This is a genomic window from Gilliamella sp. B2772 (genome assembly GCF_026536985.1).
GTDB lineage: Bacteria > Pseudomonadota > Gammaproteobacteria > Enterobacterales > Orbaceae > Gilliamella > Gilliamella apicola_E.
Map to the genome: position 1 here is coordinate 173,014 of NZ_JAFNNB010000004.1, position 51,779 is coordinate 224,792.

47 protein-coding genes and 1 pseudogene (1 of these 48 running past the window's edge) are annotated in these 51,779 nt (G+C 35.9%); 18 read left to right on the forward strand and 30 right to left on the reverse strand.

Annotation, left to right across the window (positions count from 1 at the left end):
- The 5 genes in view from recN to J3T98_RS09790 are tightly spaced (at most 60 nt apart) and all read left to right on the forward strand, a layout consistent with a single transcriptional unit that may run on beyond the window.
- Positions 1 to 645 carry the 3' end of a DNA repair protein RecN gene (gene recN, locus J3T98_RS09770; protein ID WP_267362732.1) on the forward strand. It extends 1,017 nt beyond the left edge of the window, so only the last 645 of its 1,662 coding nucleotides appear in the window; its start codon lies off the left edge, out of view; its stop codon occupies positions 643 to 645.
- Positions 646 to 694: 49 nt separating this feature from the next.
- Positions 695 to 1,924, forward strand: coding sequence for a bifunctional phosphopantothenoylcysteine decarboxylase/phosphopantothenate--cysteine ligase CoaBC (gene coaBC / locus J3T98_RS09775; RefSeq protein ID WP_416380480.1), 1,230 nt, complete (start codon positions 695 to 697; stop codon positions 1,922 to 1,924).
- Positions 1,908 to 2,366, forward strand: a complete 459-nt coding sequence (gene dut / locus J3T98_RS09780) for a dUTP diphosphatase (RefSeq protein ID WP_065733692.1) — start codon at positions 1,908 to 1,910, stop codon at positions 2,364 to 2,366. The genes coaBC and dut overlap by 17 nt, the downstream gene beginning before the upstream one ends.
- A 2-nt stretch (positions 2,367 to 2,368) precedes the next feature.
- Positions 2,369 to 2,956, forward strand: a complete 588-nt coding sequence (slmA, locus tag J3T98_RS09785; protein ID WP_255305725.1) for a nucleoid occlusion factor SlmA — start codon at positions 2,369 to 2,371, stop codon at positions 2,954 to 2,956.
- Between the two features lie 60 nt (positions 2,957 to 3,016).
- On the forward strand, positions 3,017 to 3,853 hold the full coding sequence (locus tag J3T98_RS09790; RefSeq protein WP_065562705.1) for a mechanosensitive ion channel domain-containing protein: 837 nt from the start codon (positions 3,017 to 3,019) through the stop codon (positions 3,851 to 3,853).
- Between the two features lie 57 nt (positions 3,854 to 3,910).
- On the opposite strand, the gene cysE is transcribed toward J3T98_RS09790, so the two are convergent.
- Both cysE and J3T98_RS09800 read right to left on the reverse strand, forming a co-directional pair.
- Positions 3,911 to 4,672, reverse strand: a complete 762-nt coding sequence (gene cysE / locus J3T98_RS09795) for a serine O-acetyltransferase (RefSeq protein ID WP_416380652.1) — start codon at positions 4,670 to 4,672, stop codon at positions 3,911 to 3,913.
- A gap of 174 nt (positions 4,673 to 4,846) precedes the next feature.
- A complete protein-coding gene (locus J3T98_RS09800) occupies positions 4,847 to 6,088 on the reverse strand; it encodes an oligosaccharide MFS transporter (protein ID WP_218059968.1) in 1,242 nt (413 codons plus the stop codon).
- A 195-nt stretch (positions 6,089 to 6,283) separates the two neighbouring features.
- Between J3T98_RS09800 and J3T98_RS09805 the strand changes: the two genes are divergently transcribed.
- Positions 6,284 to 7,288: a LacI family DNA-binding transcriptional regulator gene (locus J3T98_RS09805; RefSeq protein WP_267362734.1), complete on the forward strand. Its 1,005-nt coding sequence runs from the start codon at positions 6,284 to 6,286 to the stop codon at positions 7,286 to 7,288.
- Between the two features lie 35 nt (positions 7,289 to 7,323).
- Here the strand turns inward: J3T98_RS09805 and J3T98_RS09810 are convergent, their stop codons facing one another.
- The gene (locus J3T98_RS09810) at positions 7,324 to 8,793 is read right to left on the reverse strand and encodes a glycoside hydrolase family 32 protein (RefSeq protein WP_065733695.1); all 1,470 of its coding nucleotides are present in this window, start codon (positions 8,791 to 8,793) and stop codon (positions 7,324 to 7,326) included.
- Between the two features lie 273 nt (positions 8,794 to 9,066).
- On the opposite strand from J3T98_RS09810, the gene J3T98_RS09815 reads away from it, so the two are divergent.
- Positions 9,067 to 10,026 carry an aminoimidazole riboside kinase gene (locus tag J3T98_RS09815; protein ID WP_267332234.1) on the forward strand — a complete coding sequence of 320 codons (960 nt, stop codon included), beginning with the start codon at positions 9,067 to 9,069 and terminating at the stop codon, positions 10,024 to 10,026.
- Positions 10,027 to 10,030: 4 nt separating this feature from the next.
- Positions 10,031 to 10,582 (forward strand): sugar O-acetyltransferase, encoded by a 552-nt coding sequence (locus tag J3T98_RS09820; protein ID WP_267342338.1) that lies wholly within the window; start codon positions 10,031 to 10,033, stop codon positions 10,580 to 10,582.
- 6 nt (positions 10,583 to 10,588) lie between these two features.
- Here J3T98_RS09820 and ispC read toward each other — a convergent pair whose 3' ends face one another.
- The 18 genes from ispC to parE all read right to left on the reverse strand — a co-directional run bounded on the left by ispC (position 10,589) and on the right by parE (position 32,807).
- A complete protein-coding gene (gene ispC, locus J3T98_RS09825) occupies positions 10,589 to 11,773 on the reverse strand; it encodes a 1-deoxy-D-xylulose-5-phosphate reductoisomerase (RefSeq protein ID WP_267362735.1) in 1,185 nt (394 codons plus the stop codon).
- 2 nt (positions 11,774 to 11,775) lie between these two features.
- Complete coding sequence (gene deoR, locus J3T98_RS09830; RefSeq protein ID WP_267362736.1) at positions 11,776 to 12,537, reverse strand: DNA-binding transcriptional repressor DeoR; 762 nt, start codon at positions 12,535 to 12,537, stop codon at positions 11,776 to 11,778.
- Between the two features lie 54 nt (positions 12,538 to 12,591).
- A complete protein-coding gene (gene deoC / locus J3T98_RS09835) occupies positions 12,592 to 13,257 on the reverse strand; it encodes a deoxyribose-phosphate aldolase (protein WP_267341059.1) in 666 nt (221 codons plus the stop codon).
- Between the two features lie 494 nt (positions 13,258 to 13,751).
- Positions 13,752 to 14,309 carry a ribosome recycling factor gene (gene frr / locus J3T98_RS09840; RefSeq protein WP_065562696.1) on the reverse strand — a complete coding sequence of 186 codons (558 nt, stop codon included), beginning with the start codon at positions 14,307 to 14,309 and terminating at the stop codon, positions 13,752 to 13,754.
- A 27-nt stretch (positions 14,310 to 14,336) separates the two neighbouring features.
- Complete coding sequence (gene pyrH, locus J3T98_RS09845) at positions 14,337 to 15,071, reverse strand: UMP kinase (protein WP_065562695.1); 735 nt, start codon at positions 15,069 to 15,071, stop codon at positions 14,337 to 14,339.
- 114 nt (positions 15,072 to 15,185) lie between these two features.
- Positions 15,186 to 16,046, reverse strand: a complete 861-nt coding sequence (tsf, locus tag J3T98_RS09850) for a translation elongation factor Ts (protein WP_267332236.1) — start codon at positions 16,044 to 16,046, stop codon at positions 15,186 to 15,188.
- Between the two features lie 84 nt (positions 16,047 to 16,130).
- Positions 16,131 to 16,868: a 30S ribosomal protein S2 gene (gene rpsB, locus J3T98_RS09855; protein WP_034882419.1), complete on the reverse strand. Its 738-nt coding sequence runs from the start codon at positions 16,866 to 16,868 to the stop codon at positions 16,131 to 16,133.
- A gap of 836 nt (positions 16,869 to 17,704) precedes the next feature.
- A complete protein-coding gene (locus J3T98_RS09860) occupies positions 17,705 to 18,040 on the reverse strand; it encodes a zinc ribbon domain-containing protein YjdM (RefSeq protein ID WP_065733703.1) in 336 nt (111 codons plus the stop codon).
- Positions 18,041 to 18,382: 342 nt separating this feature from the next.
- A complete protein-coding gene (gene tuf, locus J3T98_RS09865) occupies positions 18,383 to 19,567 on the reverse strand; it encodes an elongation factor Tu (RefSeq protein WP_065733704.1) in 1,185 nt (394 codons plus the stop codon).
- Between the two features lie 68 nt (positions 19,568 to 19,635).
- Positions 19,636 to 21,741 (reverse strand): elongation factor G, encoded by a 2,106-nt coding sequence (gene fusA / locus J3T98_RS09870; RefSeq protein ID WP_065562791.1) that lies wholly within the window; start codon positions 21,739 to 21,741, stop codon positions 19,636 to 19,638.
- A 109-nt stretch (positions 21,742 to 21,850) separates the two neighbouring features.
- Positions 21,851 to 22,321, reverse strand: a complete 471-nt coding sequence (gene rpsG, locus J3T98_RS09875; RefSeq protein WP_034883788.1) for a 30S ribosomal protein S7 — start codon at positions 22,319 to 22,321, stop codon at positions 21,851 to 21,853.
- 100 nt (positions 22,322 to 22,421) lie between these two features.
- Positions 22,422 to 22,796, reverse strand: coding sequence for a 30S ribosomal protein S12 (gene rpsL, locus J3T98_RS09880; protein WP_034883792.1), 375 nt, complete (start codon positions 22,794 to 22,796; stop codon positions 22,422 to 22,424).
- Between the two features lie 260 nt (positions 22,797 to 23,056).
- A complete protein-coding gene (locus J3T98_RS09885) occupies positions 23,057 to 24,367 on the reverse strand; it encodes an NCS2 family permease (protein WP_267362737.1) in 1,311 nt (436 codons plus the stop codon).
- Between the two features lie 275 nt (positions 24,368 to 24,642).
- Positions 24,643 to 26,217: a TerC family protein gene (locus tag J3T98_RS09890; protein ID WP_416380643.1), complete on the reverse strand. Its 1,575-nt coding sequence runs from the start codon at positions 26,215 to 26,217 to the stop codon at positions 24,643 to 24,645.
- Between the two features lie 143 nt (positions 26,218 to 26,360).
- Positions 26,361 to 27,806, reverse strand: coding sequence for a TrkH family potassium uptake protein (locus J3T98_RS09895; RefSeq protein ID WP_065733732.1), 1,446 nt, complete (start codon positions 27,804 to 27,806; stop codon positions 26,361 to 26,363).
- Between the two features lie 14 nt (positions 27,807 to 27,820).
- A complete protein-coding gene (gene djlA / locus J3T98_RS09900) occupies positions 27,821 to 28,660 on the reverse strand; it encodes a co-chaperone DjlA (RefSeq protein ID WP_267362739.1) in 840 nt (279 codons plus the stop codon).
- Position 28,661: 1 nt separating this feature from the next.
- A complete protein-coding gene (gene parC, locus J3T98_RS09905; RefSeq protein WP_267362740.1) occupies positions 28,662 to 30,890 on the reverse strand; it encodes a DNA topoisomerase IV subunit A in 2,229 nt (742 codons plus the stop codon).
- A 27-nt stretch (positions 30,891 to 30,917) separates the two neighbouring features.
- Positions 30,918 to 32,807 carry a DNA topoisomerase IV subunit B gene (gene parE / locus J3T98_RS09910; RefSeq protein WP_065733711.1) on the reverse strand — a complete coding sequence of 630 codons (1,890 nt, stop codon included), beginning with the start codon at positions 32,805 to 32,807 and terminating at the stop codon, positions 30,918 to 30,920.
- 223 nt (positions 32,808 to 33,030) lie between these two features.
- Between parE and J3T98_RS09915 the strand changes: the two genes are divergently transcribed.
- The 5 genes from J3T98_RS09915 to ubiA all read left to right on the forward strand — a co-directional run bounded on the left by J3T98_RS09915 (position 33,031) and on the right by ubiA (position 38,574).
- Positions 33,031 to 35,481, forward strand: a complete 2,451-nt coding sequence (locus J3T98_RS09915; RefSeq protein ID WP_267331110.1) for a DMSO/selenate family reductase complex A subunit — start codon at positions 33,031 to 33,033, stop codon at positions 35,479 to 35,481.
- Between the two features lie 21 nt (positions 35,482 to 35,502).
- The gene (locus J3T98_RS09920; RefSeq protein WP_267343381.1) at positions 35,503 to 36,117 is read left to right on the forward strand and encodes a DMSO/selenate family reductase complex B subunit; all 615 of its coding nucleotides are present in this window, start codon (positions 35,503 to 35,505) and stop codon (positions 36,115 to 36,117) included.
- Position 36,118: 1 nt separating this feature from the next.
- The gene (locus tag J3T98_RS09925; protein WP_267362741.1) at positions 36,119 to 36,958 is read left to right on the forward strand and encodes a dimethyl sulfoxide reductase anchor subunit family protein; all 840 of its coding nucleotides are present in this window, start codon (positions 36,119 to 36,121) and stop codon (positions 36,956 to 36,958) included.
- Positions 36,940 to 37,569, forward strand: coding sequence for a TorD/DmsD family molecular chaperone (locus J3T98_RS09930; protein ID WP_267337248.1), 630 nt, complete (start codon positions 36,940 to 36,942; stop codon positions 37,567 to 37,569). The genes J3T98_RS09925 and J3T98_RS09930 overlap by 19 nt, the downstream gene beginning before the upstream one ends.
- Before the next feature lie 174 nt (positions 37,570 to 37,743).
- The gene (gene ubiA / locus J3T98_RS09935; RefSeq protein ID WP_065733716.1) at positions 37,744 to 38,574 is read left to right on the forward strand and encodes a 4-hydroxybenzoate octaprenyltransferase; all 831 of its coding nucleotides are present in this window, start codon (positions 37,744 to 37,746) and stop codon (positions 38,572 to 38,574) included.
- A gap of 132 nt (positions 38,575 to 38,706) precedes the next feature.
- Here the strand turns inward: ubiA and folP are convergent, their stop codons facing one another.
- The 3 genes and pseudogenes from folP to rlmE all read right to left on the reverse strand — a co-directional run bounded on the left by folP (position 38,707) and on the right by rlmE (position 42,291).
- The gene (gene folP, locus J3T98_RS09940; RefSeq protein ID WP_267362742.1) at positions 38,707 to 39,543 is read right to left on the reverse strand and encodes a dihydropteroate synthase; all 837 of its coding nucleotides are present in this window, start codon (positions 39,541 to 39,543) and stop codon (positions 38,707 to 38,709) included.
- A 192-nt stretch (positions 39,544 to 39,735) separates the two neighbouring features.
- Positions 39,736 to 41,589 (reverse strand): annotated as a pseudogene (gene ftsH / locus J3T98_RS09945) (ATP-dependent zinc metalloprotease FtsH); the annotation flags it as partial.
- Positions 41,590 to 41,664: 75 nt separating this feature from the next.
- Positions 41,665 to 42,291 (reverse strand): 23S rRNA (uridine(2552)-2'-O)-methyltransferase RlmE, encoded by a 627-nt coding sequence (gene rlmE / locus J3T98_RS09950; RefSeq protein WP_267332442.1) that lies wholly within the window; start codon positions 42,289 to 42,291, stop codon positions 41,665 to 41,667.
- Positions 42,292 to 42,389: 98 nt separating this feature from the next.
- On the opposite strand from rlmE, the gene yhbY reads away from it, so the two are divergent.
- Positions 42,390 to 42,683 carry a ribosome assembly RNA-binding protein YhbY gene (gene yhbY / locus J3T98_RS09955; RefSeq protein ID WP_065562810.1) on the forward strand — a complete coding sequence of 98 codons (294 nt, stop codon included), beginning with the start codon at positions 42,390 to 42,392 and terminating at the stop codon, positions 42,681 to 42,683.
- Positions 42,684 to 42,728: 45 nt separating this feature from the next.
- On the opposite strand, the gene greA is transcribed toward yhbY, so the two are convergent.
- A complete protein-coding gene (gene greA / locus J3T98_RS09960; protein WP_065562811.1) occupies positions 42,729 to 43,205 on the reverse strand; it encodes a transcription elongation factor GreA in 477 nt (158 codons plus the stop codon).
- A 228-nt stretch (positions 43,206 to 43,433) separates the two neighbouring features.
- Here greA and J3T98_RS09965 point away from each other — a divergent pair, with 228 nt between their 5' ends.
- From J3T98_RS09965 to hslO, 3 genes are read left to right on the forward strand one after another with little or no spacing between them, the layout of a single operon-like run.
- Positions 43,434 to 45,032: a hypothetical protein gene (locus J3T98_RS09965; RefSeq protein ID WP_267362743.1), complete on the forward strand. Its 1,599-nt coding sequence runs from the start codon at positions 43,434 to 43,436 to the stop codon at positions 45,030 to 45,032.
- 59 nt (positions 45,033 to 45,091) lie between these two features.
- Positions 45,092 to 45,484 carry a ribosome-associated heat shock protein Hsp15 gene (gene hslR / locus J3T98_RS09970; protein ID WP_065733720.1) on the forward strand — a complete coding sequence of 131 codons (393 nt, stop codon included), beginning with the start codon at positions 45,092 to 45,094 and terminating at the stop codon, positions 45,482 to 45,484.
- Positions 45,462 to 46,349: an Hsp33 family molecular chaperone HslO gene (hslO, locus tag J3T98_RS09975; protein WP_416380644.1), complete on the forward strand. Its 888-nt coding sequence runs from the start codon at positions 45,462 to 45,464 to the stop codon at positions 46,347 to 46,349. The genes hslR and hslO overlap by 23 nt, the downstream gene beginning before the upstream one ends.
- Before the next feature lie 211 nt (positions 46,350 to 46,560).
- Here the strand turns inward: hslO and tsaA are convergent, their stop codons facing one another.
- The 4 genes from tsaA to metN all read right to left on the reverse strand — a co-directional run bounded on the left by tsaA (position 46,561) and on the right by metN (position 50,065).
- Positions 46,561 to 47,268, reverse strand: a complete 708-nt coding sequence (gene tsaA, locus J3T98_RS09980; RefSeq protein WP_065562815.1) for a tRNA (N6-threonylcarbamoyladenosine(37)-N6)-methyltransferase TrmO — start codon at positions 47,266 to 47,268, stop codon at positions 46,561 to 46,563.
- A gap of 79 nt (positions 47,269 to 47,347) precedes the next feature.
- Positions 47,348 to 48,247, reverse strand: a complete 900-nt coding sequence (locus J3T98_RS09985; protein ID WP_267357984.1) for a MetQ/NlpA family lipoprotein — start codon at positions 48,245 to 48,247, stop codon at positions 47,348 to 47,350.
- Between the two features lie 14 nt (positions 48,248 to 48,261).
- Complete coding sequence (locus J3T98_RS09990) at positions 48,262 to 48,921, reverse strand: methionine ABC transporter permease (RefSeq protein ID WP_065562822.1); 660 nt, start codon at positions 48,919 to 48,921, stop codon at positions 48,262 to 48,264.
- A gap of 112 nt (positions 48,922 to 49,033) precedes the next feature.
- Positions 49,034 to 50,065 carry a methionine ABC transporter ATP-binding protein MetN gene (gene metN, locus J3T98_RS09995; protein ID WP_065562817.1) on the reverse strand — a complete coding sequence of 344 codons (1,032 nt, stop codon included), beginning with the start codon at positions 50,063 to 50,065 and terminating at the stop codon, positions 49,034 to 49,036.
- 116 nt (positions 50,066 to 50,181) lie between these two features.
- Here metN and gmhB point away from each other — a divergent pair, with 116 nt between their 5' ends.
- Positions 50,182 to 50,718: a D-glycero-beta-D-manno-heptose 1,7-bisphosphate 7-phosphatase gene (gene gmhB / locus J3T98_RS10000; protein WP_267362745.1), complete on the forward strand. Its 537-nt coding sequence runs from the start codon at positions 50,182 to 50,184 to the stop codon at positions 50,716 to 50,718.
- A 36-nt stretch (positions 50,719 to 50,754) separates the two neighbouring features.
- Here gmhB and J3T98_RS10005 read toward each other — a convergent pair whose 3' ends face one another.
- Positions 50,755 to 51,474: a DUF4184 family protein gene (locus J3T98_RS10005; RefSeq protein WP_065562819.1), complete on the reverse strand. Its 720-nt coding sequence runs from the start codon at positions 51,472 to 51,474 to the stop codon at positions 50,755 to 50,757.
- Positions 51,475 to 51,779: the final 305 nt, after the last annotated feature.

Sequence of the window (51,779 nt, forward strand, 5' to 3'; positions counted from 1 at the left end):
GATGAACAAGGTGAACAGTTAAAAGAAGAGATCAAAAAGTATCAACAAATTGCGATAGAACTGGCTGCAAAATTGCATCAAAAACGATTAACAGTGAGTAAAACGTTGGCTAAAAAAGTAATGGCTATTATGCACGATTTATCTATGCCAAACGGTCAATTCAGTATAGATGTTATATTTGATGAAAATCGATTAGGTGAAGATGGCGCAGACCAAGTTTCTTTTTTAGTGAGTACTAATGCTGGGCAAGTCGTGCAGCCATTAGCCAAAGTTGCATCTGGTGGTGAATTGTCTCGTATCGCACTAGCCATACAGGTTTTGACCGCGCAAAAAATGGATACCCCAGCGTTGATTTTTGATGAAATTGATGTCGGTATTAGTGGACCAACAGCGGCTAAGGTTGGGCAACTGTTAAGGCAACTTGGTGAGTCAACACAAGTCATTACGGTAACGCATTTACCACAGGTAGCAGGTCAAGCTAATCAGCACTATTTTGTCAGTAAGCAAACGAATGGTAAACAAACATCGACAGATATGCAAAGATTAGATGAAAATGGACGTTTAAATGAACTAGCTCGGTTGTTAGGTGGGGATAAAATTACAGATGCAACGCTTGCCAATGCGAAAGAGTTACTTATTATCTAATTTAATTATGGTAATATATCGCCTTTAATTGGGATCGGAGAATAACGAGATCATGAGTCTATCTGGTAAACATATTTTATTAGGGATAACTGGTGGCATTGCTGCTTACAAATGCCCTGATCTTGTCCGCCATCTAAAAAAAGCAGGTGCGCAGGTACATGTGGTATTAACTGAGTCAGCGAGCCATTTTGTCACGCCAATGACATTGCAAGCATTGTCTGGTAATACGGTATCAAGTGATTTATTTGACCCTTCTGCTGAACTATCGATGAGTCATATTGAATTAGCTAAATGGGCTGATTTGGTATTAATTGCTCCCGCTACGGCAAATATCATTGCGAAAATGGCAAATGGTATTGCTGATGATCTTTTATCAACAGTGTGTCTTGCAACACCAGCTAAAATTGCCATAGCGCCAGCTATGAACCAACAGATGTATAAAGCTGCTGCAACTCAACAGAACTTAGCGACATTAGCTTCGCGAAATACCTTAATTTGGGGTCCTGATGATGGCTTTCAAGCTTGTGGTGATTTTGGCCCAGGGCGAATGGTTGAACCTGCAACTATTGCTAAGCATGTTGAGAAGTATTTTTCAGCAACGTCAACACTTGCTGGAACCGAGATTACCATTACTGCAGGCCCAACCATTGAAGAGCTTGATCCGGTACGCTATATCAGTAATTACAGTTCAGGTAAAATGGGTTATGCTATTGCTCAGGCAGCGGCTGAAATTGGAGCAACAGTAAACTTAATCAGTGGCCCAGTTAATTTAGCAACTCCAAATAATGTGAATCGCATTAATGTAAAAAGTGCTAATGAGATGTATGATGTGGCATTAAAGTTTGCTAAAAAATCATCAATTTTTATTTCTTGTGCTGCTGTTGCTGATTATAGAGCTGAAACTATTGCCACGAAAAAAATTAAAAAAACCGATGATAGTGATGAACTTGTTATTAAATTAGTTAAAAATCCTGATATTGTTGCCAACATTGCTTCATTAAAGAAAGGACGCCCGTTTGTTGTAGGCTTTGCCGCTGAAACCAATAACATAAAGGCTTATGCCCTTAAAAAATTAACCACTAAGAACTTAGATTTGATTTGTGCTAATGATGTGTCTGACAAGAAAATAGGCTTTAATTCTGATCAAAACGCATTAACCCTTTATTGGCAAAATGGTGAACAAACGTTACCATTAAGCAATAAGCAAGAATTAGCAAAAGAATTACTTCAAGCAGTTATAACACGATATAAAGCGAGTCATGATGAAAAGAAAAATTGATATAAAAGTATTAGATAAACGTTTAGGTAACGAGTTTCCACTGCCAACTTACGCAACTGAAGGTTCCGCAGGTATTGATTTAAGAGCGATGTTTGATAAAACAACCGAAATCAAAGCAGGCGAAACAATCTTAACCCCAACCGGATTATCAATGCATATTGCTGACCCTAGTTTAGCTGCATTAGTATTACCTCGTTCAGGCCTTGGTTCAAAAAATGGTATTGTCCTTGGTAATTTAGTCGGTTTAATTGATTCCGATTATCAAGGACAGTTGTTTGTTCCCCTTTGGAACCGAAGTCAAAACCCATTTGTTATTGAGCCAGGTGATCGTATTGCTCAATTAATTATTGTGCCAGTCGTGCAAGCAGAATTTAATATTGTTGATGATTTTATCGAATCAGCGCGTGGCGAAGGTGGATTTGGGCATTCAGGTAAGAAATAATCGTGAGTAGCAAAAATAAAAATCGTAAAGAAGATATACTTCAAGCATTAGCAACAATGCTTGAATCCAATGAGGGAACACAACGAATAACTACTGCTAAATTAGCTGCAACTGTTGGTGTTTCTGAAGCGGCATTGTATAGGCATTTTCCAAGTAAAACTAAAATGTTTGAAAGTTTGATCGTTTATATTGAAGACATTTTGCTTTCTCGCATCAATGTGATTTTGCAAGATGAACCAAAAACATTTACGCGGCTTCAACTTATTTTGGCTTTAATCCTTGGTTTTTCTGAAAAGAATCCTGGGTTGACTCGGATTATGACTGGTCATGCGTTAATGTTTGAGCAAGACCAATTGCAAGAACGAATCAGTCAATTATTTGAACGTATCGAAACGCAGATAAAGCAAGTTATACGAGAAAGAAAAATCCGTGAAGGTGTGGCCTTTACCACTGATGAACGTATTTTATCTAGTCAGTTACTTGCTTTTTGCGAAGGAATGATGGCTCGTTATTCCCGTTCTGGTTTTAAATATCTACCAACAACAAACTTTGAAACCCGTTGGGCTTTATTAGCAAAACAGTTAGTTTAAACCAATTTAATCGCAATTATTCAATTAACTATTTCTGTTATTTTTACAGAGGATAATTTCATGAGTTTTGAAAATATAGTAAACCAGATTTGGTTGTTTATTGAGAAATATGATGGCGTAGTAATCAGTTATATTGCTCATTTTTGTTTTGCCATTCTTATTTTTTTAATTGGTCGAACAATTGCTAAATTTGTTGCTCGTCAATTAAGAAGAATTTTAACTAATCGCCATGTCGATCCGACTGTAGTTAAATTTGTTAGTTCTTTATCTTATTATGCCATTATTGTTATGACGCTAGTTGCCGTGTTAGGTCAACTTGGTGTGCAAACCGCATCAATTGTTGCGGTAATTGGTGCCGCCGGCTTAGCCGTAGGTTTAGCTCTGCAAGGTTCGTTGTCTAATTTTGCAGCTGGTGTCATTTTAATTATCTTTCGCCCATTTAGAGTTGGTGAAACAGTCATTATTAATAATCAGCAAGGTGTTATTGATTCGATTCAAATTTTTTCAACAACTATTGTCACGCCAACGAATGAAATGGTCGTCATTCCAAATGGACAAGTGGTTAGTGCAAATATTATTAACTATACTCGTTTGCCAGAAAGACGTTTAGATATAGTTGTTAATGTGGGATATGATTCTGATATTCAGAAAGTTTATAAAGTATTAAGAGAAGCTGTAAATAAAACTGATAATATTTTAACGAGTAAAGAACCGATTATACGTTTGGATTTGCTGGATGCTTCATCCATGAATTTTAATGTTTTAGTCTGGACGTTAAATGCTAATTATGGACCAGTAAAAGCTGTATTACTTGAGAATATTAAAAATGGGCTAACTGAAAATGGCATTAATATTCCTTACCCAACTATGGATGTAAATCTTAGTTCTCCGTCGTAATTTTCAACTACATTATGTATTCCGTTGTCATTAAACAACGGAATCATTTTTCAAAAATTAGATATCTTGATCCATGTTTAAAGCTGGTTTATCACAATCAGGACAACCAACAATTTTAGCAGGAACACCAGCTACTGTTGTATGTTCAGGAACAGGCTCTAAAACGACTGAACCAGCTCCAATTTTTGCTCCTTTACCTATTTCTATATTTCCTAAAATCGTTGAGTGCGCACCAATCATCACTCCTTCACGAATTTTAGGATGACGATCGCCATTTTCTTTTCCGGTTCCACCTAATGTCACTGATTGTAAAATAGAAACATCATTTTCAATAACTACGGTTTCACCAATGACTATCCCTGTTGCATGGTCAAACATAACACCACAGCCAATTTTAGCTGCTGGATGGATATCAACGCCAAATACAATAGCAATTTGACTCTGTAAAAAAGTTGCTAGTGATTTACGGTTTTGTTTCCAAAGCCAGTGTGCAATTCGATAAGCTTGTAGTGAAAGAAAACCTTTATAATAAAGTAGCGGTGTGGAATAGTAATTGGTTGCTGGATCTCGAATGTAAACAGCAAGTATATCGGTAATCGCGGCATTGATTATGTTGTTATCTGCTTGATAAGTTTGTCTAGCAATTTCTCGAATCTCAATTGCCGGTACAACTTGGGTTGCAAGCTTGTTAGCTAAAATATAACTTAATGCACTACCTAAATTTTCATGATTAAGTAAAGTTGCATGGAAATAGCTTGCTAACATTGGCTCACTTTCAACGAGCTTTGATGCTTCTTCTCGGATTGTCTGCCATAACATGTCCGGTTTAACCACTTTTTTGCTTGTATTCACACCAAGTACCTATATAGATTTAAACGTCAGTCTCAACAATTTATATTGTTTCGCAAACTAAGAATAGAAGCAAGCTTTCTCTATAGATATTATAAAATGGGAACAATTTGTTCCCATTTTTACAACATTTAAGAATGATGGTTATTTTTCTGTTTTTTGTTTATTGTCACTTAAAGTAAATGTTGCAATAAATAAAATGACAAATACTATTGCTGCTAGTACATAGAAAGTAGTTGAATATCCTGTTTTATCAAATAACTTACCTACAATCCATGACAATACAATAACACCTACATTTGATGAGATGTTAAATCCAACTAAGTATAGTGTGGATGATAGTCTCGCATCAAAGTTGGCTACAGCGTATTTAAATACCGCTAGAATAAATAGTGGTGTTTCAATTGCGTGGAAAAGTTTAACTAATGAAATTAGATAAACATTATCTAACGTTGCAGATAACGAGATTCGGCATACCATTACCAACGCTGCTGCAAGTAAAGCTTTTTTTGCACCAATTTTATTAATAAAATAGGGTACTAAAATCATACAAGCTGCTTCTAAAAAAACTTGGAAAGAATTTAAATATCCATAAACTTGATAGCCACTTTCTGGTTTATCAAAGAAGCTGGTATAGAAATTTGGGAATAGTTGCTGATCATATATGGTATAAAAGCTATTAGTACCGATTATAAAAAAGACAAATAACCAAAACTTTTTCATACCAAATAGTGAAAAAATTTCACTCATGGTAGGGATAGATGGTTTTTCCATGACGGCTTGTGTTTTACCGTTTGCCAAAGACTCTTGTTTAGGTTTAAAAACTAAATTGATGGTGAAATAGATAGCTGCAACGCCAGATGCCATCCAGAAGTTAATGTGAGGGTTAATGCCAAATAAAATACCAGCAACAAAAGTTGCAGCAGCATAACCAAATGATCCCCAGAATCTTGCTGGCCCAAATTCAAAACCAAATAGACGACTAATTCGCTCGATAAAAGAGTCAATCAAAGCACATCCAGAAATAAAACCAGCACTTAATACTGGAGCTCCAATACAGACACCCAAAATAAAATCATTTCGAAGTAAAGGCTCATAGACATAAATTAAAAACGGGCCAATAAGTAACATGATAATACTTTGGAAGGTAATTACCGCTTTACCTATCTGCAATTTATCTTGGATAATGCCATAAAAAATCATAAAAAACATGGCTGCAGCAGAGTTAGCAGAATAAACAACCCCTAATTGTTCACCAGATAAACCAATTTGGCTTTTGAGCCAAATGGCATAAAAAGACCACCAAAGTGACCATGCTGCATAAAAGGTAACAAGATAGCCTGACGAGAACCAATAATTTCTATTTTGTATTATATCTATATTCATTTTCATTCTCTTTTTATGTTGAAGTTTAACGTTAACATGTTAATGTTAACATTATTGTCATAATTGGAATAAAATAGAAACAACCAATTATCATAAATGTTACTTTCCTCACACTTTTTATCATTTTTATTTGTGGTATTATCATACAAAGCTAAAATTTATTATTATTTTTAATGTGAGCAAAAGGATTCAACTATGGCTTCACTCAAGGATGTTGCTAGATTGGCATCAGTTTCATTGATGACGGTTTCTCGAGCAATCAATAATCCTGACAAACTCAATAAAGAAACATATAAAAAAGTGAAGAAAGCTATTGAGGAGCTTAATTATGTGCCGGATTTATCTGCACGAAAGATTCGAGGAGATAATTCTGGCCCTTATGCTATTGGTGTGCTGGCATTAGAAACGGCGACAACGCCATTCTCAGTTGAATTACTTCAAGCAATAGAAAAAACAGCTCAACAACATGGTTGGAATACGTTTATTGTTAATTTATTTGATGATAAAGATGCTGATCATGCGATTAATACTCTTTTATCTTATCGACCTAATGGTATTATTTATACAACAATGGGGTTAAGAAAAGTTCAACTGCCAGATAAATTGCTCGGTAAAAATGTGGTATTAGCAAACTGCATTAGTGATTCTGAGCAGCTTGCTTGTTACATCCCTGATGATTATTCTGGTCAATATCATGCGATGCAGAATGTAATAAATAAGGGATATAAAAAACCATTATGTATCTATTTATCAGAAAATACTTTAGCGGGTAAAATTAGGCGTAAAGCTGCTGAGCAAGCATGGTTAGATGCTGGCAACGATTTAAACGATATCAAGAGTTATCATACTTTAATGTCACCTGCAAACCTTTCCCTAGAATATATGATGACGATAGAAATTTTGGCAAAACATTGTGTTAAAAAACCAGATTTTGATGTATTAATTTGTGGTAACGATAGAATTGCTTTTGTTGCTTATCAATTTTTACTTGGTAAAGGATTTCATATTCCCAACGATGTTGCGGTTCTTGGTTATGACAATATGGTTGGTACTGGTGAACTTTTTTATCCTTCACTGACTACTGTACAATTACCACATTATGAAATAGGTCAAAAAGCAGCTCTGCATATAATCAATAGTGAAAGTAAAAAAACTATCACTCACATACCATCACCATATTTAGAACGAGAATCTTTATAACGAAAAAACCACCTTAGTTGGTGGTTTTTTATAAATTATTCATAAATTGATTTTAATTGCCAGCTATCTAATTTGGTAATTTTTGCTTGTCCATTTTCGGCAAATAAGTTAATTAACCTTTTTGCTGGTAATTTAGGATAAATACGGCTTGAGAGGCTATATAAATCTTTATTTATGAAAACTTCGACTGATGATGCATCAACAAAAATATGTAATGTTAGTTTTTTGGTTTTTGGTAATGGCACACTTCGATAACCTTTTAAGTCAATTCCAGAAAGACTTCGGTCTAGAATGATTCGGTTAGCTTGCCGATCAATGTACAATAAGGTTGCTTGCTTACCATCTGGTGTCGCAGCAAGTTGTAATCCAAAACGTTCAGCATTACTATTGACTAAATCAATTTCAACATTAATTTCACAACTAATTGATTCAATTTTGGTATTTTTTAATTCACTATTTAATTCAATATTAGTTAATGATTGTGGTTTTTCGCGAAGTGCCACAAGTTCTTTAATTGGTCGATTACGAACTCTATTTTGTCGATCTAGGATTAATTCGCGTGGTAAAGTAAATGCTCCCATCCATTTATCATGTTTACTTGGCATTTTTGATTCCCACATATCCATCCAACCAAACATAATACGACGACCATCTGCCGCGAGGAATGATTGTGGCGCATAAAAATCGTGACCAAAGTCCATCTCTTGGAATGATTTGATTATTGAAAATGGCTTACCTGGCTGCCAATCTCCAACGATATAACCAGATTGGAATCGATTTCGATATTGATAACCTTTTGCTTGCATACCTTGTGGTGAGAACATTAATACCCATTTATCTCCTAATGGGAAAAAGTCTGGACATTCAAGCATATAAACATTCGGATCGATATCACTGATAAGAACTTGTTCAAACTTCCAATCTTTTAAATCAGTTGAACGATAAAGTAACACTTGACCAACATCATTGGTTTCTCGCTGACCAACTACCATCCACCATTTACCATTTTGTTTAAACACTTTAGGATCACGAAAATGCATAATCCCTTCTTTTGGTGTAAGTACAGTTCCATGTTTTTTAAAATTAATACCATCTTTACTTGTGGCAAGACATTGAGTTTCTCGGATATGTTCATCATTACCTTGACCATTTAACCATATATGGCCTGTGTAAATTAAGCTCAATTCGCCATTATTATCTACAGCTGAACCTGAAAAACACCCACTCTTGTCATAATCATGATCTGGCGCAATTGCAATTGGTAATCTTCGCCATGTAATAAGATCATCACTTACTGCATGTCCCCAGTGCATTGGTCCCCAATTCTCATTATAAGGATGGTGTTGATAGAAAGCATGATATTGTCCTTTATAATAGACTAAGCCATTTGGATCATTCATCCAACCAGCTTGAGGTGATAAATGGAAATGAGGATAATATTGCTTATTCATTTCTTTTTCTAATTTTTTTATAGCTTGGTTAGCTTTATCAATTGCATTTGTCATAACATTCCCTTCTTTTATCATGAGTTAGGTTAATACGATTACATACTACATTAATTTTTTTGTTAACGTTAACTTATAGTGAAATAAACGTTAAAATATGTGATGATAGTCACATATTTTTAACGTTAACAATGATTTTTTTTATAAATGATTTAGTTTATAGTTAATATTGATTATCAACACATCAGCTAATCAATGCTTAATGAATTAATTTGAGTATGCTGAGATAGTAATGACACAAAAATTTAACCTATTAATAATATGAGTGACAAAATGAATAATACAAAAGTATGGTCTCTTGGTGATGCTGTTATTGATTTATTACCATTTGGTGAAATGAACTACCGAGCCTGTGCTGGAGGGGCTCCTGCAAATGTTGCTATTGGTATTGCTAAGTTAGGACTGCCCTCTGGTTTTATTGGTAGAGTTGGTAATGATCCATTTGGTCACTTCATGGAAAAGACTTTTTGTGAGCATCATGTTGATTGCCAAAGTCTTGAAAAGGATGAGGAGCATAGAACAAGCACTGTTGTTGTTGATTTAGGTGAAAATGGTGAACGAAGTTTTACCTTTCTTGTTTCACCTTCGGCCGATCAATTTTTGTCAGAACAAGCACTTCCTGATTTTAATCAAGATATTCTTCATTTTTGTTCTTTAGCATTAGTTGGAACAACTTGTCGACAAACGCTCAAACAAGCTATTGAGAAACTCAGTGATAAAAATGGTTTAATTAGTTTTGATATCAATTTACGTGAACAAATGTGGCAAGATAAAAATGAAATGCGCACAATTATCACTCAATTCTGTCATGATGCTGACATTCTTAAACTCTCTGATGAAGAGTTGTTTTGGTTAACTGAGAGCCAAGATTGGCATGTAGCACTCGATAAATTGCAACAACATTATAATGCACCACTTAAGTTAGTTACCAAAGGCAGAGATGGTAGTATTGTGTTATGGCAAGGTAAAACTTTTACTTTTGACTCATTTCATGTCAATAGCATTGATACAACTGGAGCTGGAGATGCATTTGTTGCAGGATTACTTAGCAGTATTGCTTTATCAGGTATGCCTGAGGATAAATTAATGTTAGAAAGTATGATGACTATAGCCAGCGCATGCGGAGCACTAGCTACCACCAAAAAAGGTGCATTAACGGCATTACCAGACAGTGGTTTTTTACAATCATTTATTAGTGATAATCCTGCACTAATAGCAAAACAGATGGGATAGTAAAATGACTGAAAAGGAGAAAATGTTAACAGGTTTACTTTATAATCCTTGTATTAATGAGCTTGAAAAAGAGCGAATTTATGCACAAGATCTCTGCTTTCAGTTAAACCAACTATCACCTTCAGCAGTGGATAAACGGCAACAACTTTTTAGAAAGCTATTAGGTAAAACACCGAAGCAATTTACAATTATGCCCGGTTTTCAATGTGATTATGGCTACAATGTTGAAATTGGAGAGAATTTTTTTGCTAATTTTAACTGCATCATGCTTGATGCGGCCAAAATTACATTCGGAGATAATGTCCTTGTCGCACCCAATTGCGGTTTTTATACCTCAGGTCACCCACTTGATAGCCAAATACGCAACAGTGGGCTTGAGTTTGCCAAACCGATTACGATCGGTAATAACGTTTGGATTGGTGGTAACGTAATTGTACTACCCAATGTGACTATCGGCGATAATACGGTTATTGCAGCAGGCAGTATTGTAGATCGAGATATCCCTTCAAATGTCGTTGCCATGGGTACGCCATGCCGAGTGTATAAAACACTTTAATGCCATTTAAACTATCTGTTTGCTACATTGTGCTCTAGCCCATGCATCAATAGTGAACACATCATCAATAGTGGCAGGTTCCGGAAAATTAAGTTGATCTAACGTGGTTGCAACTTGTTTGGCAATATCCATAAAACCAATTTTTTGCTGTAAAAATGCTTCAACTGCCACTTCGTTGGCAGCGTTAAGCGCTGTTGTTGCCGCTTGCCCTTCACCACAAGCCTCAATGGCTAATTTTAAGCATGGATAGCGAATAAAATCGGGTTGATTGAAGGTTAATGATGAGATTTGAGTAAAATCTAAAGCAGGTACACCGGATGAAATACGTAATGGATAAGACATTGAATAAGCAATTGGCGTACACATATCTGGCACGCCTAATTCTGCAATAATACTGCCATCTAGATAACGTACCATTGAGTGAATAATCGATTGAGGATGTACAATAATCTCCATCTGTTCAGAACTAGCATTAAACAACCAGCGTGCTTCAATGTATTCTAAGCCTTTATTCATCATCGTTGCCGAATCAACTGAAATCTTTTTACCCATTGACCAGTTAGGATGTAAAGTCGCTTGCGCAGGCGTGACTGAAGTTAATTGATTTAACGGTAGTTCCCGAAAAGGTCCGCCAGATCCGGTTAACACAATTTTGGCGATACCATGATCAGTCAGATTAGCAAATCCAAGATCATGTTGTACTGCGGTAGGTAAACTTTGAAAGATCGCATTATGTTCACTATCGACCGGCAGTAGCTCGGCGCCATATTGTTTCACCGCTTGCATAAATAAATGTCCACAAGTGACTAATGACTCTTTATTAGCTAGTAAAATGCGTTTACCTTTTTTAATTGCAGCAAGAGTCGGCCTTAATCCCGCAGCACCAACAATTGCAGCCATAACTTGGTTAACTTCGGGAAGCTGTGCTAAATCACACATAGCTTGCTCACCACTCAGTACTTCTATATTCAATTTTAGGTTAGCTAAATTTGCTTTAAGCTCTTGCGCTGCTTGTTTGCTCGCCATAGCAACATAGTTTGGTTTAAACTCCTGACACTGCTCTGTCATTTTTGCAACATTAGCGCCACCTACTAGCACATAAGCTTTGTATAAAGTTGGATTTTGCCGAATGACGGCTAATGTGCTACAGCCGATTGATCCTGTTGAACCTAAAATTGCGATATTTTTCATAATTAATAAATTAAACCAATGTTATTTTCTTCAAAGTAAGCGACGTAGTCTAAATCCGGCGCTCTATCGGTCATCACCAAATTAAACTGATCAAGGTTACAAATAAAAGCCGGTTTAACTTGATTAAACTTAGTATGATCGGCAATTAAAATATTTTGATTAGATTTTTTCATCGCCTGATGCTTCATATTCAGTTCATCAAAATGGTAACAAGTTGCACCTTGAGTGAGATCAATACCCGCTGCCGAAATAAAAGCTTTATTTGGACAGATAAAATCGATCGGATTATGGGAACTAATATTGGTAAAAATTGCATTATTAAGCTGATATTGCCCACCGCATAAAATGATTTTACATTTTGGTTTGTTTTGTAACGCTAGAAAAGCATTGAGTGAATAGCAGATTGCAGTAAAGGCGATATCATCACTAATTTCATCAATGATAAATTGCATGGTTGTACCACAATCAAAAAAAATGGTGTCGTTCTCATCAACAAATTGGCTAACCAACTTACCGATATAACGCTTTTCATCTACATGCTTATCTTGCTGATCTGAAACAAAATATTGTGATATGGTATGGCGTGCTTGGTTAACAATATAACCGCCTAAAACAGCTAAACATGAAGATTGATTACTAAGATCTCGACGAATCGTCATTTCAGAAACAGCAAGCATTTGCGCTGCTTGCTTTAAATGAATTTTATCGGTAATTTTTAATTGCTCAATAAGTGCATTAATTCTTTTTTGCGGTTGCGTTTCCATTGCCATTCCATAAATAGCAATAAGCTACTATACAGTAGCTTATAAAAGGATGAATTAATAGCCGCTAGATGATGCGTTATCGCCTGATACAATTGCAATACCAGCACTAGCGCCTAACCGTGTTGCACCAGCTTGAACCATTTTTTCAGCAGTTTGACGATCTCTAATGCCACCTGATGCTTTGACACCCATTTTATCACCGACTGTTTCGCGCATCAATTTAACATCTTCAACTGTTGCTCCTGATAAGCTAAATCCAGTTGAAGTTTTAACAAAAGCAACGCCAATTTCTTTACAAATTGTACAAACTGTAACGATTTCTTCTTTAGTTAATAAGCAAGTTTCTAAAATAACTTTTAACGGCACTGAACCACAAGCATTAAATACCGCTTGAATATCTTCTTTAACGGCCGTTAAATCATTGCTTTTTAGCCAGCCGACATTGATAACCATATCGATCTCTTCTGCACCAGCTTTGACTGCCATTTCAGTCTCAAATGCTTTAGCTGAAGTCAGCATAGCACCTAAAGGAAAGCCAACGACTGAACAAACCTTTACATCGCTACCTTTAAGCAAGCTAGCGACTAAAGGCACATAGCCTGAATTAACACATACAGAATAGAAATGATACTGCTTTGCTTCTTCACAAAGTTTACGTATTTGATCTTCTGTGGCATTCATCGCCAGTAAAGTATGATCAATATACTTTGCATAATCCATAATGATGTCCTTTAATTTTTGTTAGTAATGTCTAGTAAATGATTTTAGTATTAAGTAAATGATGTTATAAAAATAACATATATAGCCCTATAATGTTATTTTCGTAACATTATATACTTAAATTTTGATAATTAAAAACTAAACTATTTAATAAACTTAAACAATTGAATCAAATCAGACTGGAAACCATGATTTTGACAAACTTGATTATTTTACTGGCTAATAATGCGCTAATACGGACACATTGTTTACCCTTTAATTTTGCATAAGCGCATTATCTTCATTGAGCAACTGTAGATAAACTCAGTTAGACTTTATATCGCTTAAATAGAAGGATAGCTGTTTATTTTATTGAGTGATTTTTTATTTTTGATCTATTCGCTAACTGATAAAACTAATATTTTGTATTTTTCAGCGGTAATTAAATGATTGATAGTTGATTGGTAAAAATCAAAAAAACCTAGTTTTATCAACTAGGCTTTTTAGCCAAGAGATTAAAATTCCATTAACTCTTTTTCTTTATCTGCAAGCACTGCATCTAATTTTTTGATAGCTGCATCTGTTGCTTTTTGAATTAAATCTTGTGATTTACGTTCATCATCTTCTGAGATTTCTTTATCTTTTAACAAAGCTTTGATTTGATCGTTAGCATCACGACGAATATTTCGAATTGACACACGACCTTGTTCTGCTTCATTACGCACTATTTTAGTTAAATCACGACGACGTTCTTCAGTTAATGGTGGTAGAGGTACTCGAATAACTGTCCCTGCTGAAGCAGGATTAAGTCCTAAATCAGAGGTCAAAACCGCCTTTTCAATCATTGGTGTTAATGATTTATCAAATACCGTAATGGCTAGAGTTCTTGCATCTTCAGCGACAACGTTAGCTAGCTGACGTAATGGTGTAGGACTACCGTAGTATTCAACCATAATACCGTCTAATAAGCTTGGTGAAGCACGTCCAGTTCTGACTTTAGAAATATGATTTTGAAACGCTTCAATACTTTTTTCCATGCGCGTTTGCGCTTCTTTTTGAATCTCATTTAGCATAATAAAAACCTTTTTAAATAATTAAGACTAACAGCTCACTGTAGTCTGATTATTGATTAATGTTCCCTCTTGCTCGCCTAAAATGACACGACGTAATGCACCAGGTTTATTCATATTAAAAACACAAATTGGTAGATTATGATCTCGTGCTAATGTAAATGCGGCTAAATCCATGACTTTTAATTCATCGTCCAACACTTTCTCATAGTTAAGTGTTTTATATAGTGTAGCATTGGGATTTTTTACTGGATCGGCAGAATAAACACCATCAACTTTGGTTGCTTTTAAAACGACATCTGCTTCAATTTCAATACCACGTAAACAAGCCGCAGAGTCAGTTGTGAAAAATGGGTTGCCTGTTCCTGCAGAAAGAATAACGACTTTACCATGTTTAAGCAAGCTAATTGCTTCAGTCCAGCGATAATCGTCGCAAACTCCGTTTAATGGGATTGCCGACATCAAACGTGCATTAACTTCAATGCGGTGCAAAGCATCACGCATGGCAAGGCCATTCATAACTGTTGCTAGCATCCCCATATGGTCACCAACAACACGGTTCATACCCGCTTTAGCAAGTCCTGCACCACGAAATAGGTTACCACCTCCGATAACAACAGCAACCTGAACTTCCATGTCGATAAGTTCTTTAATTTCTTGTGCCATACGATCAAGAACGGTTGGATCAATACCAAAACCTTCATCACCTTGTAATGCTTCACCACTGAGTTTAAGAAGGATACGTTTATAGAAAGGGGTTACCATATGAAATCTCACTATATTTTATTACTTAAAAATCTAGAATAACTAGCTGGCAATCATTTTAAAATATTTTGCAGATAAACAAAACCGCCATTACGGCGGTTTCGATAAAAACAATTAAGATTGTTTTGATATCGCAGCAACCTCGGCTGCAAAGTCAACTTCGACTTTTTCGATACCTTCACCCACTTCGAAGCGGATAAATGTTGCAATTGTTGCTTTTTTCTCAGCAAGTAAATCACCAACTGTTTTACTTGGATCCATTACAAATGGTTGACCAGTAAGTGATACTTCACCTGTGAATTTACGCATACGGCCTTCAACCATTTTTTCTGCGATTTCACGAGGTTTACCTGATTGCATTGCAATATCGATTTGAATATTACGTTCATGTTCAACTACATCAGCAGGTACATCACTTGGGTCAACATATTCTGGTTTGCTTGCTGCAATGTGCATTGCAATGTGTTTAACTAATTCCTCATCACAACCACTATTAGCTGCAACTAAAACGCCAATGCGCGCGCCGTGTTGATAACTACCAACTACATCACCAGCAATTTCTTTAATGCGACGGATGCCAATATTCTCACCAATTTTAGCTACTAGTGCAGTACGTTCTTCTTCAAATTTTGCTTGTAGCGTTGCAAGATCAGTGATTCGATCATTTAAAGCTGCTGTTGCTACTTTTTCACTAAATGCTAAGAATCCAGCATCTTTAGCTACGAAGTCAGTTTCACAGTTGATTTCTAAAATAACACCTACTTTTTTATCAGCAGAAATTTTTGAAATGATTACACCTTCAGCTGCAACACGACCAGCTTTTTTAGCTGCTTTTGCTTGACCTGATTTACGCATGTTGTCGATAGCAAGATCGATATCACCATTTGCTTCAACTAATGCTTTCTTACATTCCATCATACCTGCGCCAGTTCTTTCACGCAGTTCTTTTACCATAGAAGCGGTAACTTCAGCCATTTTTAAATCCTCTATTTAACCATTTTGATGATTTTCATTAGAATGGGTCGATGATATTATCGACCCTGAAAATATTTGAGTTTATTACTCTGCTGCTGGAGCTTCTTCAACAAAGCTTTCTTCAGATACTGGAGATTGATTTTGTTCACGACCAGAACGAACTGCTTCAGCAACCGCATTTGCATATAATTGAATTGCACGGATCGCATCATCATTACCAGGAACGATGTAATCAATACCATCTGGATCTGAATTAGTATCAACAACAGCAATGACTGGAATACCTAAATTGTTAGCTTCTTTGATTGCGATATGTTCATGGTCTGCACCAATTACAAAAATCACATCGGGTAAGCCACCCATATTTTTAATTCCACCCAAGCTATTTTCTAATTTAGCCATTTCACGAGCACGCATAAGTGCTTCTTTTTTGGTTAATTTATCAAATGTACCATCATTAGCTTGTGTTTCTAAATCTTTAAGACGTTTGATTGATTGACGTACTGTTTTCCAGTTAGTCAACATACCACCTAACCAGCGGTGATTAACGTAATATTGTCCACAGCTTTCAGCTGCTTGTTTAATTGCTTCACTTGCAGCACGTTTTGTACCAACAAATAAAATTTTACCTTTACGCGCAGCAATCTTGTTTAATTCAGCTAATGCTTCATTGAACATAGGTACTGTTTTTTCAAGATTGATGATGTGTACTTTGTTGCGTGCACCAAAAATAAATGGTTTCATTTTTGGGTTCCAATAACGAGTTTGGTGTCCAAAGTGTACACCTGCTTGTAACATATCGCGCATTGATACTGTAGTCATGATTTCCTCATTTTGACGTTGGGGTTATGCCTCCACATATCCGCTTTATCCGACCTTAATACGCAAAGTAAAAGGCACCCCGGAAAAGAGTAATGATATGTGTGTGTTATAACATTAATTAAGTTTTAAAATTTGTGCTTTATTTCACAAATATTTTTGAAAAATGAATGTGAAAAGTAGCGCGCGTTTTATACCATATTTTAGTGAGATTTGCTAGTTTTTTCTTATAGAAAAAGAATAATGTAGATTTTTGAGAAAAAAATCATGCTAGTGCAGAATAAAAAATTCATAAAATCGATAACCGTGCTGAGAGGTTTTAAAGATTATCAATAAGGCATTTGTTGTTCTTATTGATGAATTAGATATATCATTAGCACCTGTAGAGGAAATAATAAATAAACTTCAAAAAAATGATTTATCACCTAATATAAAATATGTATCAAGTATGGACGATTCAAATTTTGCTGCGCAGCATTTTAATGCTTTACATGTGGTAAATTTTTATACAGTTTCCCTTCGTAAAGCTTTTCTATTCCCCAATATGATTGAAAAATTTTAATTATCTATTTCGTTAAAAGCTATAAGTAATAAACAAGCTATAATTGTCTATCAAGATAAAACAAGCATTGTTGAGTAAATTATATATAAGGGATTTTGTCTATTAAAGGATACTCGAAAAGTATTAGACGAACGTGGATTTTTTATTTTTGTGTGAATTGATTTATATGGTAAAACCATTAAATAATTTTTTGTTATTAAATGGTTTTAACAAAGGTTTAACTAAAGATATTTTTTCATTAATCTATATAAAATAAGTTAAATATTGGTTAATGCAATTACGCTTTTTTAACAAAACAAGCTTTCAGCATTACTTTCATTCCATCAACCTTACAATCGATTTCGTGATCGCCGTCTACAAGACGAATGCCTTTAGCTTTGGCTCCTTTTTTGAGAACAGTTGATGAACCTTTTAATTTTAGATCTTTTATTAAAATAATATCATCACCATCAACAAGTGTATTGCCATTACTATCTTTAACTTGTAATTCATCATTGGTTGAGGTTTCTTGATTTGGATCCCATTCATGTGCACATTCAGGGCAAACATAAAATGTGCCATCATGGTAAGTATGTTCTGATTGGCAAACAGGGCAATTAGGTATCGATTCCATAGCTTTTCATTATTCCACGTTAAATAAAATAGTGGTTACTATAGCAAAAAAAGGCTGTTTAGTCATTGTATTCTCTTCTCTTTTTAAGAGGTGGTTATGCCAAATTTATTATTTTTTTCAATTGCACACTGCAATATAATTAAGGTCATTTTTTATAACATTTTGTTTGGCTTTTTTTAGTTTATTTTTATCCATATCTATGCCGATAATATGACAAAAATAAACAAAATGTAGTTGAGATAAAAAAGTGGGCAACGACTATAACTTATTTAATTAACACTGAGAACAAGAAAAAAAGGTGCACATAGTGCACCTTCTTTTCTTGAGCTGATTAAGCTTAAATTATTTAATAACTTTAGCAACAACACCAGCACCAACAGTACGACCACCTTCACGGATAGCGAAACGTAAGCCGTCTGCCATTGCGATTGGGTGAATTAATGATACTGTCATTTTGATGTTATCACCTGGCATTACCATTTCTACGCCTTCTGGTAATTCAATAGTACCAGTTACGTCAGTTGTACGGAAGTAGAACTGTGGACGGTAGCCTTTGAAGAATGGAGTATGACGACCACCTTCATCTTTGCTTAGGATATATACTTCTGATTCAAAATCTGTATGTGGAGTGATTGAACCTGGTTTTGCTAATACTTGACCACGTTCGATTTCTTCACGTTTTGTACCACGTAGTAATACACCTACGTTCTCACCAGCACGACCTTCGTCTAATAATTTACGGAACATTTCAACGCCAGTACAAGTTGTTTTGGTTGTTGGTTTGATACCAACGATTTCAACTTCTTCACCAACTTTGATTACACCACGCTCTACACGACCTGTTACCACTGTACCACGTCCTGAAATTGAGAACACGTCTTCAATTGGAAGTAGGAATGGTTTGTCGATATCACGCTCTGGTTCCGGAATGTAGCTGTCTAAAGCTTCAGCTAATTCAACAATTTTTTCTTCCCATGCTGCATCGCCTTCTAACGCTTTTAACGCTGAACCACGAATTACTGGAGTATCATCACCTGGGAAATCGTATTGAGATAGAAGTTCACGTACTTCCATTTCAACTAATTCTAATAACTCTTCATCATCAACCATATCGCATTTATTTAAGAATACGATGATGTAAGGAACACCTACTTGACGACCTAAAAGGATGTGCTCACGAGTTTGTGGCATAGGACCATCAGTTGCTGCTACTACTAAAATAGCACCGTCCATTTGAGCCGCACCAGTGATCATGTTTTTAACATAGTCAGCATGGCCCGGACAGTCAACGTGTGCGTAGTGACGAGTTGGTGTATCGTATTCAACGTGTGAAGTGTTGATGGTGATACCACGTGCTTTTTCTTCTGGTGCATTATCGATTTGATCGAATGCACGAGCTTGACCGCCGTATTTTTTAGAAAGTACAGAAGTAATAGCTGCTGTTAAAGTTGTTTTACCATGGTCAACGTGGCCGATTGTACCAACGTTAACGTGGGGTTTTGTACGTTCAAATTTTTCTTTAGACATCTTAATGTTCCTTTATTAAATCACTTCCCTAATTTTGTAGGGAAGTGTTACTTTATTTATATAAATAATTATTTCGCTTTACGAGCTTCAATAATTGCTGTTACGATGTTTGAAGGTGCTTCGTTATACTTCAAGAACTCCATAGAGTAAGAAGCACGACCTTGTGTTTGTGAACGAAGGTCTGTCGCATAACCAAACATTTCAGAAAGTGGAACTTGTGCTTTAACTGTTTTACCAGTTGCAGTATCTTCCATACCTTCGATCATACCACGACGACGGTTTAAGTCACCGATAACGTCACCCATATAATCTTCAGGGGTTTCAACTTCTACTTTCATAATTGGTTCTAAAAGCACAGGTTTAGCTTTCATGAAGCCTTCTTTAAATGCCATTGATGCGGCAAGTTTAAAGGCAATTTCGGATGAGTCGACATCATGGTAAGAACCAAAATGTAAACGCACACCAAGATCCACTACCGGATAGCCAGCTAAAGGACCTGATTTCAATTGCTCTTGGATACCTTTATCAACTGCTGGAATAAATTCACCAGGAATTACCCCACCTTTGATTTCGTTAACAAATTCGTAACCAGCACCACCCGCTTCTAATGGATACAAGTCGATAACAACATGACCGTATTGACCACGACCACCAGATTGTTTTGCATGTTTACCTTCGATATCTTTAACTGTTGTACGAATTGTTTCACGGTAAGCAACTTGAGGTTTACCGACATTCGCTTCAACGTTAAATTCACGTTTCATACGGTCTACGATGATTTCAAGATGTAATTCACCCATACCAGCAATGATAGTTTGGTTTGATTCTTCATCAGTCCATACACGGAATGATGGATCTTCTTTTGCCAAACGACCTAAAGCAATACCCATTTTTTCTTGGTCAGCTTTAGTTTTAGGTTCTACTGCAACCGAGATAACTGGCTCAGGGAATTCCATTCTTTCAAGAATAATTGGTGAATTTTCAGCACAAAGCGTATCACCAGTTGTGACATCTTTAAGACCTATTGCTGCTGCAATGTCACCCGCACGAACTTCTTTGATTTCTTCACGTTTGTTCGCATGCATCTGTACGATACGACCAAAGCGTTCTTTACGATCTTTAACTGAGTTAAGAACTGAGTCACCAGAGTTAACTACACCAGAGTAAACGCGGAAGAAGGTTAAGTTACCAACAAATGGGTCAGTTGCAATTTTAAATGCAAGTGCAGCAAATGGTTCATCATCACTTGAATGACGTTCTGCTGGTTCACCATTTTGTAATTCACCTTTAATCGCAGGGACATCAGTTGGAGCAGGTAGATACTCAATAACTGCGTCAAGCATGAACTGAACGCCTTTATTTTTAAATGCACTACCACATGTTACCAAGATGATTTCGTTAGCAAGTACGCGTTCACGTAGTGCTTTTTTAACTTCTTCTTCAGTTAACTCATCACCACCTAGGTATTTTTCCATTAACTCTTCGTTAGCTTCTGCTGCAGCTTCGATTAAGTTTGCACGCCATTCTTCAACTTGCTCAACCATGTCAGCTGGCACATCTTCATAAGTAAAGGTTGTACCTTGGTCTGCATCATTCCAGTTAATTGCTTTACGTTTAAGTAAATCAACAACACCAGTAAAGCCTTCTTCAGCACCGATTGGTAATACTAATGGAACAGGCACTGCCGCTAAACGTGTTTTGATTTGTTCAACCACACGTAAGAAGTTAGCACCCATACGGTCCATTTTGTTTACAAATGCGATACGAGGAACTTTATATTTGTTAGCTTGGCGCCATACTGTTTCTGATTGAGGTTGAACACCACCAACCGCACAGTAAACCATTACTGCACCATCAAGAACACGCATAGAACGTTCAACTTCGATTGTGAAGTCAACGTGTCCCGGGGTGTCGATGATATTGATACGGTGTGGTTCAAATTGTTGTCCCATACCTGACCAGAATGCAGTTGTCGCTGCTGAAGTGATAGTAATACCACGTTCTTGTTCTTGTTCCATCCAGTCCATGGTAGCTGCGCCATCATGAACCTCACCAATTTTGTGACTTACACCAGTATAAAACAAAATACGTTCGGTAGTTGTTGTTTTACCTGCGTCAATATGTGCACTGATACCGATATTACGGTAGCGTGCTATAGGGGTTGTACGAGCCATATTAATCCTCTATTTAGAATCGTTTGCTTAATAAAATATCATTTAGGTTGACTGACAGTAGATATGTGCTGCCAGTCTAATTTCAAGCCACTTAATATCAGTGGAAAGATTACCAACGATAGTGTGCAAACGCTCTATTAGCTTCAGCCATACGATGAACATCTTCGCGTTTTTTCACAGCAGTGCCTTTGTTTTCAAAAGCATCCATAAGTTCATTCGCTAGGCGTAACGCCATTGATTTATCGCCACGTTTACGTGCAGCATCTACAATCCAACGCATTGCAAGTGCATTACGACGAACTGGACGCACTTCAACAGGAACTTGGTATGTAGAACCACCAACGCGACGAGACTTAACTTCTACAGTTGGTCTTACGTTATCTAATGCAACTTCAAAAGCTGCTAAGTGGTCTTTTCCACTACGCTCAGCTAATTTATCAAGAGCTGAATATACGATTGATTCTGCGATAGATTTTTTACCATCTATCATTAAAATATTTACAAATTTCGCCAGCAAATCTGAACCGAATTTCGGATCAGGTAAAATTTTTCTTTGACCGACAACATGACGACGTGGCATTGGAATACTCCGTTTATATGTTATAAATTTTCAGGTTTACCCAAAACTCAAATGAGTTAAATGGAATTATTATAGTTTGGCCTTACTTAACGGAGTTCCATTAAGCTTTAGGTCGTTTTACACCGTATTTAGAACGGCTTTGTTTGCGATCCTTAACACCTGCGCAGTCTAATGCACCACGAACAGTGTGATAACGAACACCAGGTAAATCTTTAACACGACCACCGCGGATTAAAATCACGCTATGTTCTTGCAAGTTATGACCTTCACCACCGATATAAGAAGTCACTTCAAAACCGTTGGTTAAACGTACACGGCATACTTTACGTAATGCTGAGTTTGGTTTTTTAGGTGTAGTGGTGTAAACACGTGTACAAACACCACGTTTTTGCGGGCATGCTTCAAGGGCAGGAACGTTACTTTTCGCTTCCTTTAGCGCTCTTGGTTTGCGTACCAGCTGATTAATTGTTGCCATTAATAAGCTCCTGATTAATTAAAATAAATTTAAAAATTGCTTTTTAGATACGTAATTAATAACTGTAGCCCAAAGCCTATGTATATAAGTTTTGGGTCGCAAGATTCTAGACCTCAATAGATATAATGTCAAGTTTTTGCTTTAGTTAAGGAAGAATCTAATATTATGAATTGCTATTTTTAACCTTATTATTACTAATAAATTAATAATAATATTTTTCAGTTAAATTTTCCCACCGGAACTAACCGATGGGAAAAAAATTAATGATGGTCGATAAAGATAAATTTTAATGCAAATAGAAGGGCAAAAATAATGACGCAAAGATTTAATTCTTTAAATTTACCAGTTAATGTTTTTAACACAACGTAAGAGATAAAACCAAGTGCTACACCTTCGGTAATAGCAAAAGCGAAAGGCATCATTAATGCGGTAATAAATGCTGGTGTTGCATCAGTTAAATCAGACCAATTAACTTTCATTAAACTTGAAACCATTAAGATTCCAACAAATATTAAAGCACCAGATGTCGCATAAGGTGGAACTAAATGGGCTAAAGGCGATAAAAAGGTCATTAATAAAAATAATAATCCAACTACAACTGCAGTTAAACCTGTACGCCCACCAACTGAAATACCAGCAGAACTTTCAATATAAGTTAGTACTGATGAAGTTCCAAATAAACCACCAAGTGAAGAACTAAAACTATCGATTAATAAAGCTTGACGCATTTTAGGGAAACGCCCTTTTTCGTCAGAAATTCCTGCTTTGTCGGTTAAAGCTAAAATTGTACCGGAAGAATCAAATAGGCTTACAATCATAACTGAAAAAATAACACCCATAATACCCACATTAAGTGAACCAGCTAGATCGACATGACCAACAACACTGCTAACACTTGGTGGAACTGATGCAATTCCTTGATAACTAATATTAGGATCAAGCCAAAGTGCAAGTAAGGTAACAACAAGAATTGAAACTAGTACAGCCGCATGGAAATTACGAGTTGCTAGAATTATTATAATAAAAAATCCTAGTGAACCTAATAATACTTTAAGTGATAAGATATTGCCTAAGGTTAGTAATGTTTCTTGTGATGCGACCACAATTCCCATATTTTGAAATCCCATAAAAGCAATAAATAGTCCAATACCAGCACTTATACCTGCTCGCAAACATTGCGGAATATGTTCAATTAACCAATGGCGAACTTTAAATAATGATAATGCAAAAAAGATTAATGAGCCCCAAAATATTGCCCCCATACCCACTTGCCAAGAATAGCCCATAGCACCGCATATTCCATAGGCAAAGAAAACATTGAGTCCCATAGCTGGAGCTAAAGCAATCGGTAGATTGGCAAACAGCCCCATTAAAATAGTAGCAAAAGCTGTTACGACGCACGTTAGAACAAAAACTGCTGATTTGTCCATGCCAGTTACAGATAAGATAGAAGGGTTAACAAAGATAATATAAACCATGGTTAGAAAAGTTGTACAGCCTGCTATAACCTCTGTACTGATAGTGGTTTTCTTCTCTTTCAGTTGAAAAATTTTTTCGAATAGTGAATTCATAAGTTAAAGCCCAATTTAGTTTGATAGTAATCGATATAACCTTTATTTTTACCTAAGTTGATTTGCAGTAAAAATAAAAAAGATACAAAGTTATCACTTTATATCTCAAAAACGAAAAAACACAGCGCTATTATTGCCTGTAATTTATTTTGGTCAAGCGTTATTCATATTAAGAATATCGTTTAGTAATTGATAGATAATTTTTATAACTTACCTCTAAAATAGTTGTTTAGCTCATCTGAGATGAGCTAAACAATGGGTAGAATATCACTAACCTAGTTCTTTAATATATCTAATTTATTCTTAGTGATTTTCACTTTTAAAATACGGTGACTTTCAATTTCGGCAACTTCAAATAAATAATCGCCAATTTGTATTGTTTCACCGACATTAAGTAAATGTTGGGCTTTTTCCATCAACAATCCAGCAAGAGTATGGTATTCTCGCTTATCATCTATTGGTATAGGAACATACCTTACTAATTCTTCTACAGGGATGTAACCATTAGCAATCCAACTGTTATCATCAATACATTGAATATCGTGTTTGGCATCAATTTCCTCTTCTTCAGTTGGGAAATCACCAGCAATGGTTTCAATAATGTCAGTAACAGACACAACTCCTTGCATTGAACCAAATTCATCAACCACAAACGCAAAATGGGTTTTCGCTTTTTTGAATTGTTCCAGTGCGACAAGTAAAGATACCGTTTCAGGGAAAATTAATGGCTGCTTTATTAAAGAGTTAATATCAATATGCTGTTTATCCTGTAAAACATCTTTCAATAGATCATTAACTTGAATAATGCCTAATGGTTCATCAATTGAAGCATTATCCGTTACGACTAAACGTGAATGAGGATTATCAAATATCTCTTTTAATATCACCTCACGATCATCATTTATATTGACCATATCAACATTTAATCGTGAGGTCATGATGCTACTAACTGAACGTTGAGCCAATCCTAACACTCGCTCGACCATGTTTAATTCTTGATGATTAAATACTGATGTTTTCTTATTATTATCAGAAACAACATCAATATTGTGAGTTTCGGGATCTTCTTCTGCATCGCCTTTGAGTAAATGTAAAATCGCTTCAGCGGTGCGTTCACGTAATGGTTTTTTGTTTAATGCTTTTCGGCGATTGAATATAGCTAATTGATTAAAAAACTCAATCAAAATTGAGAAACCAATAGCTGCATATAGGTAGCCTTTTGGAATAATAAACCCAAAACCTTCGGCAACCAAACTAAAACCAATCATAAGTAAAAAACTTAAACATAAAATAACAATCGTTGGATGGGAGTTAACAAAATAGGCCAATGGTTTACTTGCTACCATCATGATACAAATAGCAATACAAACAGCAATAATCATTACTGGAATATGTTCAACCATACCCACTGCAGTAATTACTGAGTCGAGTGAAAATACGGCATCAAGTACAACGATTTGAGCGACAACAGTCCAAAAATGTGAAGTCTTTTTGGGTTTACCATCTTCATGTGAAGCGCCTTCTAAGCGTTCATTGAGTTCCATTGTGGCTTTGAAAAGCAAAAATATACCACCAAGCAACATTATCAATTGCCTAGCATTGAAACTGATTCCGGATATAGAAAATAGAGGGGTAGTGAGTGTAACTAACCAACCAGTAAACATTAATAACAATATTCGTGTAATTAATGCAAAAGCAAGACCAGTAATGCGTGCTTTATCTCGTTCTTGTGGCGGTAGTTTCTCGGCAAGAATGGCAATAAAAACAATGTTATCAATGCCAAGGACGATTTCAAGTACAACTAGAGTGGATAAACCAATCCAAATTGTAGGATCCATGATCCATTCCATATGTCAGGTGATTACCTCTAATGAACACAGCACATGCTGCTTAGTAATTCTGTCTGCAATTGACTAAATAATCAATAAAATATTTATATTTTTAGCCATTTTTCTAAAAAATCCAGGTTTAACACTAAATTGTTAAGTGAAAATTAGCTTCGCCAGAAGGTTGGTGTAAATAAAACCAATAAGGTAAATATTTCAAGTCGTCCAAATAACATGTCCACAACCATTACCCATTTAACCATATCACTTACATGCGCAAAATTATCACTCACACTGCCAAGACCAACCCCCAAATTGTTCAATGATGAGGCAACAATATAAAATGAGTCAGTTGCATCAATTCCAGACGCCATAATGATAAATAGACTAATTAAAAAAACTAATGCATAGGCAGAAAAGAACCCCCATACTGCCTCAATAATTCGTTCCGGTACAACTCGATTATTCAATTTTAAGGTATATATTGCGTTCGGGTGTATAAGACGTTTTAATTCACGTGAACCTTGCATAAATAATAGTAGAACGCGAACAACTTTTAACCCTCCTCCAGTAGAACCAGCACAGCCCCCAATAAATGAAGCACATAATAAAAAGATTGGTAATGAGGATGGCCAAGTATTAATATCATCGACGGTAAAACCGACAGTTGCAGAAACCGACACGACTTGTAACACAATTTTATCAATACCAAGATTTCGTTGTGGTTGATAAAAATAGATAACAAAGGCACAAATAACAATTAAAATAAGAAGGATAAAGATAAACGTTCTGAACTCTTGATCGCGCCAATAAACTTTAAGTGAAATACCATTTAATGCGGCAAAATGGAGTGCAAAATTACAACCAGATAAAATTAGGAAAATAGTAACAATATAGTTAATTGCAGGACTATTAAAATAAGCTAAATTGCTGTCATGAGTTGAGAATCCTCCCATCGATATCGTCGAAAAACTATGCGAAATAGCATCGAAGATATTCATTCCAGCAAACCACAAACTTATTGCGCATAACGTGGTAAGCAAAATATAAATAGACCACAATGTTTTTGCTGTTTCAGCAATGCGGGGACGCATTTTACTATCTTTTTGAGGACCTGGGATTTCAGCTCGATAGAGCTGCATTCCACCAACACCTAATAATGGTAAAATAGCAACTGCAAGTACGATAATTCCCATTCCCCCAAGCCATTGTAGCAATTGACGATAAAATAAAAGGGCCTTAGGTAAATGATCTAAATTAACAATAGTTGTAGCGCCTGTTGTTGTTAACCCAGAAAAAGACTCAAAAAAAGCAGTGGTTAAATTAAGATTGATATGATTATCAAAAAGAAATGGAAATGCACCAATAGTACCTAAAACTACCCAGAATAATACAACAATGAAAAAACCTTCCCGAGTACTCAACTCATGACGCTGATTTCGATTAGGGAACCACAACAATACTCCTAAAATTAATGCAGCGAAGAAAGAACGGACAAAAATTGCGCCAGCACCATCACGGTATATTAATGCGACTAGTGCCGGTATTAACATAAATATCGACAATAATGATATTAATAAACCGATAATTCTTATAATTGAGCGCCAATGCATCATAGTAATAATCTCTATTTGAATCCACGAGATGCTTTTATAAGATCGTAAGCAGCTTGAATTTCTTGTGCTCGCTTTTTGGTTGCCTCTAACATCTCTTTTGGTAAGCCTTTTGATGCTAATTTATCTGGATGATGTTCATTCATTAACCTGCGATAAGCTTTTTTGATTTCAGGAATATCAGCAGATGAATCTATCCCTAAAATTCTATAAGCATTTTGCAAATCTGATTGGTGAGAACTGTTTTGATAATTGCCATAATTATTGCTTTGTTGATATTGACTATTTTGTTGATTATTATAATATTCTTGACGGAAATGAAAGCTTCCCATCATCATCTGAATATATATAACCATTTGTTGGCGAGGAATATGGAATTCTTCAGCAACAATAAACAAAATTTGTGACTCTTTTTCATCTAAATTACCATCAACTAAAGCCGCTTGAATTAATTGTTCACAAAATATATTTAAAACATTTCTTCTAAAACGATATTGAAAGTAGAGTTCTCGTAAACGCGATCGAAGTGGGTAATCACTTGCTTTACCACGATTAAATGACTCTTGGGCTAATTGGCGACCGGCTGTATCAAGTTGTAGCCGATCCATAAATTGCCGAGCAAGATTAATATCATCTTGGGTAACAACACCTTTAGCTTTACTCAGATGCCCCAATACTTCAAAAGCAACAATTAAGTACAAAGTTGGGTTTGATTGTGTCCTTTTTTCATTTAATCTATTGCCAAATGCTTGATACAACATTGGACCTATTAATAGACCAAGTATAAATCCCCATCCGGATTTGAAAACTGAGCTCAGTATTAACCCGAAAATAATGGACCAGATAAAAGACATATTATTCGTTTACCTCAATTCGATCGATTTTTTGTAATCCACGCGGTAGTGATGTTCCTTTACGAGCACGCCCTGCTCTAAATTTTTGTAAATCAGTAGAAGAAAGCGTAAGTTTGCGTTTACCAACATACAACGTCAGTGAGGTTTCAGGCGTTATCAGCATCATATAAGCTAGGTTATCATCGCTGGCAGATAATGAGATAATTTTATTTCCTTTACCTTTAGATAACTCTGGTAAATCTTTCACCGGGAAGATAAGCATTCTACCCGCTTGACTAATTGATAAAAGCAAGCTTTCCTCTGATACTATCTCAATCGGTGCAAGTACATTTGAATTATTAGATAAATTAATTACTGCTTTACCGTTACGATTACGCGCAATTAAATCGCTAAATTGACAAATAAAACCGTATCCGGCACTAGAAGCAAGTAAGAATTTTTGTTCTTCATCGTTTGACATTAAAACATGTTCAATAGTTGCACCTGCTGGTAATGCTAATTTACCGGTAATTGGCTCGCCTTGTCCTCGAGCTGATGGTAAAGTATTTGGCTCAATAGCATAACTTCGCCCAGTTGAATCGATAAAGACAACTGCCTGGTTACTTTTACCTTTTGCAGCAGCTTTAAAGCTATCGCCTGCTTTATAACTTAATCCGACGGGGTCAATGTCATGACCTTTAGCCGCTCTTACCCATCCCATTTCAGATAATACAATTGTGACGGGTTCAGAAGGTGTTAATTCTTGTTCAGTGATCGCTTTAGCTTCACTTCGCTCAACTATTGGCGAACGGCGTTCATCGCCATACTTTTCAGCGTCTTCTTGTAATTCTTTTTTGATTAAATTACTGAGTTTTCTTGGTGAAGCAAGTAGAGCTTGTAGTTGATCCCGTTCTTTAGCAAGATCAGCTTGTTCGCCTTTAATACGCATCTCTTCCAATTTAGCTAAATGACGAAGTTTTAACTCTAAAATAGCTTCTGCTTGTATTTCACTTAAGGCAAATCGCTTAATTAATTCTTCTTTTGGTTCATCTTCATGACGAATTATTTCAATAACTTCATCAATATTTAGAAACGCAATTAATAAGCCATCTAAAATATGTAATCTTTTTAGGATTTTATCTAAACGATAATTTAATCGACGTGTTACCGTCAAACGTCGATATTCTAACCATTCAGTTAATATTTCAACTAATCCTTTAACTGATGGACGATTATCAAGTCCAATCATATTCATATTGACGCGATAGCTTTTTTCAAGATCCGTGGTAGCAAATAGATGATTCATAACTTGCTCTAAATCCACTCTATTAGATCTTGGGACAATTACTAAACGGGTTGGATTTTCATGGTCTGACTCATCGCGCAAATCTTCAATTAATGGTAATTTTTTCGCCCGCATTTGCGAAGCAATTTGCTCTAAGATTTTAGCACCTGAAACTTGATGAGGAAGATCAGTAATAACAATATCACCCTCTTCTTTTTTCCAAACTGCACGCATGCGGATTGATCCTCGTCCAGTTTGATAAATTTTAGCAATATCTTCTGGCGCAGTAATAATCTCGGCTTCTGTTGGAAAGTCAGGGCCTTGTATGTGAGCCATCACTTCACTAAGTGTTGCTTTTGGGTTATCTGCTAACATAATAGCAGCATTTGCTACTTCACGAATATTATGTGGTGGAATATCAGTTGCCATACCAACAGCAATGCCGGTTGTACCATTCAATAAAATATTGGGTAATCTAGCTGGCAACATTTTAGGTTCTTGTAAGGTACCATCGAAGTTTGGCGTATAATCAACAGTGCCTTGCCCTAATTCGCCTAATAATAATTCTGCATATTTTGATAGACGAGATTCGGTATAACGCATAGCTGCAAATGATTTAGGATCATCTGGAGCTCCCCAGTTTCCTTGACCATCTACTAATGGGTAACGGTAAGAGAATGGTTGTGCCATTAACACCATTGCTTCATAACAGGCACTATCACCATGAGGATGGTATTTACCTAACACGTCACCTACAGTACGAGCTGATTTTTTAAATTTAGCCTGAGCATTAAGCCCTAATTCTGACATGGCATAAACAATACGGCGTTGCACAGGTTTTAAACCGTCACCAATAAACGGTAGTGCACGATCCATAATGACATACATTGAGTAGTTTAAATATGCGCTCTCTGTAAAAGTACGTAGCGACTGAACTTCTACTCCGTCATGAGTTATCTCACTCATTATTGTTCCTCTAAATTATTCTGTATATTAGACATCAAGTTCAACTTGGTCACCTTTTTCTTGTAACCATTCTCGGCGATCTTCTGCTCGTTTCTTAGCCAGCAGCATATCCATTAATGCCATGGTTTCCTCTGCATTATCTAGTGATAACTGAACTAATCTACGAGTATTAGGATCCATCGTTGTTTCACGGAGTTGTAATGGATTCATTTCGCCTAAACCTTTAAAACGTTGTACATTCGGTTTACCCTTTTTTCGTTTAAGCTGATCTAAAATCCCTTCTTTTTCTTCTTCATCAAGGGCATAATGCACTTCTTTACCCAAATCAATACGATAAAGCGGAGGCATAGCAACAAAGATATGCCCATGTTCAACCATCGCCCGAAAATGACGAACAAATAACGCACAAAGCAAAGTGGCAATATGTAATCCATCTGAGTCTGCATCAGCTAAAATACAGATTTTACCGTAGCGCAATTGACTTAAATCATCACTATCAGGGTCAATACCTATGGCAACCGAGATATCGTGGATTTCTTGTGAGCCTAATACCTCGTCTGATGATACTTCCCAAGTATTTAAAATTTTACCTTTTAATGGCATTATGGCTTGATATTCTCTATCTCGTGCCTGTTTGGCTGAACCACCTGCAGAATCACCTTCTACCAAAAATAGTTCAGTACGACTTAAATCCTGTGAAGAACAATCGGCCAATTTACCAGGTAAAGCAGGACCACTTGTGAGCTTTTTACGAATAACTTTTTTAGATGCTCGTAGGCGTTTTTGCGCACTTGAAATGACCATTTCAGCCAATAATTCTGCAATTTGCACATTTTGATTTAACCAAAGACTGAATGCATCTTTAACAATTGCCGAAACGAATGCAGCGCTTTGTCTTGATGAAAGGCGTTCTTTGGTTTGACCAGCAAATTGAGGTTCCTGCATTTTTACGGATAACACATATGCGCAGCGTTCCCAAATATCATCGGCGGTCAGCTTTAGGCCTCGAGGAAGTAAATTACGGAACTCGCAAAATTCGCGCATAGCATCAAGTAAACCTTGACGTAAACCATTAACATGAGTACCACCTTGTACAGTTGGAATCAAGTTAACGTAACTTTCAGTTAAAAGTTCCCCACCTTCTGGTAACCAGAGTAAGGCCCATTCGACTGCTTCTGTTTCGCCGGTATGACTACCAGTAAATGGCTCTTCAGGTAATAGTGTGTAACCACTAACAGATTCCATTAAATAATCTTTTAGACCGTCCTGATAACACCAGCGTTGTTCAGTATTGTTAATTTTATCTTTGAAAATGATTTCTAACCCTGGGCAGAGTACCGCTTTTGCTTTAAGTAAATGAGTTAAGCGGGGTACAGAAAATCGTGGTGAATCAAAATACTTTTCATCAGGCCAAAAACGTACTTTTGTACCGGTATTTCGACGACCACATGTACCTATTACATGTAAATCCTCAACTTTATCACCATTTTCAAAAGCGATTTGATAAACTTGCCCATCACGATTTACAGTAACTTCTACACGCTTTGATAATGCATTAACAACGGAGATACCAACACCATGCAAACCGCCTGAAAATTGATAATTTTTGTTGGAAAACTTACCTCCAGCATGTAAACGGCAAAGTAAAAGTTCAATAGCTGGTACACCTTCTTCAGGATGAATATCAACCGGCATACCTCGCCCGTCATCAATAACCTCAAGTGAATTATCTTCATAGAGTGTAACTTTAACTTGGCGGGCATGTCCTGCAATAGCTTCATCTACACTATTATCAATAACCTCTTGTCCCAAATGATTTGGGCGAGCAGTATCAGTATACATGCCTGGTCGATGGCGGACAGGATCGAGTCCTTTTAGGACTTCAATATCAACAGCATTATAAGTGGATTGTGACATAAGTTTTCTATTTATTCGAATAAATGGGCATATTATACCAATCTTTCTTTAAGATGCATGAAATTAAATTGATAATGAAAATCAAATTAAATTTTTAATTGATAATAATTCTTATTTTATTAATTTATTTTAAGTTAATTTCCATTTTAGCCTTTTTTCTGTTTTATAATCTTATCTATAGTATTATGATAAATACATCCCAAATAAAAAATAAGGGAATAGGATGAGCAAGTCAGAAAACAAAATAACTCGGCGTGATTTTTTGCAAAAATCACTAGCAATTGGTGGTGTGGCAGCACTAGCAAATAATTTGCAATTACCTTTTGCTTATGCAACATCTGAAACAAATCACGATAAAGCATTGATACCTAATCCCACTAATGATGAAAAGATTTTCTACAGCGCCTGTTTAGTGAATTGCGGTAGTCGCTGCCCACTAAAAGTCCATGTTAAAAACGATATTATTACTAAAATCTCATCCGAAGACGGTATTAATGATCCTATCTTCGGTCAACATCAAATTCGCCCATGTTTGCGGGGGCGAGCAGTACGCTGGCGAACTTACGATCCGGAGCGTTTAAAATACCCTATGGTGCGAATAGGTAAGCGTGGTGAAGGTAAATTTAAACGTATTAGCTGGGATGAAGCAATAACTTTATTGGCAGATAAACTTAAATACACCATTAATCGTTATGGCAATGAAGCTATTTATTGTCAATATGGAACAGGTACCACCGGCGCAAATATCGCCGGACGCAGTGCTTGTAGACGGTTTTTAAGTACTATCGGTGGTTATCTAAATTATCATGGCGATTACTCAAGTGGACAGATAACTGCTATTAAGCCTTATATTTATGGCAATGCTAAAGAGTCGCTCATTGATCAAATTAAACATTCAGATTTGGTTGTTATGTTTGGACATAATGTTGCTGAAACGCGAATGTCAGGCGGTGGGCAAGTAACGGAACTGTTTCATGCTTTAGCGCAAAGTAAAGCCAGAGTGATTATTATCGATCCTAGGCGTAGCGAAAGTGTGGTTGGCTATAATGCCGAGTGGATCCCGATTATTCCCGGTACCGATGCGGCGTTAGTTGCTGCAATTGGCTATGCTTTACTGGAAGAAGATAAAATTGATGAGGCAATGCTTAATCAATATTGTGTGGGTTGGAATGCTGACTCATTGCCGGATAGCGCACCCCCTTTTAGTGATTATAAATCTTATATTTTAGGTTTAGGTGATGATAGAACACCGAAAACGCCGGAGTGGGCAGCAAAAAAAACCGGTATCCCCGCTAAACAAATTCGTAAACTTGCCTTGGATATTGTTAACGCTAAAGCAGCATGGATTTCGCAAGGCTGGGGAGCACAACGTTGGCAAAATGGTGAGCATACTACAAGAGCAATTATGATATTGCCTATTATCACTGGTCAATTTGGTAAACCGGGCACCAATATTGGTACTTGGGGCGGAAGCGTGACTTATCCGGTTCCGGGGCTGAATTTATTAAATCCGATTAAAACCAGTATTCCATTTTTTTTATGGACTAAAGCAATCGAATCACCGCAAAGCATGACCGCAAAGAATGCTTATATACTAGGTAAAGATAAATTGGATGTCGGTATCAAGTTTATCTGGAGTTACGCCAGTAATGTAATTGGTAATCAGCATGCCGATCTCAATCGAACGCACCAAATTTTACAAGATGAATCTAAATGCGAATTTATCTTAGTGTGGGATACTCACATGACCGCATCAGCACGGTATGCCGATCTGTTATTACCGGATGTGTCATCTGTGGAAAGTAACGATTTAATTAATAATTCTTATGCATCCGGTGCTTACCATTATGTTATTCGTATGCAACGGGCTATTAAGCCACTTTGGGAAAATCGATCGTCTTATGATGTGTTAACTGAGTTATCAGAAAAAATGGGCGTTAAAGATAAATTTACTGAAGGGCGAACGCAAGATGAGTGGATAGCGTATAGCTATGAAAGAATGCGCAAGCAAAATCCTGATTTACCGCCTTTTGCTGACACTGACGGTAAGGGTATTGTCGATCGTAAGTTAGCGGATAGCGATGCGCAAATTGCCTTAAAAGCATTCCGGGATGATCCGATTAATCAGCCATTAAATACCCCGTCTGGCAAAATTGAAATTTATTCAGAAGCGCTGGCAAAAATAGCGGGTGAATGGGAGATTGAGCCGGACGATAAACTCTACCCAATTCCTGCTTATTTGCCTGCTATTGAAGGGAGCGAAGATCAACAAAAACGCGATAAATATCCGCTGCAAATGATTGGATTTCATATTAAAGGGCATTGTCACTCCTCTTATAGTAATCTTCCCCAACTACGAGAAGCTGTTGCCAGTAGCGTTTGGATTAACCCAATTGATGCTGAACAAAGACAAATTAAGCATGGGCAATTAGTTGAAGTATTTAATGATCGTGGTCGGCTTTATATTCCGGCTAAAGTAACGCCTCGTATATTACCGGGCGTGATCGCTATACCTCAAGGGCTATGGGCAAAAACTAATGCTGCTGGTGTGGATATTGGTGGTTGTATTAATCGTTTAACCTCATTGCGCCCGTCAGTGTTAGCGAAGTCAAATTCGCAGCATACTAATTTGGTTGAAATCAAACCATTATCAACTATGCCAGCGGCATCATAATTAAAAAGGGAGATGATTAAAATGCAATATGGATTCTTTATTGATTCTTCCAAATGTACCGGGTGTAAAACCTGTCAGTTGAGCTGTAAAGACGAAAAAGATAATGCGCTGGGCGTGCATTTTCGCCGAGTTTATGAGTATGGTGGTGGATCGTGGCAACAAGTGGATGGGATTTGGCAAAATGATACTTTTACTTATTATTTGTCAATCTCATGTAATCATTGTGAGCAACCAACTTGCGTGCAAGGTTGTCCAACTGGTGCGATGCATAAACGCCAACAAGACGGCTTAGTGGTTGTTAATCAAGATGTGTGTATTGGTTGCCGCTATTGCGAAATGCGCTGTCCATATGGTGCGCCACAGTTTGATCATCAAAAGCGGGTTATGTCAAAATGCGATGGTTGTTATGAGCGTGTAGCCGAAGGCTTAAAGCCTGTGTGCGTCGAATCTTGTCCGCAACGTGCTTTAGATTTTGACGAGATAGGGAAATTACGTGAGCGTCATGGTGATGAACGTAATATTGCCCCTTTGCCTAATGCAGAGTTGACTAAACCGAATATTGTTATCAAACCACATGCTTTGGCTAGAAGCTCAGGCGATACACAAGGAAAAGTGCTCAATCCGGAGGAGGTATAATATGCATGAATTACCATTGGTTTTTTTTACGGTATTTGGGCAATTATCTGCCGGAATGGTGCTGTTAAGCAGCTTATCTTGCTTAATGAATTGTTCACAAGCTAATCCCATTATTCGTCAAAAAATTAATCTGTTAGCGCTGGTTTTTATGGCTATTGGTATGCTGCTTGCCTCATTCCATTTAGGGCATCCTTTGCGGGCGTTAAATGTGATCTATGGGATTGGACGTTCGCCGATGAGTAATGAGATTTTCACTTTTGGTGTGGTATTTGGCGTTACATTCGCCTCAGTATTAATCCACTACTTTTCTCTCAATCCGGATAGCCAAAAACTGAAATTGATTAAACCGCTTTGTTTAAAGATTAATTGCCTTCCCTATATCAACCAACTGATAGCCATCATCTTAATCCTACTGAGCTTAGTTTTTGTATGGACGATTGTTTTAACTTACATGCTACCAACAGTGAAAACATGGGATACCAACTATACCGCAATTCAAATGTATACAGCGATGCTGGCGTTGGGTGGAATTGCTAGCGCAATGCTTGGGTTATATCGTTTAGGCAACGCAGCTTTTCTCATTGGTAGTGTATTGATTATATTATTAAAAATTCCTTATTATAATTTAATGACGACCATAAGCCCGGAGCTGGCTTGTGCGCAAGCAAGTTGGATGATTGCTGAGTGCATTTTAATCATAGTGGCGCTACTATTGGTTGCTTTTAACATTTACCGCGCCAAACATAATGCAATAATTTATCTTACTGCTTTTGCTTGTGTGTTTATTGCTGAAGTTTGTGGCCGTATTGCCTTTTATAATTTATGGATGATACCGCTATAATTAACAATATAACTGACCGACAACAAGTAATGTCAATGAATAAAGAGAAAAGATTCGATAATCTCACTTGTGCTACCCTAGCAAAAGTACTGGGTGCTTTTTTTTATTATCCGCCTAATAGTCAAACCGTTGAACCGTTGCTTGAGGCTCTATTGCATATTGACCAACTGGCGGATTGGCAAAATCCAGAGCTCATTAGCCAGCAATGCCAGATATTGGCAACGCAAATCAGCCATGCCGATCTGGATTATCAATTCTCGTTATTGTTTGAAGGGCAAGGCAAAATGCCGGCCCCGCCTTGGGGATCTGTCTATTTGGATCAAGAAAAACTATTAATGGGGGAATCGCAAGAGCGCTATCGTCAATTTTTACAGCAGCATGGTTTAACGCTTAATACCGGTATGAATGAGCCGGAAGATCAGTTTGGTTTAATGTTAATGGCTTATGCGATATTGCTGGAAAAACAAAAAACGCAAGCGGCGAATCAACTGATTGATGAACACTTAATGACTTGGTCATCAGCTTATCTAGATCAATTAAAACATAATCAAGTTAGCCAATTTTATCGGGCATTAGCCGTGATGGCAGAGCAGTATTTACTTTTGTTGTAACGCTTTATTACCACAATTAATCAATTTAGTTAGATTAATGGATATGACACGATATTAGGTAAATTGACTTGATTGATTACACATGTAGCAGCATCAAATAAAAACGGTATTTATCCGCATTGCAGCTTTAACAAGATCAGGTATAATCCGCCCATTATAATTGAGGATAGATATATGTTAGCTTATATAAAACTGATGCGGTTAGATAAACCAATCGGCATTTTACTGCTACTTTGGCCGACTTTGTCAGCAATATGGCTTGCTGATCCCTATCCAACTGAAAAACTGGTTTTGATATTTACGCTAGGTGTCATTGTTATGCGATCCGCCGGTTGTGTTGTGAATGATTATGCTGATCGCCATTTTGATGCGCATGTAGAGCGAACTCAAAGCCGTCCGTTAGTGCAGGGTGAATTAACAGCAAAGAATGCTAAATGGACATTATTGATATTATTATTAATGGCCGCTTGTCTATTATTATTTTTAAACGCTTTGTCGTGGTTGATTGCTGGCTTTGCATTGTTAACTGCGATGATTTATCCGTTTATGAAACGTTATACTTATTTTCCACAAATAGTGTTGGGAATTGCATTTAGTTGGAGCATTCCAATGGTCTATGCGGCCACAATTGAACAGTTTCCGTTAACCTGTTGGTTATTGTGTTTGGCAAATATTTGTTGGACAGTTGCTTATGATACCGAATATGCCATGGTTGATCGAAATGATGATATCAAAATTGGCATTAAATCGACGGCTGTTTTGTTTGGTTACTATGATAAATTGTGGATAGGCATTCTACAGATAATAACATTGATTTGCTTGATAATTATTGGTCTCAATAATCATTTATCTTTTATTTATTATTGTGGATTATTGGTTGTGTCGTTACTGTTTATTTATCAACAATGGTTAATCAATGATCGTGATAGAACTCGATGCTTTAAAGCTTTTCAAAATAATAATTATGTTGGCTTTATGATGTTTCTAAGTATTTTTATTGTTTAAAAATTATTTGAAACAGTGATGCCAAAAATTGAAAATTCTCAAGCATAAAACAAAAAGGGATTTTTATAGTATTTGTCTAAAAATTCCCTTTTTAATAAAATAATGGCTTATTTTGTTAAAGTTAAACCCCGTTTATTCCTGTTCAGCTAAAGTGGCTTGCACAATTCGCAGTGCATCAAAGGTTTCTTTTACGTCATGAACTCGAATAATCTGCGCACCTTTCATGGCTGCAATTACTGCACAAGAAACGCTACCTAACATACGTTCTTTAGGCGAAACATTTAATACTTGTCCAATCATGGATTTGCGAGACATGCCAACTAATAGCGGTAAATGAAAGTGATGAAATTTTTCAAGTGTTGCTAGTAATCGATAATTGTGTGCCAATGTTTTACCAAACCCAAAACCCGGATCAAGAATAACTTTTTCTCGTTCAATTCCTGCGTTTATGCAACGATTGATATGATGAGCAAAAAATTGATCAACTTCTTGATAGATGTCTTGTTGATAATGCGGAGCATTTTGCATAGTTTGGGGATCGCCTTGCATATGCATAATGCAAACCGGTAATCCTGTTTGAGCTGCGGCTTCGACTGCTCCAGATTCTGTTAATGCTCGGATATCATTAATTAAATGTGCTCCTGCTTTTGCTGATTCAGTCATAACTTGAGGCTTAGAGGTATCAACCGAAATCCAAACATCAAAATAGCGAGCCACTTTTTCAACTAAAGGCACAACTCTATCTAATTCTTCTTCAACTGAGACAAAGGCTGCACCAGGACGAGTTGATTCGCCCCCTATATCAATAAATGTTGCGCCTGCTTGTATCATATTATCAACTCGACGCATGGCATCATCAAGATTGTTATAATTACCGCCATCAGAAAAAGAATCTGGCGTCATGTTTACGATACCCATTACCTGTGGAAAAGAGAGATCCATAATTTGATTGTTGAAACGAATTTCCATGATTATGCCTTATTTGAGTCATCTGTTTTTTGTTATCGCTAAGCTTTGTTATAAGCTAAACAATAGCAAAAACATTCAAGTTTATTACCTGTTTTGAAAATCACTTTTATTTTAGATTTATTTAAATTATCCGATAAAAAACGCGCCGTAGCGCGTTATAAAAATTAAAACAGATTAATCATCAGATTCAGGTGGTGTACCTTCATTCGGAACTTCTTGAGCTGCTATTTCATCACTGGCTGTCCAACCTTCTGGTGGTGTGACTGGCTGGCGATTCATCAGTTCATCAATCTGTTGTTTATCAATTGTTTCATATTTCAGTAAAGCATCTTTCATTGCATGAAGAATATCAATATTTTCAGTTAGTGTTGTTTTAGCTCGTTGATAATTTCGTTGAAGGATTGCATCAACTTCTTCATCAATAATTTTTGCTGTACCATCAGATATTTTTTTCATGATTCCATAAGAAGATTCTTCATATTCAAACAATGCAGGTGGTAAACGATCTGAGAAACCCCACTGTGTAACCATTGCTCTGGCTATGTTAGAAGCGTATCGTATATCACTAGATGCACCTGAGGTAATTTTATCTTCACCATAAATTAGGCCTTCGGCAATTCTTCCTGCATAAGCTGTAGATATTTTAGACTCTAACTGAGTACGACTTTGACTAATTTGATCGCCCTCTGGTAAGAAGAAGGCTACACCTAATGCCCCTCCTCGAGGAATAATAGTTACTTTATGAAGCGGATCATGATCTGGCATTAAATAACCTACAATTGCATGTCCCGCTTCATGATAAGCTGTATTGGTTAATTGCTCTTTTGTCATGGATAACGAACGACGTTGAGTACCCATATCGATTTTATCTTTGGCTTCTTCAAACTCATCCATCGTGACTAAACGTTTATTACGACGCGCGGCAAATAGCGCAGCTTCGTTAACTAAATTAGCTAATTGAGCACCGGAATAATTTGGTGTTCCGCGAGCTAATACTGCTAGATTAACATCAGAACCTAAAGGCACTTTACGTACATGTACTGCCAGAATTTGTTCACGGCTTTTTAAGTCCGGTAAATCAATTTGAACTTGACGGTCAAAACGACCCGGACGAAGTAATGCAGGATCGAGAATGTCCGCACGGTTTGTTGCTGCAATAATGATAATACCACTGTTAGCTTCAAAGCCATCCATTTCAACTAACATTTGGTTTAGAGTTTGTTCTCGTTCATCATGTCCGCCCATTGAGCCGGCACCACGTTTTCGACCAACAGCATCAATTTCATCAATAAAGATAATACATGGTGAATGTTTACGGGCTTGTTCAAAGAGGTCACGTACACGTGATGCGCCAACACCGACAAACATTTCAACAAAATCTGAACCTGAAATACTAAAGAAAGGCACGTTTGCTTCACCCGCAATGGCTCTAGCTAATAATGTTTTACCCGTACCCGGAGGTCCTACCATTAAAATCCCCTTAGGAATACGACCGCCTAATTTTTGGTATTTGCCAGGATCACGTAAAAAATCGACGACTTCTGTTACTTCTTGTTTAGCTTCTTCACTGCCTGCTACATCTGTAAATTTAGTCTTAACTTGGTCAGGTGTTAACATTTTGGCTTTACTTTTGCCTACCGACATTGGGCCACCTTTACCCCCGCCTTGCATTTGGCGCATAACAAAGAACCAAAAACCAAGTAATAAGATAATTGGAAACCAAGAAATCAAGATACTAACCAATAAGCTTGGTTTTTCATCTGGACTGCCGTAAACAGCAATATCATTAAGCACCAAGTTATCGACTAGTTTTTCATCAAGGTAAGGGATATAAGTAACATAATTACTACTACTTTTAGTTGTAGCAACAATTTCGCGACCATTAATATGTACTTCTTTGAGTTTGCCGCTCGTTACATCCGAATTAAATTTGGTATAATCGACTTGAGGACCGCTATTGGATAACGCGCTGAATTGGTTGAATACAGCAAACAATACTACCGCGATAACGCCCCAGATCAGTAAATTCTTTACCATGTCGTTCAAAAGAAAAACCTCTCATAAAATTAACAGTTACGACTAAAATTAACCAAGTATGGTACTACAAAATTGTACGGCTGGCTACTTCATCCCCATTGCTACAATATATACTTCTCGAGACCGTGCGCGCGAAGCTTCAGGCTTTCGAATTTTGACTGTTTTAAACAGTGATCTAACTGTTTTTAGATATTCTTCAAAGCCTTCGCCCTGGAATACTTTTACAATAAAACTCCCATTAGGTGCAAGAACGTCTTTACACATATCTAATGCAAGTTCAACTAAATACATAGCTCTTGGTATATCAACTGCAGGCTGTCCACTCATATTCGGAGCCATATCTGACATAACAACTTGTACTTTCTCTTTACCAACGCGCTCAAGTAAGGTATTTAATACGGCTTCATCCCTAAAGTCACCTTGCAAGAAATCAACGCCAACTATTGGATCCATCGGTAATAAATCACAAGCAATAATTCGTCCCTTATTACCGATGAGTGATGCAACATATTGCGACCATCCGCCCGGTGCTGCCCCTAAATCCACGACAGTAATTCCCGGTTTGAATAGTTTGTCACTTTTTTGTATTTCTTCTAATTTAAACCATGCTCTAGAACGTAGGCCTTTTTTTTGTGCTTGTTGTACAAAGCGATCTTTAAAATGTTCATTTAGCCAACGAGTAGAACTTGCTGAGCGTTTTTTGTTACTCACAGCGAATAAATCCTTAGTGTATAGAGGTTACTTCAATTGATTACAAATATATATAAGGGTAGAATAACAAAATTGCAACTTAATGTGATAAAAAATTAATGAATTTATCGAATAAACAAAAACAGTACTTAAAAAGTGAAGCTCATCATTTAAAACCGATAGTGATGATTGGTGCTAATGGATTTACCGAAGGCGTTCTTGCCGAAATCGAAAATGCACTAAATTTCCATGAGTTAATTAAAATTAAAATCGCTGCCGAAGATCGTGAAACGAAAAAATTAATTTGTGAAGCTATTATCCGCGAAACAAATGCATTACCCGTTCAACAAGTCGGATCTATTTTTACGGTATTTAGACCTAGCGAAGATAAGAAAATTACTTTACCCAAATAAAAAAACAGGGCAATAGCCCTGTTTTTTTATTACAGTTGAGTTTTATTAGATATACTCAACTTTAACAATATCAAATTCAACATTACCGCCTGGTGTTTTGATTTGGACGGTATCACCATCTTCTTTACCAATAAGACCTCGAGCGATAGGTGAGTTAACCGAAATTAAATTTTGTTTATAATCTGCTTCATCATCGCCAACAATTCGATAAGTTGTTTCTTCATCGGTATCGATATTAATTACAGTCACTGTGGCACCAAAAATTATGCGTCCAGTATTTTTTACCTTGGTAATATCAATAATTTGTGCTTGAGATAATTTGCCTTCGATTTCTTGAATACGACCTTCACAAAAACCTTGTTGTTCTCTTGCTGCATGATATTCCGCGTTTTCTTTTAAATCTCCGTGCGCTCTGGCTTCTGCAATAGCAGCAGTAATTTGAGGTCTTTTAATATTTTTAAGTTCTTCAAGTTCTGCTCGTAATAATTCGGCTCCCCTTACTGTCATTGGGATCTGTTTCATCTCGATTTTTTCCTGTTTATATGGTCAATAAAAAAGAATTTTTCACCTTAATCAAAGGATGAAGATTAATTCCGTGAATTTGTTATTCTAAAGTCATAATTGGCTATATATTAACGTTAAAACTAGTTTAACAACAAATCATTTATATTAAAATCAAGTGCTATTTTACCCAAAATCAGGTATTGTTATATAAATTTTAATCCATTTTTATTACTATACTGCTTATTTATGAGACGGTTACGATCTTGTTTAATTTTGCTCTTTTCGATTATCTGGTTGTTAATTGTAGTTAGTTATTTTGCCTTGCAAACCAATTATGGAGCAAAAGTACTGAGTCAACAATTATCAAAGCTTGGACCATACACTATATCAATTGGTAAGATAAATCACTCATTAGCTAATTTTTATGAGTTAAGTATTGATAATTTATTGGTAATAAATGATAAGCAAGAAGTGACTAAAATTGGAAAGTTAACTATTGGTTTTGATAAGAAAAATTTATTGCAACTTCATCATTTTAATTATATTAATGTGATTGATGGTGAATTTAATGGTGTTGATATTACTAATTTTTCGGCTAATGTATTAAAGTTTTATAATTCTACAATAAATTTTTCGTTTAATGATGAGCAAGATTCTCTTTCTTTAAAAGGCGTTGATGGCCGTATTAAACCCTTTGATTTAAGTAGTAAAGAGCCATATCAATTTGATTTCACTTCACAAAAAGCATCATTTAATCAGATACCGATAAACAAAATATTGTTACAAGGATATTATCGTGATGGGGTTACAGCAATCACCAATTTAGGCGGTAATATGGATAATGGTTTTTTTGTTAGTAAATTAAAAGTATTAGCCGATGGTAGCTTAGATATAGCACAATTAAGATTAAATAATATCCGTTTTCAACCAGATGATTATACTGAATTAAATAAGTATTTGCCTAAATTTCCAAAGTTTAGGTTAGAAGAACTTTTAATTTTAGACAGTAATATTCAATTACCTAATTTAATTATTGCTAAGGGAAATTTTGAAATAACCAATATTAGTTATGATAATCAGTGGAATCTGAATGAAACTTCCTTTATTTTTAATGCAGATAATGTGGTTTGGTTTGATCAAATATATTCTTCTTTATTGCTTCAATTGTCTTTTAAAGATAATGAAATAGATATCAAAAAAGCAGTTGCTCGATGGCATAACGGTGATGTTCATTTAGATGGTAGTTGGAAAAATAATTCATTACATTTGAATAAGTTATTGTTGACAGGCATCAGTTATGAATTATCTGATGAAGCAAAACAACCGTTATTACCAGATATATTTAATCGTGTTGACGTTGATCAGTTAATCATATTGCAAAGTATGTTAACAAGTATTAAATCTGATTATCCTTTTAACATTGCAAACTTTGATGTTTCGGGGAAAAATGTGAGCTTAGTTGAAGACAACAAATTTGGGTTATATTCGGGCTCACTATTTCTTAAAGCTAATAATGCTTCAGTTAATAAAGTAAGTATTAAATATCCTAGTGTGTCGGTAGATATTGATCCTCAGCATCGCACATTATTAAGTTTTAATGCATTAGTTAATGGCGGAATAATTGACTCAACTGCAATAATTAATCCTTTGCATTCTGAATTTGAATCATTCCACCTCATTAGCAAAGGTACCACAAGTGAGCTGCTTAATCGATGGAAGTTAATACAGAATCCTCCAGAGTCGTTAAATTATCGAGCTGATTTGCGTGGTAAGATAGCTCCATTTAGTTTATCTGGAATTTTTTCGACAGGTGGCAATGATTATTCAATTCATTCACAACATTGATTTTAATAAAACGATACTTATATTAGTTATAAATGTATTAAGTCTTAAACGAGGAAACAATGCATCTCGTCAGATTAGATAAATGGTTATGGGCCGCGAGGTTTTATAAAACGCGTTCCATTGCTCGTGAAATGATTGAAGGTGGAAAAGTTCATTATAATGGCCAACGAGCAAAGCCAAGCAAAATAGTTGAAGTTGGGGCGATGATAGTGCTTAGGCAAGGTAATGAGCAAAAGACAATTCGAGTTTTAGCCATTAATGACCAGCGTAGAACCGCAAGAGAAGCGGAATATCTTTACCAAGAAACCCCAGAGAGCATTGAAAAACGTGAAAATATTGCTCAGGCAAGAAAACTTAATGCATTAGCCATGCCGCATCCGGACCGGCGACCTGATAAAAAAGAGCGGCGTACATTAATTAAATTTAAATATGAAAGACAACAAGGCAATTAATATGGATACTTTAAATCGGTTTTTATTTGATAATCATCCTGTTCGAGGAGAAATCACGCGACTTGAAAAAACATACCAATCTATTTTAGAAAACCATAATTATCCTATTTCAGTACAGAATTTATTAGGTGAATTATTAGTAGCCACCAGTTTATTAACCGCTACATTGAAATTCGATGGTGATATTGCTGTGCAATTACAGGGGGATGGGCCATTAACATTAGCAGTGGTAAATGGTAATAACCTACAAGAATTACGTGGTGTTGCGCGAGTAAATGGTGAAATTGCCGATAATGCTACTCTTAGGGAGATGGTTGGCAACGGTTACATTGTAATTACCATCACGCCTAAAAAAGGCGAACGTTATCAAGGCATCGTTGGATTAGAAAAAGAAACGCTAACTGGCTGTATTGAAAATTATTTTATGCAGTCTGAACAACTGCCAACTCGTTTATTCGTTAAAACTGGAGTGCATAATAACACACCGATGGCTGCAGGGATTTTATTGCAAGTGTTACCTGCAAATGAAAATACTCAAGAGTCATTTGAGCTTCTAAGCACATTAACTGAAACCATCACTAGCCAAGAGTTGTTTCAACTTCCTACTGATGAAATTTTATATCGTCTTTATAATCAAGAAGAAGTTCGCTTATTTGAAACTCAACAAATTGTATTTAAATGTGGTTGTTCACGACAACGTTGTGAAGATAGTTTAATGACATTACCAGCCAAGGAAATTGATGAGATTCTTAATGAAGACGATGGCAAAATTGACATTCATTGTGATTATTGTGGAAAACATTATCTGTTTGATGCGATAGATATTGCTGAATTGAGAAATAAGAAAAATAACAATTATCATTGATGCAAATAAAAGGTGCCACTAAAATTATTAAAACTTTAGTGGCAAAGTGAAATATAGGGAATTAAACCCTCATTTAATTTAGCAGAATTAAGCTCTCTTACCAACCTATATTATCGGTATTATGTAACTCTTTTGTAAAGAATTTTTACAAAAAAAATATTTAATTACATATCTCATTGTTTTGTAAATTTATCGTTTAAATAAATTAACATTACCGTTCAATAATATGTATATTTTCAATAACGGCTAAGCAGCCTATCACCTTCCATTTAATATTAAAATGATATAGTGAGATTGCATAAGTTTGCTCATGGTTGTTTTTTTGTTTATAAGCTGGTCTTGGATCTTGAGATATTACTTGTTCAATTAATTCGGTTAGTTGTGGATAATCTTGTTGGGATTCAATAAATAATTTAGCGTTAGCTGAGAATGAAACTTCAAGTTTCTGTTCTGGAAGCATTTGAGCGTAACCCGCTTTTGCATCAGGATGGCTATCACAGTAAGGTAAGTAGGGTTTTATATCAATTATAGGTGTGCCATCTACGAGATCTAATCCCCCTAACTTTAAAATCACCTGATTTTTTTCAACAATAATATCTATTAATTCAACAACTGAAAGACCAATATTATTAGGTCTATATGGAGATCTTGTTGCAAATACGCCTAAACTTTTGTTTCCACCTAAACGAGGTGGACGTACCGTTAATCTCCTCTTGGTTGGCTCAATATGGTGGAAATGAAATAAAAGCCATAGATGAGAAAACTGTTCTAATCCTTTGACACTGATAGGATTGTTATATGGTGTAAGTAAATGTAGTTCACCTTGAGCAGCTTTGACCAGATTGGGTTGACGAGGCACTGCAAATTTTTCAACATAAGGTGACTGGATGATACCAATTGGTTCAAATTGATATGTCATTGTTGATTCTTTATTTAATTATTTTAATGATTTCCGTCGACGAATGCCGACGGAATATAATAAATTATAGCTTGCTAATTTACCAACCACGAATTGCGCCACCATTAAAAATTTGGTCAGCTTTTTGCGCTACTGCATCAGTTTGGTAAGCTTTAACAAAGTTTTTTACATTTTCATTATCTTTATCCGCTTCACGCGATACGATAATGTTAACATATGGAGACTCTTTATCTTCAACAAAAATACCATCTTTGCTTGGTGTTAAATTTGCTTGTCCAGCAAATGCATTGTTAATAATAGCAAGATCGACTTGCGAATCATCTAGCGAACGAGGTAGCATCGGAGCTTCTAGTTCGATAATTTTATATTCATATGGGTTACTTGTGATATCAAGTACAGTTGGCAATAAACCTTTTGTCTTATCAACAGTAATTAAACCTTCATGTTGTAATAAAAGTAATGCACGACCTAAATTTGTAGGGTCATTAGGAATGGCAATTGTTGATTTAGCTGGAATAAAGAACGTTTCGCCTCGAGGTGAGGTTACTTTTACACCTTCCCCAATTTCACTGTTATTCTCAATCGGTTTTAATTTGTGTGAGTAACTTGCAATAGGGTAAACAAATGAGTTACCAACAACAGTTAATTTATAACCTCTTTCTTTGATTTGTTCATCTAAATATGGTTTATGTTGAAAAGCGTTAATATCAATTAATCCATCATTTAATGCTTGATTTGGAGTAACGTAATCATTAAAAATCACAAGTTCAACATCAAGATTATAAAGGCTTTTAGCTTGTTGTTTGGCTACTTCTGCTACTTCTTGTTCAGGACCTGAAATTACACCAACTTTGATAGTACTTACTTTTGCTGGTTCTGCTGGTTTGTTATCAGTTACAGATGATTGTTTATTATCACAACCTGTTAAAAAAAATGCACTTACCAAAGTAGTGGCTAGTGCTAGCTGTTTAATTGACATAATTTTCTCCAAAATTAATGATGAGTAACATACCTTACAATCCTATTGCCAATAGCTTGGATTAGGAATACTAATATAACTAATAAAATAACAACTGTATTCATTATAGCGGGTTTGTAACTATTATAGCCATATTGAATAGCCAATTGCCCTAAGCCTCCAGCTCCAACAGCTCCACTGAGTGCAATATAGCCTGTTAATGTTATCAGTGTTATTGTCATGCTATTAATAATAATAGGTAGAGATTCGGGAATAAGAACTTTATATATAATCTGTAATGGTGTGGCTCCCATTGAACGAGCAGCTTCAATTAAACCTTTAGGAATATCCAGTAAAGCATTTTCAATCATTTTTGCAATTAAAGGCGCAACACCTACACTAAGCGGAACAATAACACCTTGTCTACCTAAAAAGGTGGCTTGGCCGGTTATAATGTCCATTACTTCTACTGTGAAAGGTTTTATCCATAAAATTAATATAATAAAAGGAATTGCTCGAAATATATTTGTGAGAAAAGAGAATGTAAAATTTACAATGTCATTTTCAAGTATGTTACCTTTTCGGGTGACATACAACAATATACCTAATGGTAATCCAATTAACGTTCCATAAAAACCTGATAACAACACCATATAAATAGTATCATCGGTTGCTTGTGCCATTTTGAATAGCATTGCTTCACTAAAACCATTAAATGAAGAACAAAATGTAACAAAATCTTCCCAGAAACCATGTTGAGCTAAATAGCGAAAAATCGATTCAAATGGTTTAAATGAAGGAATAAAATCAAACATAGCCTAAAACCTCAACTTTAGTATTATTTTTTTCTAGAAACGCAATTGCTGATGCAGTACTTTTCTGTTTTCCTTTCATTTCAGTTAACATCAAACCAAATTTAACGCCACCCGCATAATCCATCTGAGCGCTGATAATATTACTATCAACTTCGAATTCTTTAGCTATTTGAGACAGTAAAGGTAAATCTACCGATACACCAGAAAATTCCAAACGAACAAGTGGATTAAGTCCTTCTTTATGTACTGGTGTTAGTCTAGCTAAATAATCATCTGGAATAGTAAGGTGTAATGTTGATTGAATGAATTGCCTTGCAATATCTGTTTTAGCATGCGAAAACATTTCACCGACTGAAGATTGTTCAACTAATTCTCCGTTACTAATAACTGCTACTTGGTCGCAAATCTGTTTAACAACATCCATTTCATGAGTGATTAATAAAATGGTTAAACCTAGTTTTTGGTTGATATCTTTTAATAATGCTAAAATAGAACGTGTTGTTTCAGGGTCAAGGGCACTAGTTGCTTCATCACATAATAATACTTTAGGATCACTTGCTAACGCTCTAGCAATAGCGACGCGTTGTTTTTGTCCACCCGATAAATTAGCTGGATAGACATCAGCCTTTTCACTTAAACCTACAAGTTCAATAAGCTCATTTACTTTTTGCTTGATTACCTTTTTAGGTGTTTTATTTAGTTCAAGTGGAAAAGCAATGTTATCGAATACAGTTCTAGATGATAACAAATTAAAATGCTGAAAAATCATGCTAATCTTTCGGCGTACTTCAATTAATTTTCGATTAGATAAATGGGTGATATCTTGGTTGTCAAAAAATATTTTTCCACTGGTTGGTTTTTCTAATAGATTGACACAACGTATTAATGTGCTTTTACCTGCGCCTGACTTGCCAATAACACCATAAATTTTACCTTGAGGAACATTTAATGAAATGTCCTTTAAAGCATGGATAGTGGTTTTATTGTGCTCAAAATTTTTTGAGATGTGTTCAAGTTTTATCATGATATATACTAATAAAAAGGAATGGATAAATATTAAGACGTCTAGACATCTATGTCAATCGATAATATCCTATATAAAGCTAGATAGACACCTCTATAAAAGGAAGATGATTAAACATGAAGCCTGCTATATTTTTAGATCGAGATGGTACAATTAATATAGATTACAATTATGTACACACTATTGATAAATTCCACTTTATTGATGGTGTAATTGATGCAATGCGAGAACTCAAAGAAATGGGTTTTTTACTTGTTATTACAACTAACCAATCTGGTATTGCGAGAAACATATTTACTGACGAGCAATTCAATACCTTAACAGAATGGATGGATTGGTCATTACAAGACCGAGGTGTTGACATTGATGGTGTTTATTATTGCCCACATGATCCTCTGGTTGATGACTGTGAATGCCGAAAACCAAATCCCGGTATGATACAAATAGCAGCGAAAGAGTTAAAAATTGATATTGCCAACTCTTATATGGTCGGTGACCGAGTGTCTGATTTATTGTCGGGGAAAAAGGCCGGAGTTAAAAAAACGGTTTTGGTGAAAACCGGTGATGCCATTACTGAAGAAGCATTAGCGCAAGCTGATTGGGTAATTGACAGCTTGGCGGATTTACCCAATAAAATAAAAGCAGAGTCATAATTTTCTAAAAATACTATTGTTATACGGCATTTAAAATTAATGCCGTATAATTTTCACGATAAGAGGTGATAATATTAACCCTAAAAATAGTGCATTAATAAAGTTCACCACACTTTGACCAAAGGTATGAATAGTACTGGCGAAAAAAAGAGAAAAACAACTTAAAAAAATCAAAAACACTGTCCCCCAATATAGAAAGCTAATTTTATTTGTCTTATCAACCAAGATCGGTAATCTGAAAATAAAGAGACATATTAAACTAAATCCTATCAAAGTACTTCCATGTTGGAGTAATTGGTAGATAGGAATATTAGTATTTTTTAATGAAATTGTCTGTTGTAAAAAAGATAGGTGTTGTACAAAAAAGCCCGTTAAGTGGGTAAAACTATCCCAAACTAAATGAGATAGTGCGCCAATTAATGCAGAAGTTATGACAATAAACCAGTGATGGTAGCAATATTCACGCCAATTAAAATTTAGATAATGAGCAAACCGTTTATAAAGAAAATGGGGCAAATTCTTGATCAATTCATTACGAATAATAAAGTGAAAGATAAAAGCAACCATTAATGTTATTGGTAGATCAAAATAAAAGATACCCAATAAAGTATGGCTCATATCACTTTTTATTTTCATTCTAAGAAAATATTCAAAGTCAGGTGACATACTACCTATAATTAAGGTTGTCATGGAAAAAAATTTAGGCTTTTTGTAAAAAGGTAAAACAATTGCTGGATGTGCAAAAGTGAAAGGCATAAAAAATCCACTTAAAAAGTTAGACTGAAATAGAAAAAAAGCAATTATATAATCAATAGTAAATTAAAGAAAGTTTGTAAAATTTGTATAGAATTAGTTTATTTTCACAGCGTCATGTGTAAAAAAAACACAAACGGAAATAAATTTGCAATAATCGCTTGCATGATTTTTCTAAGGCTCTATAATGCGCATCCACTGACACGGCGTCAGCGAAAGCAGACGATAATGAAGTTGGTGAACAAGATCAAATTTTTTAAAAAAAGATCTTGACGAATAAAAAGGTGTAGCGTAGTATACGCAGCCCT

What these genes read in the sequence shown, in the direction of transcription:
- dut (WP_065733692.1), top strand. Translation starts at nt 1,908, where the DNA reads ATGAAAAGAAAAATTGATATAAAAGTATTAGATAAACGTTTAGGTAAC.
- J3T98_RS09790 (WP_065562705.1), top strand. Translation starts at nt 3,017, where the DNA reads ATGAGTTTTGAAAATATAGTAAACCAGATTTGGTTGTTTATTGAGAAA.
- cysE (WP_416380652.1), bottom strand. Translation starts at nt 4,672, where the DNA reads ATGTTATGGCAGACAATCCGAGAAGAAGCATCAAAGCTCGTTGAAAGT.
- J3T98_RS09800 (WP_218059968.1), bottom strand. Translation starts at nt 6,088, where the DNA reads ATGAATATAGATATAATACAAAATAGAAATTATTGGTTCTCGTCAGGC.
- J3T98_RS09805 (WP_267362734.1), top strand. Translation starts at nt 6,284, where the DNA reads ATGGCTTCACTCAAGGATGTTGCTAGATTGGCATCAGTTTCATTGATG.
- J3T98_RS09810 (WP_065733695.1), bottom strand. Translation starts at nt 8,793, where the DNA reads ATGACAAATGCAATTGATAAAGCTAACCAAGCTATAAAAAAATTAGAA.
- J3T98_RS09815 (WP_267332234.1), top strand. Translation starts at nt 9,067, where the DNA reads ATGAATAATACAAAAGTATGGTCTCTTGGTGATGCTGTTATTGATTTA.
- J3T98_RS09820 (WP_267342338.1), top strand. Translation starts at nt 10,031, where the DNA reads ATGACTGAAAAGGAGAAAATGTTAACAGGTTTACTTTATAATCCTTGT.
- ispC (WP_267362735.1), bottom strand. Translation starts at nt 11,773, where the DNA reads ATGAAAAATATCGCAATTTTAGGTTCAACAGGATCAATCGGCTGTAGC.
- deoR (WP_267362736.1), bottom strand. Translation starts at nt 12,537, where the DNA reads ATGGAAACGCAACCGCAAAAAAGAATTAATGCACTTATTGAGCAATTA.
- deoC (WP_267341059.1), bottom strand. Translation starts at nt 13,257, where the DNA reads ATGGATTATGCAAAGTATATTGATCATACTTTACTGGCGATGAATGCC.
- frr (WP_065562696.1), bottom strand. Translation starts at nt 14,309, where the DNA reads ATGCTAAATGAGATTCAAAAAGAAGCGCAAACGCGCATGGAAAAAAGT.
- pyrH (WP_065562695.1), bottom strand. Translation starts at nt 15,071, where the DNA reads ATGGTAACCCCTTTCTATAAACGTATCCTTCTTAAACTCAGTGGTGAA.
- tsf (WP_267332236.1), bottom strand. Translation starts at nt 16,046, where the DNA reads ATGGCTGAAGTTACCGCTTCTATGGTAAAAGAACTGCGTGAAAGAACT.
- rpsB (WP_034882419.1), bottom strand. Translation starts at nt 16,868, where the DNA reads ATGACTACAGTATCAATGCGCGATATGTTACAAGCAGGTGTACACTTT.
- J3T98_RS09860 (WP_065733703.1), bottom strand. Translation starts at nt 18,040, where the DNA reads ATGGAATCGATACCTAATTGCCCTGTTTGCCAATCAGAACATACTTAC.
- tuf (WP_065733704.1), bottom strand. Translation starts at nt 19,567, where the DNA reads ATGTCTAAAGAAAAATTTGAACGTACAAAACCCCACGTTAACGTTGGT.
- fusA (WP_065562791.1), bottom strand. Translation starts at nt 21,741, where the DNA reads ATGGCTCGTACAACCCCTATAGCACGCTACCGTAATATCGGTATCAGT.
- rpsG (WP_034883788.1), bottom strand. Translation starts at nt 22,321, where the DNA reads ATGCCACGTCGTCATGTTGTCGGTCAAAGAAAAATTTTACCTGATCCG.
- rpsL (WP_034883792.1), bottom strand. Translation starts at nt 22,796, where the DNA reads ATGGCAACAATTAATCAGCTGGTACGCAAACCAAGAGCGCTAAAGGAA.
- J3T98_RS09885 (WP_267362737.1), bottom strand. Translation starts at nt 24,367, where the DNA reads ATGAATTCACTATTCGAAAAAATTTTTCAACTGAAAGAGAAGAAAACC.
- J3T98_RS09890 (WP_416380643.1), bottom strand. Translation starts at nt 26,217, where the DNA reads ATGGAATGGATCATGGATCCTACAATTTGGATTGGTTTATCCACTCTA.
- J3T98_RS09895 (WP_065733732.1), bottom strand. Translation starts at nt 27,806, where the DNA reads ATGCATTGGCGCTCAATTATAAGAATTATCGGTTTATTAATATCATTA.
- djlA (WP_267362739.1), bottom strand. Translation starts at nt 28,660, where the DNA reads ATGTCTTTTATCTGGTCCATTATTTTCGGGTTAATACTGAGCTCAGTT.
- parC (WP_267362740.1), bottom strand. Translation starts at nt 30,890, where the DNA reads ATGAGTGAGATAACTCATGACGGAGTAGAAGTTCAGTCGCTACGTACT.
- parE (WP_065733711.1), bottom strand. Translation starts at nt 32,807, where the DNA reads ATGTCACAATCCACTTATAATGCTGTTGATATTGAAGTCCTAAAAGGA.
- J3T98_RS09915 (WP_267331110.1), top strand. Translation starts at nt 33,031, where the DNA reads ATGAGCAAGTCAGAAAACAAAATAACTCGGCGTGATTTTTTGCAAAAA.
- J3T98_RS09920 (WP_267343381.1), top strand. Translation starts at nt 35,503, where the DNA reads ATGCAATATGGATTCTTTATTGATTCTTCCAAATGTACCGGGTGTAAA.
- J3T98_RS09925 (WP_267362741.1), top strand. Translation starts at nt 36,119, where the DNA reads ATGCATGAATTACCATTGGTTTTTTTTACGGTATTTGGGCAATTATCT.
- J3T98_RS09930 (WP_267337248.1), top strand. Translation starts at nt 36,940, where the DNA reads ATGGATGATACCGCTATAATTAACAATATAACTGACCGACAACAAGTA.
- ubiA (WP_065733716.1), top strand. Translation starts at nt 37,744, where the DNA reads ATGTTAGCTTATATAAAACTGATGCGGTTAGATAAACCAATCGGCATT.
- folP (WP_267362742.1), bottom strand. Translation starts at nt 39,543, where the DNA reads ATGGAAATTCGTTTCAACAATCAAATTATGGATCTCTCTTTTCCACAG.
- yhbY (WP_065562810.1), top strand. Translation starts at nt 42,390, where the DNA reads ATGAATTTATCGAATAAACAAAAACAGTACTTAAAAAGTGAAGCTCAT.
- greA (WP_065562811.1), bottom strand. Translation starts at nt 43,205, where the DNA reads ATGAAACAGATCCCAATGACAGTAAGGGGAGCCGAATTATTACGAGCA.
- J3T98_RS09965 (WP_267362743.1), top strand. Translation starts at nt 43,434, where the DNA reads ATGAGACGGTTACGATCTTGTTTAATTTTGCTCTTTTCGATTATCTGG.
- hslR (WP_065733720.1), top strand. Translation starts at nt 45,092, where the DNA reads ATGCATCTCGTCAGATTAGATAAATGGTTATGGGCCGCGAGGTTTTAT.
- hslO (WP_416380644.1), top strand. Translation starts at nt 45,462, where the DNA reads ATGAAAGACAACAAGGCAATTAATATGGATACTTTAAATCGGTTTTTA.
- tsaA (WP_065562815.1), bottom strand. Translation starts at nt 47,268, where the DNA reads ATGACATATCAATTTGAACCAATTGGTATCATCCAGTCACCTTATGTT.
- J3T98_RS09985 (WP_267357984.1), bottom strand. Translation starts at nt 48,247, where the DNA reads ATGTCAATTAAACAGCTAGCACTAGCCACTACTTTGGTAAGTGCATTT.
- J3T98_RS09990 (WP_065562822.1), bottom strand. Translation starts at nt 48,921, where the DNA reads ATGCTATTCAAAATGGCACAAGCAACCGATGATACTATTTATATGGTG.
- metN (WP_065562817.1), bottom strand. Translation starts at nt 50,065, where the DNA reads ATGATAAAACTTGAACACATCTCAAAAAATTTTGAGCACAATAAAACC.
- gmhB (WP_267362745.1), top strand. Translation starts at nt 50,182, where the DNA reads ATGAAGCCTGCTATATTTTTAGATCGAGATGGTACAATTAATATAGAT.
- J3T98_RS10005 (WP_065562819.1), bottom strand. Translation starts at nt 51,474, where the DNA reads ATGCCTTTCACTTTTGCACATCCAGCAATTGTTTTACCTTTTTACAAA.